Source organism: Castellaniella sp., assembly GCF_041675725.1.
In the GTDB taxonomy this organism is placed as follows: domain Bacteria; phylum Pseudomonadota; class Gammaproteobacteria; order Burkholderiales; family Burkholderiaceae_B; genus Castellaniella.
On sequence record NZ_JBAYTI010000018.1, the window covers coordinates 1 to 51,689 of the forward strand.

A 51,689-nucleotide genomic window follows, 5' to 3' on the forward strand; every position below is an offset into this window, starting at 1 on the left:
CCCCCCGCACTGACCCGGTTATCCGCCGCCCTGGCATCCGCCCTGCTCGCCTGCGGCCCCGCAGTGGCACTGGCCGCAGACGCCACAGACGAGGCACCCGTCACGCAACTGGGCAATATCGTAGTGACTGCCAGCGGCTTCGAGCAAATGGTGGAGGACGCCCCCGCGTCGATCACCGTCATACCCCGGGAAGAACTGGAAAAAAAGGCCTATCGGGACGTCACCGATGCGCTGCGCGACGTGCCGGGCGTGGTGATCACCGGTGGCGGCAGCACCAGCGACATCAGCGTGCGCGGCATGGCGCCCGCCTACACCATGATCCTGATCGACGGCAAGCGCCAGAACACGCGCGAAACCCGTCCAAACTCGGACGGCCCGGGCATCGAGCAGGGCTGGCTGCCGCCCGTCCAGGCGATCGAGCGCATCGAAGTCGTGCGCGGCCCGATGTCGTCGCTGTACGGCTCGGATGCCATGGGCGGCGTGATCAACATCATCACCCGCAAGGTCCCGAAAGAATGGACGGGCAGCCTGCGTACCGAAAGTACGATCCAGAGCCATTCCGAATCGGGCAACATCTACCAGGGCAACGTGTATCTGGCCGGGCCCCTGGTGGACGACCGGCTGGGGCTGCAGTTCTATGGGCAGAAATCGCGGCGTGAAGAAGACAAGTTCCTGTATGGCTTCAACAAACAGGACACGACGTCGGGGACGGTGAAACTGGCCCTGACGCCCAACAGCGACCATGACATCACGCTCGAGGCTTCGCGCACGCTGCAGGAACGCCTTTCGACGCCAGGCAAAAGTGCCGCAGAATACCTGGCCAACGGCAACCCCGCCAGCGTCTCGCAAACGAAGTACACCCGCAACCGCTACGCCTTGTCGCACGTGGGCCGCTGGGGGCAGGTCACGTCCAACACCTACATCCAACGTGACGACACCGCCAATCCGTCGCGCGACATGTACCTGAAGAACACCGAGTTCAACAGCCAGTGGACCCTACCCCTGGGCAACCATACCCTCAGCATCGGCGGCCAGTACCAATACGAGCAACTGGACGATTCGGGCAATCAGTTCAACCCGGCCGTCAGCAACCTGACGCGCTACCAGTGGGCCCTGTTCGCCGAAGACGAATGGTTCATCACGGACAGCTTCTCGCTGACGACCGGCCTGCGCATGACGCGCGACGAAAACTACGGCACCCACTGGACGCCGCGCTTGTACGGCGTCTGGCATGCCACCGACAACCTGAGCATCAAGGGTGGCGTCTCCACCGGCTTCCGGGCGCCGAGCCTGCGCCAGGCAGTGGCCGACTGGGGACAGATCACCGGCGGGGCCGGTGCCGCCATCCCCAGCGTCATCCTGGGCAACCCCGACCTGAAGCCCGAGAAAAGCATCAGCCAGGAGCTGGGGATCGTCTGGGACAACCGGGAAGGCTGGGTCAGCAGCCTGACGTTCTTCAATACCGATTTCAAGGACAAGATCTCTGAAACCCGCCTCTGCCCGACGGCGGACAATCCGGGCCCCTGTGAGATCGGCGGCGAAACCTACAATTTCATTAGCAACCGCATCAACGTCGATCGCGCCAACATCCGCGGCATCGAAGCCACCACCACCTGGAGCGTGCGCGATGACCTGCGCCTGACCGCCAACTACACCTATACCCACTCGAAGCAGCTGAGCGGGCCATTCGAGGGCCAGCCCCTGAACAAGATGCCCAAGCACATGTTCAACGCCGGGGTCGACTGGGACGCCACCGCACGGCTGGGGGTCTGGTCGCGCCTGAACTACCGCGGCCGCACTTCCGATTACCTGAGCCGTACGTCCATGGCCGAGGGCACGCCTTCATTTACCTTCGTCGACCTGGGCGTGAACTACAAGCTGAGCAAAAACCTGGAAACGGGCGTCGCGGTCTACAACCTGTTCGACAAGCGGGTCACCAGCGAAACCTACGAGTCCGTGTATGACGGGCGCCGCTACTGGGCCCACCTGACGGCCAGTTTCTGACCGGGCCGGCGTCGCCGGGTTCGCCAGGCCATCAGCCAAAGAGCTCCATGGCCTTGCGCACGACGGCGAACAGCGTGGCCAGAAACCCCAGCCCCAGCAGGATGATGCCCGGATTGCGGTCGCGCAGGCCAAAGCCGATGAAGGTGGCGATCACCCCGAGAATGAAGATGATCAGCAGCGTGTTGTTGTGAAAGAACATGGCAGGCGGGTGCGGTCATGGATGATGGGCTTGCGTGTATCGTAGCCGAATGCACGCCGGCCGGCACCCGTTTTTGACCGCGCCTGCCACCGGCGGCATCAGGGCATGCGGTACGCCGGGCTCAGCATGTCGTTGGTGACGACGCCAAGCGGATCGAACGGCTTGTCCAGCCCCACCAGCGTGTTCACCAGTTCGTAGTCGCGCTGGACCCGCTCCAGATCGAAGGCGCCCAGGGCGACCGTCGTGGAGGTCTCATCGCGCATCAGCTCCTGGATGCGCGCCCACTGGTTGCGCTGCGTATCGGCACTCAGCCCGCTGACGTCATCCATCAAAGCCTTCAAGCACGGCTCGAATGCTTCCACGCATTTTGCATAGGCCTTCTGGGTGATGCCGACGAAGGTCTTGACGGTCTCGGGATGCTGCTGCAGATAACGGGCATTCACCAGAATGGCGTTGCCATAAACGTTGATGCCGATATCGCGCCACGGAAGAAACGCCAGATCCTCGCCAAACTCCTGCGCCTTCAGATCATGCTCGTTGTAGAAATCGCTGATGATGTCCACGCTGCCCGCTTTCAGCGCGGCCACCTTGGCCTGCGGGCTGAGGTTGACGAACTTGACCGAGTCGGGCGCAATGCCCACAGCACTGGCAAAGGCGGGCCACATCTGGCGCGAGGCATCGCCCGGCGGGTTGCCGATCTTGCGGCTGGGAAAATCCTTTGCATCCCGGATGCCCGACGATTTCAGCCAGTAAAACCCCTGTGGGCTATTGGCATAGATGACCATGACCGCTTTGAGCGCAGCCCCCTTGCCCATGGCCTGCATGGCCGTGGGGAAATCCGAGATCCCCAGCGGGGCCGCGCCGGCCCCCACCCGCTGCGCGGTGGTGGAAGAGCCGCGCCCGGCCTCGATCTTCAACTGGATCCCTGCATCCTCATACCAGCCTTGCTGCTTGGCATAATAAATGGGGGCATGGTCCGCGGTGGGCGTCCAGTTCAGAACGAAATCGACCTGCTCGGCGCTGTGGGCCGCCAGGGGTGTCGAGGCGGCCGCCAGGGCCAGCCACAGGGCAACGAAAGGTGCTTTCACTTTGATGTCTCCATGGGTGTGGATGCATGCCCTCACGATCGCCAAGGTCATGGCGCCGGCATCATCCATTACAATAAAGCGCACTCATATTACCAACCGTTTGGTTGAGAAACAATGGAAAAGTACTCGGAAGCCCCCCCCGCCGCCCAAACCCCGTCCATGGCCAAGCCCGCCAGGCGCCGGCCGGACGCGGGTGGACGGGCCTCCAATGCGCGCCAGGCGCTGATCGAATCGGCCATCAACAATTTTGCCGCCAAGGGCTTCGCCGGCGCGCGCGTCGACGAAATCAGCACCGAAGCCGGCGTGAACAAGCAGCTGGTCTATCACTATTTTTCCAGCAAGCAGGGGCTCTACCAGGCGGCGCTGGAGCACGTCTACTCGGAAATCCGCGCAAAGGAAAAAACGCTGTCGCTCGAAGCCTTGGACCCCCGCACGGCCATGGAGCAGCTGGTCGGGTTCTCGTTCGACTACCTGCAGGATCACCCCGAATTCATTGCCCTGCTCGAAGACGAAAACCGCAACCAGGGCCGCTACATCCTCGAGTCCGCCGAGCTCCGGTCCATGCATTCGCCGTTCATAGAGATGCTGCAGGAAACCCTGGATCGCGGGGTGCGCGGCGGCCTGTTCCCCCCCGGCTACGACGCCATCCACCTGTACATCTCGATCGCGGGCATTTCCTACTTCTTCTTCTCCAACAACCACACTTTGTCGGCCATCTTCGGCACGCCATTGGGCACGCCCCAGGCGTACGCCGCGCGCCGCGCCCACGTGATCGCGTTCGTGATGAACGCCCTGCGGCCCTGATCTGGCCACAGGGGGACCAGGGATAACCCTGGATTTACCGTCGTTATCAACCAACCAGTTGATTTATGCCGGATAGGGTCCTATGATGGGCCAGCATTCATCGACCTCGACGCTCTCGCCATGACCCAAACCATCGTCGCCACCTCCGAGCCCGCGATCGGCACCGACACACCTGCCTGGGGGCGCTGGGGCACCACCGTGGGCATCCACCTGATGCTGTTGGTCATCTGGGAAGCCGCGGTGCGCTGGTTCGACATTCCCAGCTTCCTGCTGCCCGCACCCACGGCGATCCTGGCCACGCTGGGCAACGCCAACTACAGCTGGTTCGACAACACGCTGGTCACGGCCGTCGAAATCTTTGGCGGCTACGCGCTGGGCGTCGTCCTGGGCATCCTGTGCGCGCTGCTGTTCGTCACCAGCCGCTGGCTGATGTTGCTCGCCTTTCCGCTGCTCATCACCCTGAATATGATTCCCAAGGTGGCGCTGGGCCCACTGATCATCGTCTGGTTCAGCTACGGCATCGGGCCCAACATCCTGATCACGTTCAGCCTGTGCTTCTTTCCCATCCTGCTCACCACGATCCGCGGCCTGAACGAAACCGAGCCCGAGCTGCTGGATCTCGTACGCGCCCTGAAAGGCTCGCGCTGGCAGCTCTTCCGGTACATCCAGCTGCCCGGCTCCCTGCCCTATCTGTTTTCCGGCATGAAGGTCGCCACCATCCTGGCCGTGGCCGGTGCCGTGGTCGGCGAATTCATCGCCTCCGACCAGGGTCTGGGCTACCTGATGATCCAGGTCCAGTCCTCGCTGGACATCGCTGCCGTTTTCATGGCCGTACTGCTCATTACCGGCATCGGGGTACTGCTGTACATGCTGGCCCTGTTGCTGGAACACCTCTTCATCACTCAGGATGCACGGATTCAATGACCACGCCTCATGTCCCGCCGTATGACGGCCCCTTTCTGGAAGATCTCGACCTGCCCGACCGGTTTGCCACCGAGGCGGCCCTGGACGCCTACCTGAGCACGCCATCACGCGCGCTGGTGCACGACCTGGACACCACCGATGGCGATCTCATGATCCTCGGGGCAGGCGGCAAGATGGGCCCCACGCTGGCCCGGCTGGCGCGCAACGCCCTGGCGCCCGGCCGCAAGGTCATCGCCGTGGCACGCTTCAGCGACCCGGCACTCCAGGACGACCTGGCGCGCCACGGCATCGACACCATCGTATGCGACCTGCTGGATCGTGAAGCCCTGGCCCGCCTGCCGCAGACCCCGAACATCGTCTTCATGGCGGGCCACAAGTTCGGCGCGCAACAGGAAAGCGCACTGACCTGGGCAATGAACAGCTACGTCCCGGCCCTGGTGGGCGAAACATTCCACCAATCGCGCATCGTGGCATTTTCCACCGCCTGCGTCTACCCGTTCGTGCCAGTCAACGGCCAGGGCGCCACCGAAGACAGCCCGCTGTCGCCGCCGGGCGAATATGCGAATTCATGCGTGGGCCGCGAACGGCTGCTGGCGTATTTTTCACGGCGCCACCAGTCGCCGGGGCGCCTCTTTCGCCTCAGCTACGCCATCGATCTGCGCTACGGCGTCCTGGCCGACGTCGCCATGAAAGTCTGGGCCGGCCAGCCGGTGGATGTCACCATGGGCCACGTCAACGTCATCTGGCAGGGCGATGCCAATGCCCAGGCACTGCGCTGCCTGGCCAAAGTCACGACCCCCACGTCACCCCTGAACGTGAGCGGCCCGGAAACCCTCTCCATCCGCTACCTGGCCGAAGAATTCGCGCGCCGCTTCGACAAGCCGGCCCACCTGACCGGCGCCGAAGCGCCTACAGCCTGGCTGGTGAACACGGGCGAGGCCGAAAAACTGTTCGGTTACCCGCGCATTCCCGTCTCCCGGCTGCTGGACTGGACGACCGACTGGATCCGCCGCGAACAGCGGCTCTACGGCAAGCCCACTAAATTCGAGTCGCGCGATGGGCAATACTGAACCGAGCCCGCTCACCACGCACGGAGTCGCATGGCCCCGGCCTGACTGGCTCGATGAGCTGGCCCCCGCCGATCTCCAGGGCCTGAACCAGCTGGTGGCCGCCAGCCACTGGAACCAGACTGCCGATGACTGGCGCCTGTTCATGGCATTCGGCCGCATTGCGGTCATCCGCGACGTCGCGGGTCAGGTGATCGCCAGCGGGGCGGTCCTGCCCATGGAAACCGGCGTACGCGCCGCCATGCCGGCCTGGATCAGCATGATTCTCGTGCATCCGAACCATCGCGACAGGGGCCTGGGCTCGGCCGTGTTCCGGCACTGCCTGGATCACGCCCTGGACCAGGGCTACATCCCCATGCTGGATGCCACCCCACAGGGTGCTGCGCTGTACCAGCGCCATGGTTTTCGGCCCTTGTGGCCACTGTCGCGCTGGGAGCGCGCCGGGCAGACGCCCGGCATCGCACAACCCGCGTCAGCCCTACAGCCAGAGCAGGACGGCCTGGCGCTCGAGTCGCTCGAGCGCGCGGCGCTGGGGCTGTCCCGCCGGCACGTCCTGCAGCATCTGCTGGATCGGCCCGGCTCACATTGCATCCAACAGGCCCATGGGTTCGCCATCGTACGCAGCGGGCGCCTGGCCATGCATGCCGGCCCCATCGTATCGATGGCGCCCGAGCAGGATTCGGCCTTGCTCGCCCAGGTCATCGACACGCCCTTTCGCCTCTTCATCGACGTACCCGATTGCCAGTCGGTACTGCAGCAACAGCTGCGCCAAGCCGGCTTCTCCCGCCAGCGGGGATTCATCCGCATGGCGGGGCCTTCTCCCACCCCCTGGCCCAAGGCGGCCGCGCCCGCCCTGCTGGCCATCGCAGGCCCCGAATACGGCTGATTCCCCCACGAGACACCATGCCACTGCACCGAAACGATCTTGCGCCCGAATTGCTGTCCATCCTGGCGAACGGCGCCGTCATTCCCGCTCAACCGCTGGCCCTGGATGCCCAGCGGCGCTTCGACCGGCGGCGCCAGCGCGCCCTGACCCGCTACTACATCGATGCCGGGGTCGGCGGCCTGGCGGTCGGGGTCCATACCACCCAATTCGCGATCCGCGAGCACGGGCTGTATGAAACCGTGCTCGAGCGCGCGGTCACGGACAGCCGCGCATGGACCCACCGGCCCCTGGTGATGATCGCCGGCGTGTGCGGGCCGACCCCCCAGGCCCTGCAGGAGGCGCGCACGGCCGTGCAGTTGGGCTACCACGCCGGGTTGCTCAGCCTGGCGGCGCTGGCTGATCGATCGGAAGACGAGCTGCTGGCACATTGCGCGGCCGTGGCCGAGGAAATCCCGCTGGTAGGCTTCTACCTGCAGAGCCTGATCGGCGGCCCGGTGCTGTCCAGCGATTTCTGGCGGCGTTTCGCCCTGCTGCCCAATGCGCTGGCCATCAAAATGGCGCCTTTCAACCGCTATCGCACCCTCGATGTGATGCGCGGCGTCGTGGCCGCCCGTGCAGAAGACCACGTCTACCTGTATACGGGCAACGACGACCACATCGTGCTGGATCTGGCCCTGCCCTTCGCCTTCCCGCGCGATGGCCGGATGGTGACGGTCCGAGTCCGCGGCGGGCTGCTGGGGCATTGGTCCGTCTGGACGTCCAAAGCGGTCGAAACCCTGCAGCGCATCCAGGCCGAAGTATCCGCCGGGGGCGCCCTGTCGGCCGACCTGCTGGCGCTCGACTCGCGCATCACAGACTGCAACGGCGCTTTTTTCGACGTGCGCAACCATTTCGCCGGCTGCATCGCCGGCTGCCACGAAGTCTTGCGGCGCCAGGGGCTTCTGGAAGGCATCTGGTGCCTGGATCCGCACGAAACCCTGGGGCCCGGGCAGGCGCAAGAGATCGACCGGGTATATGCCGAGCACACAGACCTGGCCGACGACGCATTCGTCGCCCAGAACCTCGAACGGTGGCTGTCATGAACGAAATCGCAGAAACCCCGCAGGCCGTGCCCATGCACCGGGATGGCGAACAGCCCTTCATCCACATCCAGGGGCTGCGCAAAAGCTATCGCAAGAAGGGCGAAGAATCCGTGGCGCTGTCCAACGTCACGCTGGACATCTACGCCGGCGACATGGTGTCACTGGTCGGCCCTTCGGGCTGTGGCAAATCCACCCTGCTGAAAATACTCTCGGGCCTGCACGCGCACGACGGCGGCACGCTGGAGATCCGGGCTGGCGCCGGCCGCCACTTCAATCCGGGCCGGGATGTCGGCATGGTCTTCCAGCAGCCGCTGCTGCTGAAATGGCGCAACATCCTGGACAACGTGATGCTGCCGGCCGACATCCTGGGGCTCACGCGCAGCGCTGCCCGCGTGCGCGCCCTTGAACTGCTGGACATGGTCGGCCTGGGTGGCCAGGGCAAGAAAATGCCCTACGAACTCTCGGGCGGCATGCAGCAGCGCGCCGCGATCGCCCGGGCCTTGCTGCACGACCCCAGCCTGGTCCTGATGGACGAACCCTTCGGCGCCCTGGACGCGCTGACGCGCGAAAAAATGAATCTCGAGATGCTGCGCATCTGGGAACAGAGCCACAAGACGTTCGTCGTCGTCACCCACAGCATCCAGGAAGCCGTCTTCCTGGGCACCCATTGCGCAGTACTGACGGCCGGCCCGGCCCGCATGGCGGATTTTTTTCCGATCACACTGCCGGCGCCCCGGACGCTGCATGTGAAGGCCACGCCCGAATTCACCGCCTACGTCAGCCGGATCTACGATCTGCTGGGCGTGGCCTGAGCCGCTGAAACAGGCGATTCACAGGCCCGGCTCAACCAGCCCCCGAGGCCATGGCGGCGCGGGTGTCGAGGCCAGCCGCCCGCCATTCTGGAAACCCCATCTCGAGGCGCCGCGCATCGAACCCCTGTGATCTGAGCAGGGCCACGGCCTGGACCGCCAGCACACAATACCGGCCCCGGCAGTACGCCACGATCTTCTGGTTTTCCGGCAACCGGGACAACTGCTGGCCGAGCGTCTGCAGCGGAATGTTGATGGCACCCGGCAGGTGACCGCAGGCGTACTCATGCCCTGGCCGCACATCGAGCAAGGTGACGCGGCCGGACCGCAGCCAGTCGAGCAGTTCCTGCTGCGTGACGGGTGCGAGCCGGCCCCGGTCATCATAATAGTCATGCATGATCTGCCCGACCTCGACTCGATTGCGCTCGGCCAGATCCCCCAACGCCGTGAGCAGCGCCACGACTTCGCGGGCACCCTGCAAGCTGTACAGGACATGCTTGCCCTGGCGTTCGGTGGCCACCAAGTGCGCACGCCGCAAAATCTGCAGATGGCGCGATGCATTTGCGAACGTGAGCCCGCAGAGCTGGGCCAGGTCTTCGACGCTGCGCCGGCCCTGCGCCAGACGCTCGAGCAATTCGAGCCGATGAGGGTGTGCGACGGCCTGAGCCATGCCAGCCAGATGCGACAACACGGCCTGCTTGGGCCCGCCAGATGGCGTGTCGGGGCCAGCGGACCCATTGACGCCCGCAGGCGCGTCTGGACGGGTGGCTGCAACGGATCCTGGCTGCGAATTTTCATGCATCATGAACACACTATAGCCCAGACAGTGACAACATTCAATCAATTACGTGTACAATATATTGTACTGTCATCCATGATGTGGATGCCGCCACCCGCAGGTGCGTCAACACGCGGTCCGCGCGGTCACGAAAGGGGTTCTTATGAATACGCTCAATACCACGCAAACCGGTCGGCCAGCCGCTGCCCAAACGGCCAGCTGGCTCCAGTATTTCCCCATCGCCCTGTTTGCCTCCGTCCTGGGCCTGGCCGGCCTGGCCATTGCCTGGATGAAAGCCCAGCAGCTGCTGGGCGCACCGGCCGTGGTGTCCGACGCCATCCGCTGGTTCGCCACACTCATCTGGTTTTCCCTGCTGGGCTTCTACCTGGCCAAATGGATGCGCTTTCCGGCGGCGGTCGAAGAAGAACGCAACCATCCGGTCAAGCTGAACTTCTTTGCTGCCATTTCCATCGGCCTGCTGCTCCTGGCCATCGTGTGGTCGCCGTCGGCACCCGCCACGGCTTACTGGATGTGGGCTGCGGGGGCTGGCGCCCATCTGCTGTTCACCCTGATGACCATCAGTATCTGGCTGTTCCGGCCGCCATTCCAGATCCAACACCTCACGGCCGCCTGGTTCATCCCCACCGTAGGCAACATCATCGTGCCCATCGCCGGGGTCCACTTCGCGCCGGTGGACATCAGTTGGTTCTTTTTCAGCGTCGGCATCGTCTTCTGGCTGATCCTTTTCACCGTGCTCGTCTACCGCCTGTTCTTCCACGAACAGCTGCCCGGCAAGCTGCAACCCACCTTGTTCATCCTGATCGCGCCACCGGCCGTGGGTTTCCTGGCTTATATCGCATTGGGCGGCAACGGCCTGGATGCCTTTGGGCGCATCCTGTATTTCACGGCGCTGTTCCTCACCCTGCTGCTGGCCATCCAGGCACGGCGCTTCCTGCGTATCCCGTTTTTCCTGTCGGCCTGGGGTTATTCGTTCCCGTTGGCGGCCATCACGATCGCCACGCTCGAGATGGGCGCACAAAGCGGGCTGGCATTCTATCGCGTGCTGGGGGCCGGCCTGCTGGCCGTTGCCAGCATCGTCATTGCCATTCTGCTCGTCAAGACCGTGCAGGCGCTGGCACAAGGCAAGGTATTCATCCCCGACTGAACCCGCGGGGCACGGGGCGATGCCGCCGTTCGATCACACCCACAACATAGCCAGCAACGGCACCAGCACGCTGGTGGCAATCGCATTGAGCCCCATGGCCAGCGCCGCAAACCCCATGGCCGTTTCGCTGTATTCCAGCGCTGTGGCGGTGCCAATGGCGTGGGCCGTGGCACCCAGGGCAAAACCACGGGCCACGTCACTGCGAATGGCCAGCACCGCAAACACGCCACTACACAGCACGGCCGCAGAAATACCCGTCAAGGCCGTGGCGACCGCGGTCAGCGAAGCCACACCGCCCACGTATTCGGCCACCGGCATTGCGACCGCCATCGTGGCCGATTTGGGCGCCAGCGACATGATCAGCGACCCGTCGGCACCAAATAGCCAGGCGATCCCCACCGCAGACAACACTGCGGTGACCGACCCCGCGGCCAGCGCCCCCAACACCGGCCAGAGCATGCCCCGCAACCGGGCCCGCTGATGGTACAGCGGCACAGCCAGGGCGACCGTGGCCGGGCCAGTCATCCATGACACCAGCCAGCTACCGTCCCGGTAGGCTGCGTACGGAATACCCCACCCCCACAGCACGAGCGAGACGATGGCCGCAGCCACGAATACGGGCAGCAGCAGCGGCCAGCCGCTACGCCGGTACAGCCACACGGCAATGCCATAGGCTACGAGCGTCAGAAGCGTGGCCGCCACAAAGCTTGCCAGTGTCACCCCCACAGGCACGCCGCTCATTGCGGCCCCGGCGTCTGGGCGCGATCACCCCGGCCCTGCCGACGGGCGATCAGCCACTCGAGCGTCAGAGCCGTGACGGCGAGCGTCAGGACAGCGCCAATGACACACGACGCCACAAAGGGCAGCCATCCCGCCCGCAGGATCTGGATCTGGTCCATGATGCCCGTCACCGCCGGCACGAAAAACAGCATCATGTGCCGAAGAAGTGGAAAGCTGGCGGCCTGGACGGCCTGGATCCGATGCCCGGCATAGCCCAGCAAGGGCAGCAGCACGATCATGCCCACAATGGCGGGTGGCACGGGCAGCGCCAACCTACCGACCAGCAAGCCGCCTGCCTGCTGCAATACGATCAGGACGGCCAAGCCGACGGCGACACGCCCTGCCCCCCGAACCACGCCGGCGACCCGCAATTTTTGGCTGCTCATCAGACCCTCCTAGAGGGCCGTATTTTCCCGCGTGCCGCGTATCGGCACAACCATGGTTGTTTCCTCTCATGATATGGCTCGTCCATAAAATTCAGGACACTCGCACTAGCGCGCCAGTAGTTCCAACACAAATTTTGTCGTGCTATTGACAATTCATCCCCTTATCAACGAACATCCCTACTTTGGTCCGGTGCCGCATATACGCGCATCTGTGCGCGTATATGCGGCACCATGCTGATTCCATTGACACAAGGTTGGGTTGGGACATGAAAAAGAACCTATGGGGATTGTTGGGCGCCACGACACTATTTTTTGGCCTTGCAGCGCCAACGATAACCAATGCGGCGGATTACACATTGCGTGCGAGCCACGCCGAAGCGGCCGACAGTCCGCTCGACAAGGGCTACCATGTATTCAAAGCCTACGTCGAAGGCGCCAGTGCCGGGAAAATCGAAGTCATCGTCTCACCCGCCAGCCAGCTGGGGTCGATCACCGATGTGCTCGAGCAAGTAAAAGCCGGCGCCATCCAGCTTGCCCAGGCCGATGAGCAAACGCTGGATTCGTTCTACAAGCCGATGATGATCCTGGCGGCGCCCTACCTTTTTGCCAACGACGAAGAAGCCCGGCAGTTTCTGGCAAGCGATCTGTTCACCCAGCTCAACGAGGACATGGCCAACGAAACGGGGCTGCGCATGCTGTCGGCCGCATCGTACGGGTTTCGCAACTTCACCAACAACAAGAAGCCGATTCGCACCAAAGAAGACATGAACGGCATCCGCATGCGCGTGCCGCCCAGCCCGATGTCGCTGATCATGGTGGAATCCATGGGCGGCTCGCCCACCCCGATACCCTGGGAAGAGCTCTACAGCGCATTGCAGACCGGCGTGGTCGACGGCCAGGAAAACCCGATCGGTATCATCAACGACTACTCGTTTTCGGAAGTCCAGAAATACCTGACCATCGACAACCACCAGCTGGGCCTGACCAGCCTCATCATCAGCGAGCAGTTTCTCCAGAGCCTGCCGGTCGAGTTGCGTGAAATCGTCCGCACGGGCGCCCAGATGGCCAGCGCCACAGAATACGGCGAGCGCAATTACCAGGCTCGCGTCACCGGCGTGAACGATCTCAAGGAAAAGGGCATGGACGTCTACTTCCCCTCGCCCGAAGAAATCGCAACGTTCCGAGAGGCCGTCACCGCACCCATCCAAGAGTTCCTCAACAAGGAACTAGACCCGGCCTTCGTCAAGGCGGTCTACGGTGAAATCGACAACATCCGTGCCCAGAGGCGTGCGCTGGTCGAATAGGCAGGCTCGCAGGGGTCGTATCCGTGATATTGGTCGAGGCATTCCGCAAGCTCATTGACGTGCTCCTTGGGCTGGCGATGGCCATCATCGTCACCACCATGCTGTATCAGGTCGGCGCCCGATACCTGTATCACGCCGCCCTGCCCTGGCCGGAAGAACTCTCTCAGCTCCTGCTGGTGATGTTGTCGTTTTTCGGTATGTATCGCGCGATCGATCAGGATCTGCACATCCGCCTGAACCTGGTGCCGGCCAGCTTGTCCGGCACGGCCGTCAGAATTATCGAAAGCGTTGCCATCGCCGCGTCAGCCTTCTTTCTGGCGTATATCTGCTACGGTGGCTACGAGCTGGCCATGCGCAGCTGGAACCAGCCCTCCATGGCCATGCGCCTGCCCATGGGGTGGTTCTACATCACCATACCCATCGCTTGCGGTCTGTCAGTGCTGTCACTGATGGTACGGCTCGTCGAGCTCTACACCCAGCCAGCCCGCCAGCAATGACCGCCGCCATCCTGATTGTTCTTCTTGCCGTCCTGTTCGTGATCGGCGTGCCTATCGCCTTCGCCATCGGCGTGCTGTCGCTGGTGGGGCTGTGGATGTCGGGCATTGCCAACCCTTCCATTGCCGCCCAGCGCATGTTTTCAGGCATGAACAGCTATGCGCTGCTGGCGCTGCCGCTGTTCATACTGGCGGGCAACATTCTGGTCAAGGGCGGCGTGATCCAGCGGCTGATCGAGTTTGCCGACATCATGGTCGGCCGGATTCGTGGGGGCCTGGCCTACGTCAACGTACTCGCCAATCTCCTCATGGCCGGCCTGTCGGGCTCCGCCACCGCCGACACGGCGGCGCTTGGCTCGGTGATGGTGCCCATGATGAAGGCACGCGGCTATACCGCAGAATTTGCTGCGGCGCTGACTATTTCGGGCGCCATCATGGCCCCCATCCTGCCGCCCAGCCTGATCATGGTGATCTACGCCATTCCCGCCAAGATCTCCATCGGGGCCTTGTTCTTCGCCGGCATTCTGCCAGCCGTGCTGATCGCCTGCCTGCTGATGCTGTATCTGGCCTATGCCTGCCGCCATCATCCGCTCGTGCAGGAACAGGCGCTGGGCCTGAAGGTCATGGCCATGGCCGTCATCACCGCCCTGCCGGTGCTGGCCGCGCCGCTGCTCGTCATCGGCGGGGTCCGGGGCGGGGTATTCACGGCCACCGAAGCCGCCGCCGTACTGTGCGGCTACGCCCTGCTGCTGTGTTGGATCGCTTACCGTACGGTGGGGCTGCGCGCACTGGGCAAGGTGTTTCATGAAAGCGCGATCACCACGGCGACCATCATGATCATCATTGCCACGTCGAACCTGTTCGCCTGGTACCTGGCGATGGAAAACGTGCCCAACGCCACCCGCGCGCTGTTCATGTCTCTGACCACGGACCCCCACGTGTTTCTGCTGATCGTGGCTGCCTTCCTGCTGGTGGTGGGTGCCTTCGTCGACACGGTACCCGCCATCCTGATTTTCGTGCCCATCCTGCAACCAACGGCTATCCAGTTCGGTATCGACCCCATCCATTTCGCGATCGTCGTCATCGTGAACCTGATGATCGGGCTCAATACACCGCCAGTGGGCACCAATCTGTTCGTGATCTCGACGATCTCGGGCAAATCCATGCTACAGGTCGCTCGAGCGCTGCTGCCGTTCTACGCCGTCAAGATCGTGGCGCTGGCGCTGGTCACCTACATACCGACCATTTCCCTGTGGCTGCCACGCGTCGCCGGCCTGATCAAGTGACACGGGCTGCCAGGCCCCGACCCGTTATCTGAACAGGGATGATGTAGTGCAGATCCTCAATTTTCACGACGCACGCCGTCAGGCCAGACGCCGCCTGCCGACCGGTATTTTTGAGTACATCGACCGGGGCAGCGAGGACGAAACCGCCATCCGGGCCAGCCGCCAGGCATTCGACACGTACCGCCTGATACCGCGTGTACTGCGTAACGAGACGCCGCCCGATGCGCGCGTCACACTGCTGGGTGAAAGCTGGAGCCAGCCGTTCATGGTCGCACCGACCGCCTGCGCGGGGCTGGCGCGGTATAACGGTGAAATCGAACTGGCCCGCGCCGCCGAGCGTTTTGGCATCCCATTCTGCGCCGCGACCGAATCCATTACCAGCCTGGACGAGATCGCTGATTCGGTGTCCCGACGACCCTGGTTCCAGCTGTACGTCTGGCATCCCCTGGAACACAGCCTCGATCTGCTCGCCCGCGCACACCGCATGGGCATCACGGTACTGGTCGTGACCGTCGACACCCCGGTGGCCCCCAACCGCGAGTACAACGCCCGCAACGGCTTCGAGATGCCCTTCAGATTTGGCGCGCGCAATATGCTCGACCTGACCCGCCACCCTGGCTGGCTGGCCAGGGTCATGCTGCCCTACCTGATGAAAGGCCGCCTGCCGGATTTTGCCAATTATCCACCAGCCTACCGCGCCACACTGCTGAGCCGTGGAACCAAAGAATCACTGATTCACCACCCACGCCTCGACTGGGACATCATCGGGCGGCTGCGCGACAAATGGCCCGGGCACTTCATCGTCAAAGGCATTCTTCACCCGGATGATGCCCGCCAGGCAGCCCGGGCCGGTGCCGACGGCATTGTGGTGAGCAGCCATGGCGCCCGTAATTTTGATTCGGCGACGACCGTACTGGATGCATTGCCCGCCATCGTGGAGGCGACCGGCGCTCAACTGACGATTCTTGCGGATAGCGGCGTTCAGCGGGGCAGCGATGTTTTCAAGCTTCTGCATGCCGGCGCGCAGGGCGTGCTGGTGGGGCGCGCCATGCTCTATGGTCTGGCATGCAGCGGCGCTGCGGCGGGGCACATGATGCAGGTGCTGGCCAATGAGCTGTCTGCCACCATGAGCTTTTCCGGCTGCCGCTCCATCGAGGAGATCCGGCAATGTCAGAAACAAAGTAACCAGGACTGAACATGGACAAAAACCTGCTGGACGATTTTTTACTGCAACTGAAGGCCGCCGTTGGGGACGCACACGTCATCACCCATGCCAGCGACGTCGAACCTTATCTGGTGGACGAGGAACGCCGGTATCAGGGCCATGCGCTGTGCGTGGTCAGACCGGCCAATACCGCGGAAGTCTCCCGGGTACTGGCGCTATGCTACGAAGCCGGTATCGCCGTCGTGCCCCAGGGGGGCAACACGGGGCTGTGTGGCGGCGCCACGCCGGTAACAGACACGGACGCCATTGTTCTGGCCCTGGGGCGGATGAACAAAATACGCAGCGTCGACCCGCTCAACAACACCATGGCCGTCGATGCCGGCTGTGTGCTGGCTGCCATCCAGGCCGCCGCAGCGGCGGCCGATCGCCTGTTCCCCATGTCCCTGGGCAGTGAAGGAAGCTGCCAGATCGGCGGCAACATCGCCACAAATGCGGGCGGCACGGCCGTCCTGCGCTACGGCCCGATGCGCGACCTCGTCCTGGGCATCGAGGCGGTCTTGCCCGATGGGCGCGTCATCGACGCCATGAGGGCCTTGCGCAAGGACAACACCGGCTATGCGCTGAAGCACCTGTTCATCGGTTCCGAGGGCACATTGGGGGTCATTACCGGAGCCGTGCTCCAGCTGTTTGCCAAGCCCAGATCCGAAGCCGTCGGCCTGGCCGGCCTGAACGACATCGACGCCGCCTTGCAACTGCTGCACGACATCCAGGGCCGCGCCGGCCATCGCCTGACGAACTTCGAGCTGCTTTCAGCCGCCCAGTACGAGCTGGTCATGGCCCTGCCCAGGAAACCGGATGATCCGCTGTCTGCACGCCATCCCTGGACGGCCATCGTCGAACTCACGGATCCCGATCCCGCTGCCTCGCTGGATGACGAACTGGCCACCCTGCTATACGACGCAATGGAACAGGGCGTCATCACAGAAGGCATTCTGGCGACCAGCCAGGCCCAGGCCCGACAGATCTGGGAAATCCGCCATTCAGTGACCGAGGCCAATCACCGTGCTGGCCGCTCGCTCTCGCATGATACCTCCGTACCCGTATCCAGGATCCCGGACTTTGTGCGCGAGGTGGAGCAGCAAATGGCCGAGCGCTTCCCCATTGCCCGGCTGATTTTCGTCGGCCATGCGGGCGATGGCAACATCCACGCCGAGGTGATCCTGCCCCGCGACAGCGCGGAGGTCAAGGACCTTGAACAGGTCGCTGCCCGCATCAACCACACCATCAGCGAAGTCGCCGTCTCGCTGGGTGGCTCCATCAGCGCGGAGCACGGCATTGGCCGCCTGAGGCGTGCAGAATTGCACGCCTGGCTGAATCCGACGGACCTGGAACTGATGCGCGGCATCAAGACCTTGTTCGACCCCAAGGGCCTGATGAACCCCGGCGTCATCGTCTGAGGCAGATCAGAAGGTGCCTGGGTAGGCCCCGCCATCGAGCAGAATATTCTGGCCGGTGAGATAGGCCGCCCGCTGGCTGCACAGGAACGCACACACTTCGCCGAACTCTTTGGCGTTCCCGAAGCGCCGTGCTGGAATGCTGCTCAGGCGGGCGTTCTTGACGGCCTCCACATCGACCTGTTTTGCCTCGGCTTCTGCGGCAAACGTGGCATTCAGGCGATCGGTGGCAAAAAAGCCGGGCAGCAGATTATTGATCGTGACGCCCTTTTCAGCGAGACCGCTGCGAGCCAGCCCGGCGATGAAACCCGTCAGCCCACTGCGCGCACCGTTGCTTAGCCCCAGCTGTGCCAGGGGCGCCTTGACGGCGACCGACGTGATATTGACGATGCGCCCAAACCCGCGCCCGGCCATGCCATCGACCACCGTCTTGATGAGCTCGATCGGCGTGAGCATGTTGGCCTGCAAAGCCGCCTGCCACTCTGCCGTCCCCCAGTCACGAAAATCGCCTGGTGGGGGGCCACCGGCATTGGTGACCAGAATATCGTAATCGGTGCCGGTGCGCTGGAAGACATTGTCCCGCCCTTCCGGGGTGACGATGTCCGCCGCGACGGCGTGGATTTCGACCGCCGGGTTCGAGTCTTCCAATACACGGGCTGCACGCTGCAGGTCCTGGGGGGTACGCGCCACCAGCGTCACATGCACCCCTTCAGCGACCAGCGCCTGGGCACAGCCGAACCCAAGCCCTCTGCTGGACCCACAAACCAACGCCCGTTTGCCTGCAATACCAAAATCCATTTTTCCTCTCACCAGAAGGGGTTATGCCCAAGCCGACAGCGAGTCAGTTTTCCACGTTGATCGTGACCGACCCCACGCCACTGATGTCGAACCGGAATACACAAGGCGCCTCGGCAAAGACCGTTCGCACGAAATTGCCCGTCGTCACCACCGTCCCCGCCGTCAACGGCTCTGAGCGCCTGGACAGGTGTTCGCCCAGCCAGATCAACGGCTGTAACGGATGACCCAGTACGTCTTTTCCGCTGCCTTCGCTCTCGAGTACGCCATTACGATAAATGCGCCCGGTGCAGGCCGCCAGATCCGGCCAGTCTGAAATGAATTCGCTTGTGACGATGCCATGGTTCCAGGAATTTTCTGCCACCAGGGTCAGCAGATCGAGCGGCGTAGAATAATCGGCATTGCGATCATCGATGATTTCGATGGATACGCACACGGCCTCGACCGCATCTACGATCTCGGACATGGACAGCGGCACACTGCGCGGCTGGATGGTCTTGCCAAACCGGGCGGCAATTTCGAGCTCAAGCCCCAGGCGTCCGTAATCGGCCAAATGAAGCGTGGCGGGAGACGAATGCACCATGCTCGCGTGCACGACGCCGGAGATGGGATGTGGGATGCCCGTCATTTCCTGCATCGCGCCCGACGTCAGCCCGATCTTGTAGCCAACCGGCACCTCGCCCTCGGATTGCAGGATCTTGACGAACTCATCCTGTACCGCATAGGCGGCACTCAGGTCATGAATGCCGAACTCTGCACATAAAGAATGAAAACGGACTTTTTGCCGATTTTCAAAAACCAACTGTTCGGCAGCAGCACGCGCTTTTCCCATCTTTTCTCCAATGCGAACAACATATCAACCCGTACAGGCACACCCGATAGGCATGACCCGACATCATAAACGATCTGTGCCCCGCCCCATGAACCAGCCTAGAACGCAGGATGGATACTGAGGGCGAGCATGGCCGACAGCTGACACAGCGGCCTGCCTGAACTCTGCTGCAGATCATTGAACACTGCCTGCACCGCCTGCAGGTCGCGCCGGCTGGAGGGTTCGCGGGCAATGACGCCCGCAGCCACCAGGCGTGCAACCACGTGACTGGTGAGCAGGAACGTATCCTTGCCGGCCAGACGCAGAAACCCGGCCCCCGAGCGCCCGCCCAGGCGCGCACCGCGCTTGGCCAGTACGCCCCACAGGCCGATGATGTCGGAGGGGGGCCAACTGGCGACGAACGAGCCGAAGCCCTCGCCGTGCGCCTGGCAGGTATCCAGGATGAATCGTGCATTCCGGGGAATGGTCCGCAATTTCTCGAGGTGACGAATGATGCGTGTGTCCTGCATGGCGCGCTGGAGGTCTGCCTCGTCGAGCAACGCCATGGCGGCCGGCACGAAGCCGGAGAAGGCCTCTTCGAAGGCCGGCCATTTGGCATCCACCACCGAGTGCTGCATACCCGCCTGGAACACGCGCTGCGTCATGGCAGACAAATACCGGTCATCGCCCTTGCGCACTAGGGCATCATGTGCCAGCGCCTGCGGCAGAAAGGCTTCCATGGCCTCATCAGAGTCAAAGCGCCGGCGTACGGTGCCGTAAAGCCACGGGTAGGTCAAGTCCATCTTTTCACTGCCCATGAAATCAAAAACATCGATCCTTGTCTCGCATGGTACCGCAGGCGGCCACAGGGCACGAGCGCACCAGACGAACGTTTCAATTCATGGATGCCGGTTCATACTGGGTTGGCGAGGGGGTCTTCAATATGAAATCGATGAACTCATGGGTATACACGGGCAGCTCATCGAACTTGCGCGCACAGATGCGCAATTCGCGCTCGGCCCATTCGTCCAGCAAATTTATGATGTGTATCCGGTTCAGGTGCATCATCCGGCTGGCCGCGGATTCCGGCAATATGCCAATGCCGACGTTTTCCTCGATCAGGCGGCACATGGTATCGAAACTTGCCACCTGTATGCGCACCCGCATGGATCGGCCCAGGCGGGTGGTCTCGTTGTACAGTAACGTATGAATCGCGCTATGCGCGCCCAGACCCACGAAATCATATTCAAGGGTATCGGCAAACCGTATGAAACGCTCGGCTGCAAGCGGATGATGCATGGGGACGGCAACCACCAGCCCATCCTTGCGATACGGTACGCTTTCCAACCCATGGATGGGTATCGTGCCGGCCAGTATGCCGACATCCGCCACGCCCTCATGGACGGCGCGTGCCACCTCCGGGCTCAGGCGCTCTTGCAGATGAACAGAAATCGTTTCGTGTTCGCTGATGAATTTTCCCAGAACCCTTGGCAGCCACTCCGACGTGGCCGAAGTGTTTGCAAACAACCGGATATGGCCGCGCATGCCCAATGAGTATTCTTGCAGGTCGCCCTGCAAGCGGGTGATTTGCGAGAGCATATTGCGGGCATGATTCAGGAATACGTCGCCCGCCTCGGTGAGGCTCATCCCCCGGTTGGACCGAACCAATAATTTGGTACCAAAGGTTTCTTCCAGGTTCTTGATACGCTGGCTCGCCGCCGATACCGACATGAAAGCCTTTTCCGCACCCTGGGTCAAACTCAACTCTTCAGAAATACGCACGAACAGGCGCAAGTCTACAAGATCAAAGTATGCGACAAAGGAAGCTGGCTGTTCTTGCATGAATGTCACCGAAATAAACCGTCAAAAAACCCATCAAGCCACTGCCCCGAGGATCAGCCCACCCGCCGGGCGCTCACGCATGATGGGTGCCTGTCTTGCGCGCCAGCGCATCTTCCAGCACATTGCGCGCAATCACCTTGAGCGCCAACGTCTCTTCGGCCCCTTCAAAAATGGACAGGACGCGCGCATCCACAAAATACCGGCTGACGGGTGTTTCCTCGGCATACCCCATCCCGCCATGCAACTGGAGCGCTTCGCGAGTCACGATTTCTGCGCTGCGGCACGCCAGTAATTTCGCCAGGCTGGCTTCCATGCGCCCGCCTCCGCCATTCACTTGACGGGCGACGGCGTACGTCAGTTCACGGCATGCAAGAAACCTGCAAGCCATGTGGGCCAGTTTGACGGCCGTCAGCGGGTACTGGATCAGGGGTGCTCCAAACACGACGCGATCCTTGCTGTATCGAATCGCCTCTTTCAGGGCAGCCCGCATGACCCCCAGCGCCCGTGCCGCAGTCTGCACACGACCGCCTACCATCCCTGCCATGGTGTAATAAAAGCCATTGCCGAGCCCGTCCTCGCCACCGACGACATGACTGTCCGGTACATAAAAATCCTGAAACGACAGATCGAACGAATGCATGCCCCGGTAACCGATGGTAGAGATCGCACGGCCATCCAGCTGGCCGCCGCCGTCCTGCCGGAAGCTGAAATCGTAGCCGTCGAAACTGGGCTTTTCTACAAGAAACACGCTCAGGCCCCGGTAACCCAGAGACCGGTCCGGGTCGGTACGGGCCACCACCATGATGACCCCGGCCTTCCCGGCGAACGTGCACCATGTCTTTGCACCGTTCAACAACCAGCCGCCCGGCACGCGCGTGCCTTTGAGTGCCAGGCTGGCGACGTCCGAGCCATAATCCGGTTCGGTAATGGCGACGGCACACAACGGATTGCCACTGGCAATGCGGGGAAGCCAAAGGTCTTTCTGAGCCTGAGTCCCCCCCGCCATCAGCGCGCGAACCAGAATTTCCGGCCGGGTCATCAGGCTGCCGGCAGCCCCCAACGAGGCTTCCGACAACGCTTCGGTCACTGCGATCATGGCCAGCACGTTGCCACTGCCCGTCGAATCGCTGCCGCCATATTGCTCGGGTATGGCCAAGCCAAATACACCCATCTCGCTCATCTGCTCGAGCAGCGGCTCTGGAACCAGGCGATCCTCTCGATGGATCTCTTCAGCAAGTGGCGCCACCCTGTCCGTGGCGAAACGAGAAAAAGCATCCCGGGCCATGGCTGCCATTTCGTCCAGCTCGACAGCCGCCAGATCCGGCTCATGGTCCGCAACCAGACTGCCCAGCTGGGCCAGGATGGTCGAATGCCCAGCCTGTCTGTACAAGCGGGAAATTTCGTCACTGACCATAAACAGCTGCAACGAAGCCGTATCGATGCCCAGGTCCAGATACAGGTTCTTCAAGCGGGCCAACAATTGACCCACCGTGCTGCTGACGTAGGCGAGCCCCAGCCGCTCGTCGAGCGACGAGGCCGCAGGCAGCGAGTCCACGATCGTCTTCGCTGAAAACAAATCTGCGCAAATGAGCGCGAGTTCATAGCAAACCCACTGATGGGCGTCCAGGCGCCGCCCATCCAGGCGGCCCCCTTGCGAACACTGCAACGCCGTGTGGTCCACCGCTGTTTCAAAATAATCGGACACACGCGCCACCAGCCACCGGGCGAGCGCATGAACATCATCAGACTCTGTACTGGACGTGTTCTTCATATGCAAAATCCCAAGTCGTCATCACCCAGAAAATTCAAGGGATCCGTTCAAATATGGCCGCCAACCCCTGCCCACCGCCAATACACATGGTTTCCAGCCCATAGCGAGCCTGGCGTCTCTCCATTTCGCGCAGCATGGTGGCCAATATCCGCGCGCCGGTTGCGCCCACCGGATGCCCCAGGGAAATGCCCGATCCGTGCACGTTCAGCCGCTCGAAATCATCGTCGTGCAGATTCATGGCCGCCGTGCACGCGAGAACCTGCGCGGCAAACGCTTCGTTGATTTCGATGAGATCGATATCCTTCAGGCTGAGATCCGCGCGGCCCAACGCCTTTTGGGTGGCTGGCACCGGGCCCATGCCCATGCGCTCGGGCGCTACGCCAGCAGCGGCCCAGCTGACCAGCCGGGCCAGCGGACGCAGCCCCAACTGCTCGGCCTTCTGCATGGTCGTTACGATACAGGCCGCGGCGCCATCGTTCTGCCCGCTGGCGTTACCCGCCGTAACGGTGGACAAGGGATCAGACGCGGCACGCACCGGTTTGAGCGCGGCCAGGGATTCCATGGTGGTATCCGGCCTTGGATGCTCATCCTGGTCGATCAGCACCTCGCCCCGGCGCGTCTTCACCAGGACGGGGACGATCTCGTCCTTGAAGAGGCCTTGCGCCTGCGCGGCAACCGCCCTCGAATGAGATACGTAGGCTAATGTGTCCTGTGCCTCGCGCGAGATGCTGAACGCCTGGCGCAGGTTTTCCGCCGTCTCCAGCATGCCCCCGGCGACGGGGTGGAACCGGCCGCCCGAAGTGATTCGGCCCCGCGCAATTCGATCCCAAAAAGGGCTGTAGTCGCCCCGTAAACCAAAGCGGGCCCCCAGTACGTAATGCTCGGCCTGGCTCATGCTTTCTACGCCGCCGGCGACCACGAGATCGCACGCCCCCGTCTGAACACGCATCGCGGCATCTATGACGGCCTGCAAACCAGAACCGCAGCGCCTGTCGAGCTGGAGCCCGGGGACCTCTACGCCAAAGCCCGCGTCCAATGCCGCGATCCGACCCATCGCCGGCGCCTCGCCATTTGGGTAGCATTGGCCAAATACCACGTCATCGACGTGCGCCGGGTCGAGCTCAGTGCGCTTCACCAGCCCCCGCAATATCGTTTCCGCCAATTGCGAGGCAGTCACACTCTTAAAAACCCCACCGTACTTGCCAACGGCGGTACGGATCGGTTCGCATATTACAGCATCTCTCATTCTTTTCTCCTATCTGGAAGGGCGCTATTTTTTCCATATATATGGCGATTCATCTGCTCAGGAAACTCCGGCCAATCAGCTGACGGTGGATCTGATTCGTCCCTTCCCATATCTGGGTAATCTTGGCATCACGCATCAGGCGCTCGACCCGAAAATCCTTGATATACCCATAGCCGCCAAACAGCTGGACCGCATCCGTCGTGATGCGCATGGCCAGATCGGAAGCACGCATCTTGAGCATGGATGACTCTTGGCCGATATTATCCACACCGGCTTCAATTCTTTGGGCGACATGCCATAGCCACCGTTCACAGAATGCCAGGTCTGTCGCCATGTCGGCGATCATGAATTGAATCCCTTGATTTTCTATGATCTTGCGGCCTGACTGCTTGCGTTCATTGACATATTTCACAGCGTCGTCGAATGCGGCGCGGGCGATCCCCAACGCGTGCGCAGCCACACTGGGGCGAGACCGGTTGAGAAAATGGAACAACATCGCCAACCCATCCCCCGGGCTTCGCAGCAAATTGCTGCGCGGCACGCGGCAATTTTCAAAAGACAAAGTCGCCGTACTGGACGCCCGCATGCCCATCTTGTTTTCAGTGCGTACGACCTGGAAGCCTGGCGTACCCTTTTCGACGACGACGATGGATATCGCGTCCTTGCCGGTTCCCAGGGGCCCCCATTTGCCGAACAATACAAGATAATCGCAGACATCCCCATTGGTGATGAAAGTCTTGGAGCCATTTATGACGATGGCGTCACCGTCCGGGGAAAAGGTGGTTTTCATCCCGGTCGCATCCGATCCCGCATCCGGCTCGGTCAGGGCCAACGCCACCAAGGCGCCATCGGCAATGCGGGGCAACCAGCTTCTTTTTTGCGCTTCGTCGGCAAAATCGACAATAGGGCCCGTTCCGTGAAAATTCGTGGCCCAGATGATGCCAGTCGATGCGCACGCCTTGCTGATCTCATGACAGCATGCCAAGTAGGCCGAATAGGAAAGCTCCGTGCCCCCATACGCCTGCGGCACGAACATCGAATTCAACCCCAGTTCGTTGATGTCCTTGATGTTTTCCCAAGGAAAACGGGCACTTTCATCCAGGTCTGCAGCCCGGGGAGCAATTCGGCGAGTGGCCAGCTCGTGCACACTGTCGATGAGCAAGCGCTCGTGTTCCGGAAATTCGATGGAGGCATCAAGCCGTTCCAGTACATTCATATTCACCTCATAAAGACATTGAACGCCCACCATCAACGACAATCGTTTCGCCTGTCAGGAAAGCAATCCTTTCACCATAAAGCGCTGCTATCAAGCGCGCCACTTCATTGACCATGCCCACGCGCCCAACGGGCGTCCTCGAGATCACTTTTGCAGCATTCGACTCATCACTAAGAAACGCACGGTTCATTTCCGTTTCTATATAGCCGGGCGCCACCGTCAGCAAACCGATGCCCTTTGAGCCCCACTCGGCTGCCAGGCAGCGCGTCATTGCCTCGACCGCCGCCTTGGAAGCGCTGTATGCGACGTTGTATTTCGCCCCCATTCGGGCAAAAAATGAACCGATATTGACGATCAGGCTCTGATCGTTTTGTATCAGATAGGGGTAGACTTCGCGGGCCGCCACGAAAACCGCATTCACATTGATGCGCATGATCCGTTCGAATTCCTGGCTCGAAAAGGCCCGGGATGGCCCGCTGCCATGCACGCCGGCATTATTGACGAGCCCTTTGATGCCGCCCGCCCAATCTGCTGAGTCGTGGAAAGCAGACTGCAAATCCTTTTCATTGGACACATCGCAGGACAGGCATAGAACACGATCACGCCAATCCGCGGCATCGGATGCGCTCGGCATACCCCCGCTGCGTGACAGGCATGCGACGTGATGCCCCCGTCGCAGGAGCTCGGCGGCAATGCCCGCTCCGATCCCGCGGCTCGCACCGGTGACGACTATGGCGTTCCTGGACATGCCTATCCCCCTGACCGCAACGTGTTGGCCTTGCATTTTCCGATCGACGCCCGCACTAGATCACCCCCTTGCGCCTTAGCGCATCCACGTCCGGGGTTTCCATGCCGATGACCTCGCGCAAGACAGCCTCGGTATCCGCACCCAGCTCGGGGGGAACGCGATCGAACCCCGGCGCCTCGCCGTCGAAACGGATGCCCAGCCCCACCTGGGGAATGGCGTCCGCCCCCGCATCCATCGCATAGAACAAGCCACGATCGAGCAGCTCGGGATCGCGCGCGATCTGATCGACCCGGTTGATGGGACCCGCCGGCACCCTGTGCTCTCCAAATAACCGGAGCCAATGGCCCCGTGTCTGGGTGGATAACAGGGCCTGTATTTGCTGCACCAGCTCGGCCCGCTGCGCCACGCGCCCGCCATTGCTCTGCAGGGTCGCATCCCGAGCCCAGTCGGGGCGTTGCACGGCTTGACAGAAGCGCTGCCATATTGCGTCATTGGCCAATGCCAGCGTCATGGGCTCATCGGCCGTAGAAAATACCTGATAGACGGCGATCACGCTGTCCTTGGCACCCGAGCGGCGCGGCACGATCCCACTGCCCAGATAGCTGACGATCCTGGGGGTCAGAAAACGCGTCATGCTGTCCACCAGCGATATTTCGACCAACTGCCCGGCGCCGGTGCGCGCCCGCCCCATCAAGGCGGCCATGCAGCCCATGGCGGCATCCGCGCCTGCAAGTAGATCGGCGGCCGGCGTGCCCACCTTTTGCGGCGCATCGTCGGCCTCGCCGGTCAGATCCATCACGCCGCTATACCCTTCGGCGATCAGGTCGTAACACGGATCATCCTGACGCGCGCCGGACAGGCCAAAACCGGTCAACGATACATAGATGAGGTCCGGCCGCACCGCCCGTACCGTCTCATAATCGATGCGCAGCTTGCGCAGCACCGCAGGCAATTGGTTCGTCACGAGCACATCGCACTGCCTGATCAGCTGGCACAAAACCCCATAGCCGGCCTCTTGGGCGATATCCAACGTGACGCTGCGCTTGTTCCGGTTCACGCTCAAGTACCACAATGCATGACCCGCATGGGTCGGCGGTTTCCAATGCCGTGAATCATCGCCTCTGCCGGGCCGTTCGACCTTGATCACCTCGGCCCCGAAATCGGCCAGCAGCATGGTGCCATAGGGCCCCGCGAGCGACGTCGTCAGGTCCAATACGCGGACGCCTTGCAGCAGATCCAGCCTGCCGCCCTGCGCACGCCGAGGCAGAAAGTCGAGTGGCAATGGGTCTTGCACCTGGCTCATTTTCTATCCCACAAATTTCTTTTCATTGATGAAACCTTCACGCAGCTTGAACTTCTGGACCTTGCCGCTCGGCGTCATGGGCATGCTGTCCACGATGGACAGATACTCTGGAAGCTTATATTTGGCGACATTCATGGATTCGAGAAAACCGACCAGCTCGGGCAACGTGGGTTCGCCGTTGCCGCTGGGTATCACAAAAGCACAGCTCTTTTCACCGAGTCGCGCATCGGGCACGGACACCACCGCCACATCCCTGACTTTGGCATGCTGCAACAACAGTTCTTCGAGCTCGCGGGCACTGACCTTCAAGCCGCCCCTGTTGATGATGTCTTTCTTGCGCCCCACGATCCGTATGTATCCATCGACGTCCATGACGGCCAAGTCATTGCTGAACAGCCAGCCATCCTGCAAAAATGTCTGGCGCGTCCGTTCCGGATCATTGAAGTAACCCAAGGCGGTATGCGGCCCCCGGGTGGCCAACTCGCCGACCTCTCCCGGAGGCAGTATCCGCGTACGCGTGTCGTCGAACACCGCCAGCTCACAGCCAGGCATGGCGCACCCATCTGTGCCCCAAAGCTTTTCTTGTGGATCGTCGGGCTTGGATGCACTGCCCACGAAGCATTCCGTCATGCCCCACATGCCAATCAACAGACACCCGAGGGTCTCCTGGGCCTGCAACCCCAGGCTGCGCGGAATCGGCGCCCCGGCACTGGCGAAAATCTTCAGTGACGACGTGTCGCGCTTCCCCGCCGAGGGCGAGTTCAGCATCATCGAAACGAATGGCGTCGCTGAGAGCGTGAACGTACAGCGTTCTGCTTCTATGAGACGCAAGGCCTCTTCAGGATCCCAGATATCCTGCAGCACCAGTTTCGCACCCAGCATGAGCGCCTGGCGCATGCCCCATAAAAACCCGGTGCCGTGCGCGATGGGCGACGGCGCCCAGACCACGTCCCGATCCGTCAAACTGAGCAGTTGGGCCATGGCGCGATTGCCATACAACATCGTATTGTGGCTGTGCACGACCCCTTTCGGACTGGACTCTGTCCCGGACGTAAAAATAATGGTCGACACCGCATCCGCGTCATGCTCGATCGGCGGCAGCGGATGATCATTGTCCCGAAGCAGCTCTCGAAATGAACGCATGCCTTCGGGCGCCGTCTCGCTGACCACGAACACGTCACGCAAGTCGGGCAACTCGGCTCTCAGCTCGCGGTACATGGCCGGATAATCCCAGCCCCTGTAATGGTTCGGAATGATGGCGAGCACCGAATGGGCAAACCCCAATATGTAACTCAACTCATGGCGGCGATAGATCGGCAACAGCGGGTTGATGATCGCTCCCACACGGGTCAGTGCAATATGAGTGATGACGAATTCCTGCCAATTGGGCAATTGCACAGAAACCACATCCCCCGCCCGCAAGCCGAACGCAACCAGGTTCCTGGCCACCGCACGTGATTTCCTATCTAATTCGGAAAATGTCAAGTCTGGCATTCCCGGCGAAACCAAAGCCACGGCATCGGGCTTGGCCGCTGTCGCACGATCGAAATAGTCCAGAATGGTCTGATCGGCCCACCAGCCTTCACTACGATAATGGCGCGCCACGTCGTCATTGACCTTGGTATCTTGACCTTCATCTTTCTGCGTCATGTTGCTATGTCCTATATTAGATTGGATTTTTTCTATGATTGGCCCCTTGCGGACGGCCGGGGAAAGACGCCATCCGCACCTGGCGCATCATAGGGATTCCAAAGTAATTCCTCGTCTGGTATACCTGTGCGCCAGGTGTCTCAGGAGACCCGGCCATATCCAATCCGGCGACGGATCCGGTGCCGGCGATCCACACCCGTCAAGCCGATCTTCATCGCTGGCGCCCTACTCGACGCGGCGGGCACTTGCATAATCCAGCTCGAAGTATTCAGGCCGGCCGCCAAACCAGGGGTCGCCCCAGTTCTGCTGCCCGCCATCGATATTCAGCACTTCGCCGGTGATGTATTTGCTGGCATCCGACGCCAGGTAGGTAATGCCCTCTGTGATATCAGTGGGCGTTCCCGCATGTTTCATTGGATTGGCCTGTTCGAAACTTGCCTGGCCCGCCTCGTTGTAATAACCGAAGGCGTCTGTCTTGATCGTTCCCGGGGCCAGGCAATTCACCCGGATGTTGTAGGGTGCCCACTCGACTGAAACCGTCTTGGACAAGAAGATGACACCCGCTCGGGCCGCACAGGTATGGGCCACCATCGGCAGCCCGCGCCAGATGACCACGACCACGTTGATGATGTTTCCTGGCTGCTGGTGTTCTTTCCAGCGCTGCGCCGCGGCTTGCATCATGTACCACGTGCCATTCAGGTTGGTGTCGATGACGGCGTTCCAGCCCTTTGGTTTGATATCCAGTGCGGGACTCGCAAATTGACCCCCCGCATTGTTGATCAATACATCCAGCCGACCGAATTCGCGCCATGTGACATCCATGAGCTCACTGACCTGATCCGGATCGCGTATCGTCATGGGCTGCGCGATGACCCGGGTACCGTGTTTCCGCAACGCTTCCGCAGCGGCATTCAGCCGATCCGCGTCGCGACCGCAGATTACGAGTGTAGCGCCCAGCCGCGCAAATTGCTCTGCTGCATGCTTGCCCAAACCGGTCGCACCACCCGATATCAGTACGACCTTGTCCTTGAACAATCCATCACAGAAGACCGTTTCCCTACTTTCTACCTGTTTCGTCGGGTTCTGGTTCTTGTCCGTCATCTCTATTTACTCCTACAAAAAAGCTCAGCGATCACGAAACTGCGGGGTCCGTTTCGCCAAAAACGCCTGAATACCCTCTTGTCCGTCTTCACTACGCATGGATACCGTGGACAAATCGGCCTCGATGGAAAGGCCCTCGTGCAGCGGAACAGCCGTGCCGCGCAACGCCGCATCACGCACCAAACGCAAAGTCAGCAAACTATGATGATTGAAGGTTCGCGCAAATGCGACGGCATGCTGCAACGGATCGTCGGCGTCGATCAGCTTGTGCAGCAGCCCGATGCGCAGCGCTTCTTCTGCGGCCACGAAACGCCCCGTCATCAGCATTTCCAGCGCGGCGCCCACGCCGATCAAGCGCGGCAACCGCTGCGTACCCCCGTAACCGGGCACCAAGCCCAACTTGACTTCCGGCAGCCCGAAACGCGCATTGGCCGTCCCCAACCGAAAAGTGCAAGCCAGCGCAAGCTCGCAGCCGCCGCCGAGTGCGTAGCCATCGACCACGGCGATGCTGGGCAGCATAAAGCTTTCGATCCGGCTGAACACGCTCTGGCCGAGTCGCGTACCCGCATATTCTTCGGGCACGGTTCGATCCAGCAGTTCGCTTATGTCGGCACCGGCACAAAACGCTTTCCCACCGGCGCCATAAAATATCAGGCAACGCGCGTCCGATGCCTGCACGTCGTCGAGCATCTGATTGATGGAACGCAGCATGCCATAATTCAAGGCATTCAACGCCTCTTTGCGCTGGATGGTGATGACGGCACACTCTCCCAAACGAGTCAGTTCGATAGCCATGGATGATCCCTTGGTCCTCATTGAATTAATATGAACGGGGTAGCCCCAAATCATGAACAGCGATGAAGTTCAGGATCATTTCCTGGGGTATCGGCGCCACCGCAAACAGCCGCGCGTCGCGCCATAGCCGTTCGACATGGAATTCGCTGGCAAAACCCATGCCCCCCAGCGTCTGCACGGCGCGGTCTGTCGCAAAACAGGCCGCATCGGCCGCAAGCAGTTTGGCCACGTTGGCGGCGCTGGCGAACGGCCGCTGCCGATCCATCAGCCATGCCGCCTGGCGATTCATCCAGCGTGCCGCTTCCAACTGCGCATGCGCCTGGGCCAACGGAAACTGGATCGCCTGATAGCTGGCGATGGGGGTGTTTTTGTACACCTTTCTTTCGGTGGCATAATCGCAGGCCAGCTTGACGGCGATGCGACCCGTCCCGACGAGCCCGGCCGCGGTCACCATGCGTTCGCCATTGAGTATGGCAGTCAGCTCGGGCCAGGCGCCATCGAGCGTGCCGATCAATTCGTCATGCCGCACGACGACGTCGTCAAAGAACACCTCATAGGCCGGCAGCGGCCGCGTCCCCGTTTTGCTGATTTTTTGCCGGCGGATCCCTTCGCGCTGACCATCGAGCAGAAACATGCTCAGCCCGTCCGTTTTCCTTGCAACCTGGTCGACGGGTGTCGTACGCGCGATCACAAGCATCCAACGCGCTTCACTGGCCAGCGTAATCCATACTTTTTGACCCCGAAGCAACCAGCCCGACTCGTGTGCCCGAGCGTACGTCCGGATGTCCAGAGCGTTACTGCCGGCACTGGGTTCCGTCATCGCGAAACTCATGATCTCGGCGCCGTTCAGCAATTTTGGCAGCAATTCGCGCCGCATGTCATCAGAACCGTATTGCGCAATCGCCTGGCCTCCAAGGGCCGCGTTCATCATGAACATCTGCGCAAGCGCGATGCCGGCACCTGTCTCGCATAGCGCTTCGATGATCAATACCAGCTCGAGCATCCCCAGCCCGGCGCCCCCCGACGATTCCGGCAATGCAACGCCGGCAAGCCCGGCATCGCAAATCGCCTGCCAGTATTCGAGGGGCGGCACCTGCTCCTGATCGAGCCCGTGCCAGTAGTCCAGGCCATACGACTGGCCGATGCGGCGGGCCGCATCCACCAGCAGCACCTGCTCAGCGCTCATCTCAAATGACAACGTCATGGAACCCGTTCCCTCCGTACCATCCATACCCTGGACCCATCCTCGCTATACGCTATACGGTTAGATAACGCGTTTTCACGTCTTCATTGACACGGAATTCGTCGACGGTTCCCGTGTATACCGCCTGCCCCTTGCTGATGACGGTGACATCCGTCGCGACACGCAGGCAGAAGTGCATGTTTTGCTCGGACAGCAGAACCGTCAGCCCAGCCTCGCGGAAACTCATGATGACCTCGGCAATGTGATTGACGATCAATGGCGCCAACCCTTCGGAGGGCTCGTCCAGAAGCAGAACCTCTGGGTTTCCCATGAGCGTGCGTGCAATGGACAGCATCTGCTGCTCGCCTCCGGACAGATAGCCCGCCGGACCATGGCGGCGCTCGTACAGGATGGGAAACATCTCGTAAATCCGCTGAAGCGTCCATTCGGGTAGATCGGGACGCCCTGGCTTGATGCCGAGTTCGAGATTTTCAAGAATGGTGTGGGCGGGAAATATCTGACGATCCTCGGGCACATAGCCCAGCCCGATCCGCGAGATCCGATACGGCGCCAATCCCTTGATGGACTGGCCGCGCAGCTTGAGTGTGCCGTCCCGGGCCGGCAGTATGCCCATGATGGTGCGCAACGTGGTGCTTTTCCCCGCGCCGTTGCGGCCTATCAGAGCCATGATCTGGCCGGCCTTTATCGTCACGTCGAGACCGAACAATGCCTGGCTGGTGCCATAGAATGCCGTCAAACCCTGAACGGCCAGAAGGGTCTGTTCGCTCATTCTTCGCCCCCTAAATACGCCTCGATGACCTTGGGATCGTGCTTGATCTCCTCGGGCGTACCGCTCGCCAGCAGCGAACCGTAACGCAATACGTAAACATACTGCGCAATGCCGAAGACGATTTCCATATCATGTTCGATGAAAATCAATGTCAGCTGTTTCTCTTCCCACAAGTGATGAATACGGTCGATCATCAATCGGCTCTCTTCGCGGCCCATCCCCGATGTCGGCTCATCGAGCAGAAGCACTTCGGGTTCCATGGCCAGCGCAAGGGCGATGTCGAGAATCTTCTTGTCGCCATGAGACAAGGCGCTGCATTGCTGCCTTTCGATACCACTGGCGCCGATGTCGCGCAGAATCTCCCTTGCCCGATCCAAAGCCTCCTGGTCCGGAAAATCGCCCCAAAGATTCAGCAAGGTATTTCTGTGCGACATCACGGCGGCCACCATCGCTTCAGCCACCGTAAAAGACGGAAACAGGCTGGCGACTTGAAACGCCCGCGCCACCCCCTGCCTGACGATCCCACTGGGATCCATCCCGGTGATCTCGACGCCATCGAGCTTGATACTGCCGGCGGTGGGCCGGATCTGACCCGTCATCAAATTGAACAAGGTCGTTTTGCCCGCACCATTAGGCCCTATCACCGCAGATAAAGCGCCCCGGGTGAAGTCCAGATTGACATCATGGATGACCTGCAAGTTTCCAAACTTCTTGCTCAATCCCCGAATCGACATAACCCCATTCATTCTTGCTCTCTTCCCGTTCGCGCCAGTGAAACGGATTCAGTTGCCTCATGCCCGACCTCGACCGCGTGCGCCGGCATGGAAGCCTTGCCATCCAACGCGCCACCCTGCCCGCCCCGAATGGCGCCGAGCTTTTCGAGCACGTACTCCAGCAGGCCGCGCTTCAGGCCCATGGCCGTCACAAGGATCACCACGCCCAGGACGAACCCGTGATGACTGGTATAGGTCTTGGTGACCGTTTCCAGAGCCAGCAGAATACCCGCGCCGACCGCAGGCCCCAGGAACACATTCACCCCGCCCAACATGATCATGAACAGCCCATCGCCCGACATCGTCCAATAGGCGAAGTTCGGATAGGCGCCCGATACGTACAGCGCCATCAAAACGCCGCCCAGGCTCGCATAGACACCGGCAATGATGAATGCGGTAAGGCGCACCCGAAAAATATTGATTCCCAGAAAGATGCACCGATTGGGGTTATCGCGCACCATCCGCAAGGCCGCCCCAAATGGAGAACTGAGAATTCTTCGGAGAATCAATATGCTGACCACGAACAGAAGCACATTGACCATCAGATAGTGGAACGGATCACCCAGGTCGATTCCAAAAAAAGGATCTTTTGGAATACCGCCGGTCAAGCCCTGTTCGCCGCCGGTCAAGCTGGCCCATGCGACGATGGTCGAATAAAAGAGCATGCCGATCGCGAGTGTAATGAACGCGAAGAACAACCGCGTCAGCCTGACACACACGAGGCCGACCAGGGTAGAAAGAAGAGCAGCGATCACCACCGTCAGAACGAACGCCGACGGAATCCCCACGACCCCCGTTTGCAGCAGCAGGCAAAAGGCATAGGCGCCCAGGCTGAAGAACATGGCATGGCCAAATGACAGCATCCCGGTATAGCCGACCAGTACGTTCAGCGACATCGCGTACAGCCCGATGGCGCAGAACCGAATGATGCCATCCCGTACGGGCCCGGACTCATTATATAAACCGAATATGGCCATGGCGACGATCACCGCAGCGCCAATCGCCCAATCAAACATTGCTTGTCGCGTCATCATTGTCTCAAGCCTCTCGTATACTGCGACCGAACAAACCCTGAGGACGGAGAATCAATACCGCAATCATCAGAATAAAAATCAACCCCTCTGCAAACAGCGGGAAGCCGACGCTGCCAAATGAGCGTACGAGCCCAATCAGCAATGCGGACACCAGCGCCCCCGCAACCGAGCCCATGCCGCCTATTACCGTGACGATGAACGACTCTATCAATATGGTGAACCCCATCCCCGAAGACAGGCTGCGCACGGGCGCGGCCAATGCGCCCGCCGTTCCGGCCAGCAAGGTCCCCAGCGCGAACACCGATATATAGATCAGGCGGGTATTGATGCCCAGCGCACTGATCATGTCCGCATTGCTCGCCAGTGCCCGAATGATTTTTCCATAACGCGTGTAACGCAACACCAGCGCCATCAGGATTGCAATGGCGGCAGCCGTCGCTATGAGAACAATGTAGAACGGCGGGACCACTCCGCCAAAGATGAACAACGGCGGCATTCTGAACGCGTCCGGCATGCCCATGGCCAGGAACTCCACCCCCCAGATCCAGGAGACGACGTCGTCGAAAATCAATATGAAGGCGTAGCAGACCAAAATCTGCAACAGGTGATCGGCTTCATATAAACGCTTGACGAACCCAATCTCGAACAGAGCGCCTAGAATTCCAACCCCTATGGCGCCCGTCAATACGGCCAGCAGATAGCTTCCGGTCAGGCCATAAGCCGTGTAGGCGAAATAGGCGCCAAACATGTAGAAGGCACCGTGCACGAAATTCACGAAATTAAGGACGCCGAAAATCAGAGTGAGGCCAGCAGCCACCAAGAACAATGTAAAGCCGGAAATCAATCCGGCCGCACCCTGTGTGACCACACACGAAGGGGACGACATGCAATCCCATAGGGCAATCGGGTCCATAAATGATGCTCCTAATGTCATACCTTACAGTCGGTTCAATCGCACTTTGCAAGGTGAACGATCGACGACCTTTTCATACGTACTGGACGGCCAAACCAAAGCACACGCGCCGGATCCCGGGCTCAGCGAACCCGGGCCCCCGGCCCTGGGGCTTGCGGCATTTGGCTGGGAAGACGCGGCGGCGCATGGGATCCGTCTCACGGATCAGACCCGAGCCACCGACCACCAAGGCGCGGCTTGCGCTTTCGGTCTTGTACAGCGCCTGATGGGCGCCACCCTGATGAAACCCACAGGGCCGCGCCCAGCGTCGCCGCTATCGATCAGAGATAGCCCTTCTTCTTTTTCCAGGCGGCCTCATGGGCAAGAATATCTTGCCAATCTGCCTGATAGATATCCGTCATGTAGGGGGGCGTCGGTACGATGCTACCCCAGCCCAAGGCATAATAATTGATGGTCTGATCGGAATCCGTCATCAGAATCTTGCCATCCTTTGCCCCGACTGGACTTGCCACTTCCATACCCCGGATGGCGCTGGCCAGTACCTTTGGATCCGTGCTGTTGGTATCCCGTATCGCCTGCAACAGAAAGCGAGCGGCCGTGTCTGCCTCCCAGGCCCAATTGGTGGGACGGGACTTGAAGCGCTCGAAATAAGCATCGGACCAGGCGCGGTTCTCGGCGGTATCGGGCAGTACGGATACGTAGCGGTTGGCTGAATAGACCCCGGAAGAAGGCAGCTGTTTAATGGACGTCAGTGTCGTGTAGTCTGCCATGTGAATGGAAAACATCTTGACCTTGTCGAACAGCCCGAACAAGTTGGCCTGATCCACGAAAGAAACCAAGTCGCCCCCCCACAAGCCACAGAAGATGGCTTCGGGTTTGGCCTGCAGGATCTTGGTGATGGAATCCGTGTAATCTGGCTGAAACAGCTTGGGCCAGGCCTCGGCGACCAAATTGACGTCTGCGCCGCCATCGCTGACGTAGCTGAGGAATTCAGGCGTGACCTCGCGCCCATAGGCGTAGTCCGCACTGATCGTGGCCCAACGCGTGAAGCCCTGATCTTTTGCCATTTGTGCCGCAAACCGCCCGCCCACAATGGAATCATGCACCGACTGCCTTGCCGTGCGGAAAATATTTGGACTTTTCAGTTTTGGATCTGCGGAAAGAGATGCCGTTTCCGACAGCGCATGGATCATTAATGCATCCAGCTGGCGCCCGACCTCGTGAGTTGCGAAAGAGGTGCCGGATGCCTCACCGCAAATAATGATCTGGCATCCTTCCGATTCAACCAGTTCACGAACGATACGCGCGGCCTCTTCTGGCTTGCCCTGTGAATCGCGATAAATGAATTCTATTTTTCGACCATTGAGGCCACCCGCGTCGTTAAACTGGTCGAATTGCATCTGGAGCGCGTCGCGTGTGGTCACGCCCATCTGGGCCACCCGCCCAGACAATATCGTGCTCATGCCCACTTTAATTGGCGCACCCTGCCCCCAAGCCAATTTGGGAATAATATGCATTGGGCCGACCAAGCCACCAGCAAGCCCTAACTTCATCAAAGTACGTCGACGTGCACCATGCTTGTTCATAATTGTCTCCTTATGTAAAATCCATTCGACTGAGTGGCCTGATAAAAGATTAACCGCTGAACGGAAACTTGTCCTTTATTTGTTGTGAACGCGGTGTCCGGAATTACGAAAATATATGGATTAATGCGCTGAAATCAAAGACATCTGTTCAACACATACTTAGTAACAACCGGTCTGGCCACAAGGTCAACAGCACCAAACCCCATCGGGATCCAGGCTTTGCATCAAGTGCTTTTGGTGTACGCTGCGGACTGCACAAAGCAAGAATGAGACCAGAATCCTTTATGCGCCACCCTACCGTTCGCAGCCACAACTTTTTTACGCAAAATCGCGGGCGACGCCTTCTCGGTATATGCTGGCGGCTACTGGGTGGCGCCGTGCTCACCCTGGGCCTGGCAGCCTGTACCCACGTCGCACCCCCCGACTCGTTCGAGATCACGCTGCTGGGCTTCAACGATCTGCACGGCCACCTCTCGCCCCCTGGCCTCTCTGTGTCGGCGCGCGATGTACAAGGCCGGCGGGTGGCGGTACCGGCCGGCGGTGCAGCCCATCTGGCAACGCTGATTGCCGACCTGCGCGCCCGCAATCCGCATGTTGCGGTGGTCGCCGCCGGCGACCTGATCGGCGCCTCTCCCATGGTGTCGTCCCTATTTCTCGATGAACCGACCATCGAAGCGCTGAATCTGATGCAGCTGGATTTCGCCGCCACCGGCAACCACGAATACGACCAGGGCTGGCAAGAGCTGCGACGCATACAACACGGTGGTTGCGCCACCTATACCCACAAGGTCCCGTGCCAGCTCGACCCGGATTTTCCGGGTGCACGGTTTCGCTATCTGGCGGCAAACACGATCGGACCGGATGGCCAAACGCTGTTTCCCGCCACTGGCCTGAAATTCTTCGAGCAGGCCAATGCACGCATTGGCGTGGGCTTCATCGGCATGACCTTGCGCAACACGCCGAACATGGTGCGCCCCAGCGGCGTGCAAGGGTTGACGTTCACGGATGAGGCCGAGACGGCCAACGCCCTCGTCGCCCCCTTGCGCGCCGCCGGCGCCGACGTCATCGTGGTGCTGATCCACGAAGGCGGCAGCACGACCACCGCGTTGCAGGACGACAGCTGCGCCGGGCTTTCCGGCGACATCGTGCCTATTCTGGAGCGGTTGTCCGACCAGGTGGACATCGTCGTCTCCGGCCACACGCATCAAGCGTATCTGTGCGACTACGGGCGGGTGAATGCGGCCAAGCCCTTTTTGCTCACCAGCGCCGGGCGGTACGGCACGCTGCTCACTGAAGTGTCGTTGACCCTAGACCCCGACACACACCGGGTGCGATCCAGGCATGCGCGCCAGCACATCGTGCAGAGCGTGCCCTACCAGGGGCCCAACGGCTGGGTCCCCGTGCAGGACAGCTTTCCCCGGTACGCCGCGGACCCGGCCGTGGCCGGGCTGGTGGCCCGCTATCAGGCAGCAGCGGCCAAGCAGGCCGATCAGGCCGCTGGACGCTTGGCCGCACCGGCCACCCGCGCACGGCAAGCCAACGGTGAAAGCATCCTGGGACGCATCGTCGCCGACGCCATCCTGGCCGCGACACAAGCGCCGGAACACGGTGGCGCGCAGCTGGCTTTCATGAATTCGGGTGGGGTGCGCGCCGACCTGATCCCGGATGCAACCGGGCAGGTCAGCAATGGCCAACTCTATGCCGTACAGCCCTTCGGCAACACGCTCATGGTGATCACGCTCAGCGGCGACGAACTGCGCCAAGTGCTCGAACAACAGTTCGACAGCGGCACCAACACCATAGATACGCCACGCATCCTGCAGGTGTCGCACGGCTTCGGCTATGCCTATGATCGCAGCGCGCCGGCCGGCCAGAGGATCAGCCAAATGCATCTGCATGGCGAGCCAATCGAGCCGCAACGCGACTATCGCGTCGGCCTGCAAAACTACCTGGGCGAAGGTGGCGACAATTTCAGCGTGTTCCTGCAGGGCCGCGACGTGACGGGCGGAGGACCGGACCTGGAAGCCCTGGCGAACTATCTGCGCGTACAAAGCGCGGACGGCCCAATGGCGCTGCCACTGGCGCCACGCATCGATGAACGGGGGCCATCCCGCCACTGACCCGCCATATTCTGAACCCGCTTGACGAAACCCGAGTCGGTAACGCATATGGGGAGGAAATAACCATACGTCATATGGTTTCGGAGTCGGGGCGAAGGACTGGGGTTTCAGGTGGCACGAACGCTTATACAGACTTCGTACTCACTGCACGGAAGCGTGGCTCCATTATTGAAGCGTCCACGGCAGAATTGAGAATACAAAAACCGTTTGCACTTTATAACGGCAGCGACGAGCCGCGCCACCCTCATCCCGACCACGGCTATCATCTTTCGCCCTGAAGTATCTCTCATCATGAAGGCGGTACGTCCAGACGCGTCGGTTGCTCTCATCGTATACTGACTGTCCGTCCGCCCAGCAGTTCATCAGCCTATCAGCATGAAAACGCCAAAAAAGAAATCCGTCAAAAGTACGATTCGCCTTTGGGGTGACGCGGGCGAGGGCCAAGTCACCGTACGTGATCTAAAGCTTGACGCCATATTTCGGGAAGCCGCCCGATCCTTTCGCTGGAAGGGCTATCATGGCACGTCGCTGGACGATGTCGCCAAAAGCCTGGGGGTGGCAAAAGCAACGCTGTACTATTACTTCTCGAACAAGCAGGAGCTTTTCTTCCACTGCCATATTGCGGCGGCCGATCAAGCGATTTCCTCGGTCAGCTCAGAAAGCGGCGCCAATGGCCTCGAGCGCTTTCGCCTCAGCATGCAACGCTATACGGCCTCCATCATTGGGCCCGACAGCTATAGTGTCGTGATTCTCGAAGAACGGTCCCTCAGCGAAAAACAATTGCAGAAGGTGATCGACAAGCGCGATGAGTTCGAGCGCCTGTTGCAGGAAATCATCGTTCTTGGCCAGCGCGACGGATCCATTATTCCATGCAGCCCAAAATTTGCCGTCTTTACGGCATTGGGTGCCAGCAACTGGGTCACAAAATGGTATCGGCCCGAGGGCGCCTGGAGCGTCCAAGAGGTGGCCGAGGCCATGGCACTGTTCATCGCTCGCGGGCTGGCTTCCCGGCCGGAAAGCATCAAGACCGATGCCCTGGCCCTTGCGGACAGGATCGAATCGTCCCTTTAACAGGAAATTCTCCCGCCTGCCGGCGGAAGACGACGTCGAAGACAAGAGACCCTACGGCATAAACTGACTTTGAAGTCGAATTTTCAACCAACATGTTTACTTTTCGACTATCGGTGGGTACACTGCCCCTACCCGCTATAGGAAAGGTTTCATGTCAAGCAAGAATTCATCAAATCCCATAGAGGAAAACCGGTGGAAAAGCCGTTGGTCGGCGGCTGGGTATCAGTACCCGGCGCGGCGTATCAGCCATGGCGCTGATTGGCAAAAGGCACGGCTTCTCGCGTCGGATGTCGACAGCCGCGCCTATGGCCACTTCGCGGAACCGGGGCTGTTCGGCTTGGATTGCTTTGATGCCATGGTATCCGCTGGCCATGACATCGATGGCTATATTTTTTTGAGCCAGTCTCTCAGCCTGCACCGCCTCCCTCGACTGGACGAGGCCTTGTCTCTCTGCGGAACCGTAGAAGAATTAACGCCGGTCCCACGGGGCATGATGGCTCGGGAGTGCTATCAGTTCCTAGATGCCTCCGGGAAACTGTGTCTGGAAACCCACCTGATCGGCATTGTTGAGCCGTTGGGCGATGCCCTGTCCGATGACGCCATCGGCCATATGCCCGTTCGCGAACAGGCACCGGCCGACGGCTGGACAATGATCGGCGAAAAGCAGATTACGCCCGAAAAGGTCATCGCGTTCTCAAAGGACGTAGGCAATGACCTGCACTTCGACCCAGAGATGGCTCAGCATTACGGCTTTCGCGCGCCTCTAGCCCAGGGGGTCATGACGGTGGTGTACCTGCTCAGTGCCCTGTCAGAAAACACGATTCCTTCAGGGTTCAAAGCGCAGGTCGATTTCCTGCGGCCGGTATTCTGGGATTCCACGGCCACCTTGTGGATCCACGGGAAAGACCATGGCCCAAGTGATACTGTGTGGGTGCAGAGCCGCAATGAAGAGAACAAGGCCACTGCAAACCTGATCGTCAAACAGCTATCGTACGATTAATTTTCGGGCTATACATACATGGGAACCATTGTCGTACAGCTGATCATTTCCGGCATCCTGATGGGCATGGTGTATGCGCTTGTCAGCGTCGGATTGACGCTGATCTTCGGCGTATCGCGCATCATCAACTTCGCACACGGCGATTTCGTCATGGTCGCCATGTATGCCGGTTATCTGCTCAATCAGTATTGGGGCATCGACCCGTATCTCGGGATTTTCATTGTTGCACCTGGCATGTTCCTGTTCGGGCTTGCGATTGCATACGTCATCGTCCGCCCAATCATTGGGGCACCACAGGTCGCACAGATATTTGCAACGCTGGGGTTGGGCCTGGTACTGCAGAATTGCGCGCTGTTCTACTTTGGGGCGGATTTCCGCAGCGTCACGTCCATCGTGTCCGGAAAAACGTTCCGAACCATGGGGCTGAGCTTTCCGGTGGCGAGCCTGGTTGCTTTTGCGGTGGCGGTCCTGGTGGTCATCGCCTTGTATCTGTACCTGCGGTACTCCTACACGGGCAAGGCCATGCGCGCAGTCGCCCAGGATCGGCGCGCGGCATCGCTGATGAGCATCAATGTCTCAAAAATCGATTTTCTGACGTTCGGCTTGGGTTCCGCCTGTGCCGGCATCGCTGGCGCATTGCTGCTTCCCTTGATGCCCGTCTATCCATCCGTTGGCCTCAACCTGGTGATCATTGCGTTCGTCATCGTCGTGCTGGGGGGCATGGGCAGCTTGTGGGGGGCGCTGATCGGAGGCATTGTGATTGGCTTGATAGAAAATCTCAGTGCCTTTTACATAGGCTCCGATATGCGGCAGATCGCCTATTTCATCGTCTTTTTGCTGGTGCTTCTGGTGCGTCCGGTTGGCCTGTTCGGTGTCAAGGGTTCCGAGAGGGTGGGTGAATGAATACGACAAAGATGCGTTTCATCGACCGGGCGCTAGGCTTGCCCGGGGCCGTGGCGCTCCTTTGCCTGGCGGCGGTGTTTCCGATTTTTGTCAGCGATTCCTATGCCTTGCATTTTTTATGGAAGATCTTATTTTGGGCGGTCGTCGCCAGCGCATGGAACATCGCTGGTGGCTATGCCGGCCAGTTTTCTCTGGGGCACGCGGCGTTTTTCGGCATAGGCGCCTACGCATCGACCATTCTTTTTGTCAGGTTCGGCGTGTCCCCCTGGTGGGGCATGCTGGTGGGCGGGGTGCTCGCCGCCTTGGCGTCCGTCGTTCTTGCGCGCCTGACACTGAGGCTCAAGGGGCCGTTTTTCGCGCTCGCAACCATTGCCTTTGCCGAGGTTCTGCGCATCGTGGTCGTCAATGCGCGTGATCTGACCGGCGGCTCGCAAGGTATTTCCATCCCCTTCAAGCCCGCGTTGGAAACGCTGATCTTTTCTGGTCGCACACCCTACGTGTATACGATGCTGATCCTGTTGGCCGCCGTCATATTGTTGACGTTCCTGATCCAGCGCTCCTGGTTTGGTTTTTCCTTGTTGGCGTTACGTGAAGACGAAGACGCGGCCGAGACCCTGGGGGTCGACACGGTCGCCATGAAAATCGTTGCCACCGGCATCAGCGCGTTTCTCACGGCGATCGCCGGCGTGCTCTACGCCCAGTACATCCTCTTGATCGAGCCAGTCACCGTCATGGGCTTGGATTTTTCGATCCAGGTGGCCGTGATCTCGATCATAGGCGGCATGGCCAGCCCAGTGGGGCCGCTGCTGGGCGCGTTACTGATGGTGCCGCTGAGCGAATATTTGCGAGCCGAGTTCGGCGGTTCATTCCAGGGCTTGTATCTCATCATATATGGGGCGCTGCTCATGGTCATGGTGATCTTCATGCCGCAGGGGCTGGTCAGCGCCATACGCCAGCCACGCAGCACCTGGGCCAGGATTTGCAGCATATCGGGTTACCAAAGAAAGCGGATCCGGAGGGCCGACCATGCTTGAGATCGACCGACTCTCCCGCGCCTTCGGTGGTTTGAAAGCCGTCAACGAGGTCTCGTTCACGCTGCAACGCGGGGAAATTCTTGGCTTGATCGGGCCGAATGGGGCCGGCAAGACCACCTTGTTCAATTGTGTGGCGGGGGCGATCAAGCCCTCGTCGGGTTCGATCCGTCTTGAAGGGGCCGAAATCGGGGGGCTCAAGAGCCACCGCGTCTGCCGCATGGGGCTGGGCCGTACCTATCAGATCGTTCGGCCCTTCAATAATCTCACGGTCTTCGACAACGTCATTGTCGGTGCCCTCAATCGCAGCCGCAGGATGCAAGAAGCCCGCCTCCTCGCAATGGACGCGCTGCAGGTCACCGGCTTAATACCCATGAAGGACATGCTGGCGGTCAATCTGACCCTGCCCGGCAGAAAGCGCCTTGAAATTGCCCGGGCGCTTGCCACCGGGCCCAAGCTCTTGTTGCTGGACGAGGTCATGGCCGGCCTGAATCCCACCGAGATCGAAGCCGCAATCGAATTGATTCGGGACATTCGCAAAAGCGGCATTACGGTGCTCATTGTGGAACATTTGATGCGAGTCATCACTTCGGTGAGTGACCGGATCGTCGTATTGCATCATGGCCAAAAGCTGGCTGAAGGGGATCCGGCCACCGTGATGAACGACCCGGCCGTAATCGAGGCGTATCTGGGGGAGGACTTCCTTGCTTGACGTTCGCGGACTCAACGCCTATTACGGTGAAATTCAAGTGCTCCACGACGTGACCCTGTCGGTCAGGTCAGGAGAAGTCGTTGTCGTCGTTGGCGCCAACGGGGCCGGCAAGACCTCGTTGATCAATGCATTGTCAGGCACCATCGATCGCGAAGGCGAGGTCTTGTTCGAAAACAAGCCCATCGGTGAAATGGCCCCGCATGACATCGCCGGCATGGGCCTGATCCAGGTACCGGAAGATCGCCACTTGTTTCCCTTCCTGACCGTAGAAGAGAATCTGGCGCTCGGTGCGTATCCCATGCGGGCACGCCCCGTGGCGGATCAGACATTGAAGGACGTCCTGGTTCTGATGCCACGCCTCGAAGAGCGCCTGCAACAAATCGCCGGATCCCTGAGCGGAGGCGAGCAGCAGCTTTGCGCAATCGGCAGGGCCTTGATGTCCAGGCCCCGGCTTTTGATGCTCGACGAACCGACGTTGGGCCTGGCGCCCATTATGGTGTCGCTGGTGTTCGATCTGATCAGTCAGATTCGCGATGCGGGAACCACGGTTCTGCTCGTCGAACAAAACGTCAATCGCTCGCTGGCTTTGGCGGATCGGGCCTACGTCCTGGAGGGCGGGTCTATCGTGTTACAGGGTGGCGGCAAGGAACTTCTTGCCGATGAACGTTTGAAGGCTGCCTATCTGGGCGGTTAGGGGTTGGCTGCCCTCTTCCGGGGTCAGCGTGATACACACATAAAGGAGACGTGATGATGAAATTTCGAACGTTATTGAGCACAGCCGCCATTCTGGCGGCCATGCAGATTCCCACAGCATCATTGGCTGCGGACACGGTCAAGATCGGGACGCTGTTTCCAATGAGCGGCCCGATGGCGCTGCTGGGAAATGAGGCCTTTCAGGCCGCCGACATTGCGCGGGAAATGGTCAACGAACAGGGGGGTGTACTGGGCAAACAGATTGAATTCGCGACCGCGGATGCGCCTGATCCCACCTCGGCCAACGCCGAGGCAACCCGCCTGATCATACGGGAAAAGGTCCCGGTCATTGCAGGCAGTTATTCAAGCGCACTTTCCTTGGCGGCCAGCGAAGTCGCCGAGCGCGAGAATGTACTGTATTGGGAAACCGTGGCGGTCGCAGACAAAATCACGGAACGCGATTACAAGAACATCGTCCGGCTGACCTTCAATTCGTCCATGATGGGGGTGACGGCCGCTCAGTTTGCCAAGGATATTGCCGGCTCTCTGGGCAAGGAACCCAAGGACCTGCGAATCGGCATCATCTCGGAAGACTCGGAATTCGGGCAATCCGTGGGTGACGCCGCGGCAGACGAAACAAAGAAACTGGGGATGCAGCTGGTCGCCAACGAACACTACAGCCGCACCGTGACGGATCTCTCTTCCTTGGTTCTGACCCTCAAGGCCAAACAGCCGGACGTCGTCATCGCCACATCCTATCTAAATGACGGCATTCTGTTCTGGCGCCAGGCCCGGGAGCTCGATCTCAATGTGGACGCGATGATCGGTATTGGCACAGGGTACGCCCTGCCAGACTTCCTGAAGGCAACAGGCCAGTATGCCAACGGTATTTTCGACATCGACGCCCCGAGCAGCCTCAACGTGGCCGCATTGCCCGAGGCGACGCAGAAGCTTTACAAAGACTTTACCCAGCGCTTCCAGGAAAAAACCAAACGGGATCCCGGTCCGCTGGCCTACATCACTTTCGGGGGGTTCTGGACCTTGTTCAATCAGGTCATACCCACGGCAGGCTCCATGGATCCAGCGGTTCTTCGCAAGGTGGCCGGAGAGCTTGACATGCCCGCCGGCAGCCTGTTGACCGGCGCCGGCGTTCAAATCAACGAAGCGGGTCAAAACGAACGGGCGTTGATTTCCGTCATGCAGTGGCAGGACGAGAAGCTCGAAGTGGTCTGGCCTCGTGATATCGCAGTCAAGGAGCCAATCATGCTGCCCTTGCCCAACTGGGACAAGCGTTGAGTCATCGATGTCATGAACGGCTGGCAAACATTGGATACACTGAATGGCCTACTCGAAGCGTCGGCCCGGCGCAAGCCGGATGCCTGGATCAGCTGGGCCGGGGAAACCAGGCGGACCTATTCAGATTTTCTGCATGCCAGCCGTTGTTGCGCCACAGCGCTGGGCAGCCTGGGCGTCAAGAAGGGTGACCGGATCGCCTTCTGGGCACCCAACTCGGATGCTTATCTCGATTTGTTTCTCGGCGCCATTCAGATTGGCGCCATCGCAGTTCCTGTCAACACCCGGTATGGCGCCGCCGAAGTCGGTGCGGCGCTGGGCCACACGCGGCCCGGCGTATTGGTCATGGATCCGGGCTTTCATGGCATCGCATTCGAGGACATCCTGTCTGCCATCGATGCCGGGCAGCTCACCAGCATCCACACGATACTCGTCTGTGGCGAACACGGTCTTTCAGGATCCGTGTTGCCATCTGTGCAACGGGTGAATCATCCGTGGGCGCTGTCGCACTCGCCGTCTTTCGTGCAACCGCTTGCCGACGACGAATGCGCTATTTTCACAACCTCTGGGACCACCAGCGGGCCCAAATACGCGGTGCACACCCATGGATCCATCGCGAGACATGCCCGCGACGTATCGCGGGCCTTTCACTACGACGACCCTGACGCGGTGTTATTGCACACATTGCCCTTTTGCGGCATTTTTGGCTTTAGCCAGCTAAGCGCCACCATCGCGGCCGGTGCAAGCAGTGTGTTCTTTCCTCTGTTCGACGCCGAATCCTGCGGGCGGACCATACAAGCGTACCAAGTGACACATACCAGCGGCACGGATGACTTGCTGAAACGTATCCTGATATCCGCCAAAGAAGATCGTCCTTTCCCGTCTCTGCGTGAATGCGTCTATGCGGGCTTCAACCCCGCGCTGGCACGGTTCCCAGAAGAAGCAGAGCGGCGCGGCATGGCTCTGATCGGCTGCTTTGGCATGAGCGAAATACATTCCTTCTTTTCCAGGCAAGAGGGTTCACTGCCTGTGGAAAAACGAAAGATCCCCGGCGGCCGTCCCGTCTCTGATCACGTGCGTGTCCGTGCGCGAAACACGGATACGGGCCAGATTGCGCCGCACGGAGAAATAGGAGAACTGGAGATTTTCTCCAAGGATCTGTTTTCATATTACTTTGAACAGCCCGCCGCCACGCAAAAGGCATTCACCGAAGACGGATTTTTCAGGAGCGGGGATTTTGGCAGGACTTTCGCAGACGGGACTTTCGAGTTCCTGGGCCGGCGGGGCGATTTCATGCGGCTTGGTGGGTTCATGGTGAACCCAAGGGAAATCGAAGAAACGCTTCAGGCGCTGGATGCGGTGGAGACCGCGATTGTGGTCGACGCGCCGCATGTCAACGGGACGCGTGCGGTTGCCTTTGTAAAACTTGCACCGCACAAGTCATGGGACGTGCCCGGTATGCTGTCACATTGCCGAAAGAATCTCGCTAATTTCAAAGTGCCTTCAATTTTCGTACAGGTGGATGATTTCCCAATCACCATGGGCGCCAATGGCGAAAAGATCCAAAGGAACAAGCTGAAAACCCAGGCCTCTGCACTTTTGTCCGAATGAAGCATAATAAGAAAGGAAAACCTCATATCTTGTCGTTCAAGGATCCTCATGTTTAAAGCGTTATTAATCAATAAATCAGAGTCGAACTATCATACCGAACTGTGCGATCTCGATGAGTCGCGCCTGCCGGAAGGCGATGTCACGGTGCGGGTAGAATATTCGACGATCAATTACAAAGACGGGCTGGCCATCACGGGCCGCAGCCCCGTTGTTCGTTCCTTTCCAATGGTGCCCGGGATCGACTTCGCGGGCACCGTCGAATCCAGCCAGCACAGTCGGTGGCAGGTGGGCGACAAGGTCATTCTCAACGGCTGGGGCGTCGGCGAAAAGCACTGGGGCGGCCTGTCCGGCAAGGCGCGGGTCAATGGCGATTGGCTGGTACCGCTGCCTGCAGCCTTCAGCACGCGCCAGGCCATGGCAATCGGTACGGCAGGCTATACCGCCATGCTGTGCGTGATGGCGCTGGAGCGCCACGGGTTGAACCGGGAATCGGGCGACATCCTGGTGACGGGTGCGACTGGGGGTGTCGGTACGGTCGCCATTTCACTGCTGTCTTCTCTGGGTTTCAACGTCACCGCCAGCACCGGGCGCCCACAAGAAGCTGATTTTCTGAAGTCGTTGGGCGCCTCGTCGATCATTCATCGCGACGAACTCAGCAGCAAGGGCAAGCCGCTCCAGAAAGAGCGCTGGGCGGGCGCAATCGACACGGTGGGAAGCCATACATTGGCCAATGTGTGTGCATCCATCCGCTACGGCGGTGCAGTCAGCGCCTGCGGCCTGGCGCAAGGCATGGATTTTCCGGCTACGGTCGCCCCGTTCATCCTGCGCGGTGTCACTTTGTATGGCATCGACAGCGTCATGGCACCGCCGGCCATCCGTAATCAGGCATGGGAGCGGCTGGCTGCCAACCTGCCCATTCAAAGGCTTGATGCGATTGTTTCAGAGATCGCCCTGGATGAGGCCATACAAGCAGGCGCAGACATCCTGGATGGCAAAATACGGGGTCGCCTGGTTGTAGATGTCAACCGATCTGGAAAGTGACCGGCGGATTTCCCCCCAAGAGGATCGCGAGCAATCGCGAGCAGGGAGCGGCGCGAGGCAAGCTGGCTCGGGCCGCGACCAGCATATACGATCCATCTTTTTTTTAAAAAATGTAGCGACAGAATTCTGAGGGATATCCGTCAAAAGCTGTTACTACAAAATATTTAAAAGTAGCATCTACCCCCCCGCTCTCGTCCCTCTACTATCGAGCATGGGCGCCTCGCGGGCGGCTGCGCGCCAATGGACGACTACCTGCCAGCCTCGTCCAACCGGCCCACCTCGGCATCCGTCAGTTTCAGGCGAGCCGCACTGATCAAGACATCGAGTTGATCCAGGGATGTCGCAGAAGCGATTGCAGCCGCGACGCCCGGCTGCGCATTGATCCACGCTATTGCGATCGCGGCCTGCTGGACCCCACGAGCGGCCGCAAGCGCGTCCAGTACCGCGAGAATCCGCAAGCCGCGATCATCAAAATATTTTTTCAGCCAGCCACCACGCGGCCGGTCCGCTAAATCCGCTGCCGAGCGATATTTGCCAGTCAAGAATCCCGACGCCAGCGAAAAATAAGACAGCGCGCTCAGGCCGTTTTCCACCACGAAATCCTGCACGGGCCCCTCATAGGCCGAGCGACTATAGAGGTTCAGCTCATTCTGAACAGTCTCATAGCGGGCAAGACCCAGTTTCGAGGCCACGGACTGCGACTGCGCCAATTGGGCGGCATCGAAATTGGAGCAACCAATATAGCGAACCTTGCCAGCCTGGATCAGGCGGTCGTAAGCCCGCAAGGTTTCCTCGGGTGCCACGGATGGGTCCGGCCAATGGCTCTGGTACAGGTCAATGTAATCTGTCTGAAGGCGCCTTAACGATCCTTCGACCGCTTGCTCGATCCACGAGGCAGACAGATCTTTCTTGCCCTGCCCCATATCCGAACCCACCTTCGTAAACACATGAATACGATCCCGATTGCCTCGGGCGCTCAGCCAACGGCCAATGATCTTCTCGCTCTCGCTGTCGTTGCCCGGCACCCAACGCGAATAGGAATCTGCCGTATCGATTGCTGTGAACCCCGCGTCGACAAAGGCATCGAGGACACGGAAGGACGTTGCCTCATCCATCGTCCAGCCCAGCACATTGCCGCCAAAGACCAGCGGCTGTATCTCAAGATCCGTTCGCCCCAGCTTCCGGGTTGTCGACATTACGTTTTCCTCCATCAGGTTCAGTCACGATGCTCATTCGAACCGAAATTTTACAGGACTGAACCTCCACGACCGCACTAAGCCACCGCGTCAGACGTGTTGCCACGGCCACAAACGTGCCAGCGTCTCAAACGTGAGTCGGCACCAGGTGGCCGACCGGTTCCGGTGTTTTCCGCGCGCGGATTTCTATGTCATAACCCAGCCGGTTCAGGCAGTCTATTAGCTTACGCTCGGAGAAGTTCGAGAATTCGCCACGCAGCAGGTTCGACACCTTGGGTTGGGTCAGGCGTTGGTGCGAGGCCGGAATCACACGATGGGCGTAAAGCCAATGTTTATAAGGGTTTCAGAGTTTTCTAGAACTTTGGGGTACACCCTAGGGGACTTTAAATGTAAATGTTGTGTAAAGGCTACGCTCCGGGAGATGTAGTGACAGGGGGATTATTACCCCCCTGTTATATGTCGTGACAGCAAACATTTAACTGCCAGAGCTGCAAGAAAAACCCAACATTCTCCCACCCAAGTAACGCAAGCAATTGCACCGAAATCGCCCTAATGGATTTTAATGCGCAAATCGAGGGGGGCTATTTTTTCCAGTTTCGCGCAGAGGCCGAGGCCTCGCGCGGTGTATCGATGACCGCGAGCATCGCTTGTCGGCCCCCCTTCTTGTTTGCTCGGAGCACGTCTTCCAATAGCGTGCGGCAATGATGCCCTCCACCAATCCAACCGGTTTGTGCCAATTGGATGAACTCTGTGTTGTTGAGATACCTTGGGCAGTTTTGATACCCCACAAAGACGCCACCTTGCTTGCCTTTGGCCTCAGGCAAAGTTAAAAACGTGTCGAGGTGAACTGCTGACATGGTGATGCCAGGAACGAGACTGCTATCCCCTGCGTTCGGTCTGACTTGTTCGCAGAATTTAAAGTAACAAGGATCTTCATTGAGCCGGTAGCTCCAAAGAGAGGGCGGCGCAGGCGGCGTGTTCGTAGCCGACTGCTGAATGACAGCCTGAAATTCCATCATCCTCCCAAGCTGTTCATGCAGGTTGCTAGAAGGGGGCACAGCGTAGGACCAGCCATCGCTATTCTTTTCCATTCTCTTGTATTGAAGCAGCAAAAAATTTTCATAGCATATGCTGTAGACGATGAGATCTGTACCCAGAACCGTCTCCAGGTCAGTCTGGTCCGTCACCCAGATGCGCACTGAGCGCGCGCGCCCATCAGAAAAGATAACAGACCGGTCTGGTGCCTGCCCAAGCAATGACTCGAACATGGCTCGATCATGCTCTACTAAGCTGCGCTCGTGAATGGGGACCGCATCGTCCATCAGGTCAACGATTGAGTTGGCCGTATCCGCATCTTCAACGTTGATGGACTTCAATATGGAAGCCCGATCGAGTCCGCTAATGTCCAGCGTCAGGCCCAGGCCGTCGCGCTGTTCATTCAGGCGTGCAATACGGGTCGAGTGGCCCAGTAATCGATGCTGGGCCTCTCGGGCAGAGACGATGGCATCCAAGCGAGCTGCGTCGCCGGGCCTCGCGCTCTTTATTTGCTCTAATAGGCGAACCCAGGCGTTCTGATCCAGACGCTTCATCGATCCTGGGGTGGACACGCGTCCATTCCCATCCTGGATGTTCAGTTGCGACAGTGGAATAGGCTTATCAAACGTTAGGGAACATCTGATCAAGGTGCTTTGAAAACTGACCGAAACAACACAAACGGTACGAATTTCATAATGCAGAAGAAATGTCCGAAAGTTGGTCAAAATCGGGGCGATTTTCACCCTGGTCA

At 60.2% G+C, this 51,689-nt stretch carries 48 protein-coding genes and 1 pseudogene; 23 read left to right on the forward strand and 26 right to left on the reverse strand.

Translation table 11 applies throughout. The annotated features are described in order from the left end of the window. Positions 1–9 precede the first annotated feature (9 nt). Entirely contained in the window at positions 10–2,004 is a 1,995-nt protein-coding gene (locus tag WCZ84_RS05305) for a ligand-gated channel protein (RefSeq protein WP_372685264.1), read from the forward strand. Positions 2,005–2,035: 31 nt separating this feature from the next. Here WCZ84_RS05305 and WCZ84_RS05310 read toward each other — a convergent pair whose 3' ends face one another. Continuing rightward, a complete protein-coding gene (locus tag WCZ84_RS05310) occupies positions 2,036–2,203 on the reverse strand; it encodes a hypothetical protein (protein ID WP_372685219.1) in 168 nt (55 codons plus the stop codon). A gap of 98 nt (positions 2,204–2,301) precedes the next feature. After that, the gene (locus tag WCZ84_RS05315) at positions 2,302–3,291 is read right to left on the reverse strand and encodes an ABC transporter substrate-binding protein (protein ID WP_372685220.1); all 990 of its coding nucleotides are present in this window, start codon (positions 3,289–3,291) and stop codon (positions 2,302–2,304) included. Positions 3,292–3,405: 114 nt separating this feature from the next. Between WCZ84_RS05315 and WCZ84_RS05320 the strand changes: the two genes are divergently transcribed. From WCZ84_RS05320 to WCZ84_RS05345, 6 genes are all read left to right on the forward strand, one after another. Further along, positions 3,406–4,095 (forward strand): TetR family transcriptional regulator, encoded by a 690-nt coding sequence (locus tag WCZ84_RS05320; RefSeq protein WP_372685221.1) that lies wholly within the window; start codon positions 3,406–3,408, stop codon positions 4,093–4,095. Between the two features lie 120 nt (positions 4,096–4,215). After that, a complete protein-coding gene (locus WCZ84_RS05325) occupies positions 4,216–5,019 on the forward strand; it encodes an ABC transporter permease (protein WP_372685222.1) in 804 nt (267 codons plus the stop codon). Then, positions 5,016–6,089 (forward strand): NAD-dependent epimerase/dehydratase family protein, encoded by a 1,074-nt coding sequence (locus WCZ84_RS05330; protein WP_372685223.1) that lies wholly within the window; start codon positions 5,016–5,018, stop codon positions 6,087–6,089. Before WCZ84_RS05325 ends, WCZ84_RS05330 begins: the two co-directional genes overlap by 4 nt. Next, the gene (locus WCZ84_RS05335) at positions 6,076–6,972 is read left to right on the forward strand and encodes a GNAT family N-acetyltransferase (RefSeq protein ID WP_372685224.1); all 897 of its coding nucleotides are present in this window, start codon (positions 6,076–6,078) and stop codon (positions 6,970–6,972) included. Before WCZ84_RS05330 ends, WCZ84_RS05335 begins: the two co-directional genes overlap by 14 nt. A 17-nt stretch (positions 6,973–6,989) precedes the next feature. Next, a complete protein-coding gene (locus WCZ84_RS05340; protein ID WP_372685225.1) occupies positions 6,990–8,054 on the forward strand; it encodes a dihydrodipicolinate synthase family protein in 1,065 nt (354 codons plus the stop codon). Next, the gene (locus WCZ84_RS05345) at positions 8,051–8,866 is read left to right on the forward strand and encodes an ABC transporter ATP-binding protein (RefSeq protein WP_372685226.1); all 816 of its coding nucleotides are present in this window, start codon (positions 8,051–8,053) and stop codon (positions 8,864–8,866) included. The genes WCZ84_RS05340 and WCZ84_RS05345 overlap by 4 nt, the downstream gene beginning before the upstream one ends. Before the next feature lie 31 nt (positions 8,867–8,897). On the opposite strand, the gene WCZ84_RS05350 is transcribed toward WCZ84_RS05345, so the two are convergent. Beyond that, positions 8,898–9,533, reverse strand: coding sequence for an ArsR/SmtB family transcription factor (locus tag WCZ84_RS05350; RefSeq protein ID WP_372685265.1), 636 nt, complete (start codon positions 9,531–9,533; stop codon positions 8,898–8,900). Between the two features lie 271 nt (positions 9,534–9,804). On the opposite strand from WCZ84_RS05350, the gene WCZ84_RS05355 reads away from it, so the two are divergent. Continuing rightward, a complete protein-coding gene (locus WCZ84_RS05355) occupies positions 9,805–10,806 on the forward strand; it encodes an SLAC1 anion channel family protein (RefSeq protein WP_372685227.1) in 1,002 nt (333 codons plus the stop codon). A gap of 33 nt (positions 10,807–10,839) precedes the next feature. Here the strand turns inward: WCZ84_RS05355 and WCZ84_RS05360 are convergent, their stop codons facing one another. Beyond that, positions 10,840–11,547, reverse strand: a complete 708-nt coding sequence (locus tag WCZ84_RS05360; RefSeq protein WP_372685228.1) for an LrgB family protein — start codon at positions 11,545–11,547, stop codon at positions 10,840–10,842. Continuing rightward, the gene (locus WCZ84_RS05365; RefSeq protein ID WP_372685229.1) at positions 11,544–11,972 is read right to left on the reverse strand and encodes a CidA/LrgA family protein; all 429 of its coding nucleotides are present in this window, start codon (positions 11,970–11,972) and stop codon (positions 11,544–11,546) included. Before WCZ84_RS05365 ends, WCZ84_RS05360 begins: the two co-directional genes overlap by 4 nt. 266 nt (positions 11,973–12,238) lie before the next feature. Between WCZ84_RS05365 and WCZ84_RS05370 the strand changes: the two genes are divergently transcribed. Genes WCZ84_RS05370 through WCZ84_RS05390 form a run of 5 tightly spaced genes read left to right on the forward strand, consistent with a single transcriptional unit; the run spans position 12,239 to position 17,678 of the window. Further along, the gene (locus tag WCZ84_RS05370) at positions 12,239–13,276 is read left to right on the forward strand and encodes a TRAP transporter substrate-binding protein (protein ID WP_372685230.1); all 1,038 of its coding nucleotides are present in this window, start codon (positions 12,239–12,241) and stop codon (positions 13,274–13,276) included. Positions 13,277–13,299: 23 nt separating this feature from the next. Then, the gene (locus WCZ84_RS05375) at positions 13,300–13,773 is read left to right on the forward strand and encodes a TRAP transporter small permease (RefSeq protein WP_372685231.1); all 474 of its coding nucleotides are present in this window, start codon (positions 13,300–13,302) and stop codon (positions 13,771–13,773) included. Next, entirely contained in the window at positions 13,770–15,056 is a 1,287-nt protein-coding gene (locus tag WCZ84_RS05380; protein ID WP_372685232.1) for a TRAP transporter large permease, read from the forward strand. The genes WCZ84_RS05375 and WCZ84_RS05380 overlap by 4 nt, the downstream gene beginning before the upstream one ends. Before the next feature lie 46 nt (positions 15,057–15,102). Next, the gene (locus WCZ84_RS05385; protein ID WP_372685233.1) at positions 15,103–16,251 is read left to right on the forward strand and encodes an alpha-hydroxy acid oxidase; all 1,149 of its coding nucleotides are present in this window, start codon (positions 15,103–15,105) and stop codon (positions 16,249–16,251) included. 2 nt (positions 16,252–16,253) lie between these two features. Then, positions 16,254–17,678 carry an FAD-binding oxidoreductase gene (locus tag WCZ84_RS05390; protein WP_372685234.1) on the forward strand — a complete coding sequence of 475 codons (1,425 nt, stop codon included), beginning with the start codon at positions 16,254–16,256 and terminating at the stop codon, positions 17,676–17,678. A gap of 6 nt (positions 17,679–17,684) precedes the next feature. Here the strand turns inward: WCZ84_RS05390 and WCZ84_RS05395 are convergent, their stop codons facing one another. The 18 genes from WCZ84_RS05395 to WCZ84_RS05480 all read right to left on the reverse strand — a co-directional run bounded on the left by WCZ84_RS05395 (position 17,685) and on the right by WCZ84_RS05480 (position 37,232). Continuing rightward, entirely contained in the window at positions 17,685–18,473 is a 789-nt protein-coding gene (locus WCZ84_RS05395; RefSeq protein WP_372685235.1) for an SDR family oxidoreductase, read from the reverse strand. A gap of 43 nt (positions 18,474–18,516) precedes the next feature. Continuing rightward, entirely contained in the window at positions 18,517–19,302 is a 786-nt protein-coding gene (locus WCZ84_RS05400; RefSeq protein ID WP_372685236.1) for a 2-keto-4-pentenoate hydratase, read from the reverse strand. 98 nt (positions 19,303–19,400) lie between these two features. Next, the gene (locus WCZ84_RS05405) at positions 19,401–20,084 is read right to left on the reverse strand and encodes a DNA-3-methyladenine glycosylase I (RefSeq protein WP_372685237.1); all 684 of its coding nucleotides are present in this window, start codon (positions 20,082–20,084) and stop codon (positions 19,401–19,403) included. A 91-nt stretch (positions 20,085–20,175) separates the two neighbouring features. After that, a complete protein-coding gene (locus tag WCZ84_RS05410) occupies positions 20,176–21,123 on the reverse strand; it encodes a LysR family transcriptional regulator (protein ID WP_372685238.1) in 948 nt (315 codons plus the stop codon). 73 nt (positions 21,124–21,196) lie between these two features. Beyond that, a complete protein-coding gene (locus WCZ84_RS05415; RefSeq protein ID WP_372685239.1) occupies positions 21,197–22,894 on the reverse strand; it encodes an acyl-CoA dehydrogenase family protein in 1,698 nt (565 codons plus the stop codon). A gap of 34 nt (positions 22,895–22,928) precedes the next feature. Then, a complete protein-coding gene (locus tag WCZ84_RS05420) occupies positions 22,929–24,140 on the reverse strand; it encodes an acetyl-CoA C-acetyltransferase (protein ID WP_372685240.1) in 1,212 nt (403 codons plus the stop codon). 49 nt (positions 24,141–24,189) lie between these two features. Beyond that, positions 24,190–25,389, reverse strand: coding sequence for an acyl-CoA dehydrogenase family protein (locus WCZ84_RS05425; protein WP_372685266.1), 1,200 nt, complete (start codon positions 25,387–25,389; stop codon positions 24,190–24,192). Further along, the gene (locus WCZ84_RS05430; RefSeq protein WP_372685241.1) at positions 25,364–26,104 is read right to left on the reverse strand and encodes an SDR family NAD(P)-dependent oxidoreductase; all 741 of its coding nucleotides are present in this window, start codon (positions 26,102–26,104) and stop codon (positions 25,364–25,366) included. Before WCZ84_RS05430 ends, WCZ84_RS05425 begins: the two co-directional genes overlap by 26 nt. Positions 26,105–26,159: 55 nt before the next feature. After that, positions 26,160–27,407 (reverse strand): CaiB/BaiF CoA transferase family protein, encoded by a 1,248-nt coding sequence (locus WCZ84_RS05435; RefSeq protein ID WP_372685242.1) that lies wholly within the window; start codon positions 27,405–27,407, stop codon positions 26,160–26,162. A 3-nt stretch (positions 27,408–27,410) separates the two neighbouring features. Beyond that, on the reverse strand, positions 27,411–29,057 hold the full coding sequence (locus WCZ84_RS05440) for an AMP-binding protein (protein WP_372685243.1): 1,647 nt from the start codon (positions 29,055–29,057) through the stop codon (positions 27,411–27,413). A gap of 225 nt (positions 29,058–29,282) precedes the next feature. Continuing rightward, positions 29,283–30,158 (reverse strand): SDR family oxidoreductase, encoded by an 876-nt coding sequence (locus WCZ84_RS05445; RefSeq protein ID WP_372685244.1) that lies wholly within the window; start codon positions 30,156–30,158, stop codon positions 29,283–29,285. A gap of 24 nt (positions 30,159–30,182) precedes the next feature. Next, the gene (locus tag WCZ84_RS05450; RefSeq protein ID WP_372685245.1) at positions 30,183–31,007 is read right to left on the reverse strand and encodes an enoyl-CoA hydratase/isomerase family protein; all 825 of its coding nucleotides are present in this window, start codon (positions 31,005–31,007) and stop codon (positions 30,183–30,185) included. Beyond that, on the reverse strand, positions 30,979–32,157 hold the full coding sequence (locus WCZ84_RS05455) for an acyl-CoA dehydrogenase family protein (protein ID WP_372685246.1): 1,179 nt from the start codon (positions 32,155–32,157) through the stop codon (positions 30,979–30,981). Before WCZ84_RS05455 ends, WCZ84_RS05450 begins: the two co-directional genes overlap by 29 nt. 52 nt (positions 32,158–32,209) lie before the next feature. Then, a complete protein-coding gene (locus tag WCZ84_RS05460) occupies positions 32,210–32,926 on the reverse strand; it encodes an ABC transporter ATP-binding protein (protein ID WP_372685247.1) in 717 nt (238 codons plus the stop codon). Then, positions 32,923–33,672 carry an ABC transporter ATP-binding protein gene (locus WCZ84_RS05465; RefSeq protein ID WP_372685248.1) on the reverse strand — a complete coding sequence of 250 codons (750 nt, stop codon included), beginning with the start codon at positions 33,670–33,672 and terminating at the stop codon, positions 32,923–32,925. The genes WCZ84_RS05460 and WCZ84_RS05465 overlap by 4 nt, the downstream gene beginning before the upstream one ends. Then, positions 33,669–34,733, reverse strand: coding sequence for a branched-chain amino acid ABC transporter permease (locus WCZ84_RS05470; protein ID WP_372685249.1), 1,065 nt, complete (start codon positions 34,731–34,733; stop codon positions 33,669–33,671). Before WCZ84_RS05470 ends, WCZ84_RS05465 begins: the two co-directional genes overlap by 4 nt. Before the next feature lie 4 nt (positions 34,734–34,737). Continuing rightward, entirely contained in the window at positions 34,738–35,646 is a 909-nt protein-coding gene (locus WCZ84_RS05475) for a branched-chain amino acid ABC transporter permease (protein ID WP_372685250.1), read from the reverse strand. Between the two features lie 320 nt (positions 35,647–35,966). Continuing rightward, a complete protein-coding gene (locus WCZ84_RS05480; RefSeq protein WP_372685251.1) occupies positions 35,967–37,232 on the reverse strand; it encodes an ABC transporter substrate-binding protein in 1,266 nt (421 codons plus the stop codon). A gap of 284 nt (positions 37,233–37,516) precedes the next feature. On the opposite strand from WCZ84_RS05480, the gene WCZ84_RS05485 reads away from it, so the two are divergent. The 10 genes from WCZ84_RS05485 to WCZ84_RS05530 all read left to right on the forward strand — a co-directional run bounded on the left by WCZ84_RS05485 (position 37,517) and on the right by WCZ84_RS05530 (position 48,707). Next, positions 37,517–39,352, forward strand: a complete 1,836-nt coding sequence (locus tag WCZ84_RS05485; protein WP_372685252.1) for a bifunctional UDP-sugar hydrolase/5'-nucleotidase — start codon at positions 37,517–37,519, stop codon at positions 39,350–39,352. A 375-nt stretch (positions 39,353–39,727) separates the two neighbouring features. Continuing rightward, positions 39,728–40,423: a TetR/AcrR family transcriptional regulator gene (locus WCZ84_RS05490; RefSeq protein ID WP_372685253.1), complete on the forward strand. Its 696-nt coding sequence runs from the start codon at positions 39,728–39,730 to the stop codon at positions 40,421–40,423. A gap of 151 nt (positions 40,424–40,574) precedes the next feature. Further along, on the forward strand, positions 40,575–41,423 hold the full coding sequence (locus WCZ84_RS05495; RefSeq protein WP_372685254.1) for a MaoC family dehydratase: 849 nt from the start codon (positions 40,575–40,577) through the stop codon (positions 41,421–41,423). A gap of 18 nt (positions 41,424–41,441) precedes the next feature. Continuing rightward, positions 41,442–42,326: a branched-chain amino acid ABC transporter permease gene (locus WCZ84_RS05500; RefSeq protein WP_372685255.1), complete on the forward strand. Its 885-nt coding sequence runs from the start codon at positions 41,442–41,444 to the stop codon at positions 42,324–42,326. Further along, positions 42,323–43,360, forward strand: a complete 1,038-nt coding sequence (locus WCZ84_RS05505; RefSeq protein WP_372685256.1) for a branched-chain amino acid ABC transporter permease — start codon at positions 42,323–42,325, stop codon at positions 43,358–43,360. Before WCZ84_RS05500 ends, WCZ84_RS05505 begins: the two co-directional genes overlap by 4 nt. Continuing rightward, on the forward strand, positions 43,353–44,069 hold the full coding sequence (locus WCZ84_RS05510) for an ABC transporter ATP-binding protein (RefSeq protein WP_372685257.1): 717 nt from the start codon (positions 43,353–43,355) through the stop codon (positions 44,067–44,069). Before WCZ84_RS05505 ends, WCZ84_RS05510 begins: the two co-directional genes overlap by 8 nt. Further along, complete coding sequence (locus WCZ84_RS05515; protein ID WP_372685258.1) at positions 44,062–44,763, forward strand: ABC transporter ATP-binding protein; 702 nt, start codon at positions 44,062–44,064, stop codon at positions 44,761–44,763. Before WCZ84_RS05510 ends, WCZ84_RS05515 begins: the two co-directional genes overlap by 8 nt. A 53-nt stretch (positions 44,764–44,816) precedes the next feature. After that, complete coding sequence (locus WCZ84_RS05520) at positions 44,817–46,058, forward strand: ABC transporter substrate-binding protein (protein ID WP_372685259.1); 1,242 nt, start codon at positions 44,817–44,819, stop codon at positions 46,056–46,058. Positions 46,059–46,070: 12 nt separating this feature from the next. Then, positions 46,071–47,666, forward strand: a complete 1,596-nt coding sequence (locus WCZ84_RS05525; RefSeq protein WP_372685260.1) for an AMP-binding protein — start codon at positions 46,071–46,073, stop codon at positions 47,664–47,666. Positions 47,667–47,714: 48 nt separating this feature from the next. Further along, positions 47,715–48,707 (forward strand): MDR family oxidoreductase, encoded by a 993-nt coding sequence (locus WCZ84_RS05530; protein WP_372685261.1) that lies wholly within the window; start codon positions 47,715–47,717, stop codon positions 48,705–48,707. Between the two features lie 248 nt (positions 48,708–48,955). Here WCZ84_RS05530 and WCZ84_RS05535 read toward each other — a convergent pair whose 3' ends face one another. The 3 genes and pseudogenes from WCZ84_RS05535 to WCZ84_RS05545 form a co-directional block, all read right to left on the reverse strand. Further along, on the reverse strand, positions 48,956–49,903 hold the full coding sequence (locus tag WCZ84_RS05535) for an aldo/keto reductase (RefSeq protein ID WP_372685262.1): 948 nt from the start codon (positions 49,901–49,903) through the stop codon (positions 48,956–48,958). 127 nt (positions 49,904–50,030) lie between these two features. After that, a pseudogene (locus WCZ84_RS05540) lies at positions 50,031–50,189 on the reverse strand (helix-turn-helix domain-containing protein); the annotation flags it as partial. A 295-nt stretch (positions 50,190–50,484) separates the two neighbouring features. Continuing rightward, on the reverse strand, positions 50,485–51,689 hold a 1,205-nt coding region (locus WCZ84_RS05545; protein WP_372685263.1), incomplete at its 5' end, for a hypothetical protein.

Bases quoted from the DNA above. Each gene is read 5' to 3' on its own strand.
- WCZ84_RS05310 (WP_372685219.1), bottom strand. From the start codon at position 2,203: ATGTTCTTTCACAACAACACGCTGCTGATCATCTTCATTCTCGGGGTG.
- WCZ84_RS05320 (WP_372685221.1), top strand. From the start codon at position 3,406: ATGGAAAAGTACTCGGAAGCCCCCCCCGCCGCCCAAACCCCGTCCATG.
- WCZ84_RS05325 (WP_372685222.1), top strand. From the start codon at position 4,216: ATGACCCAAACCATCGTCGCCACCTCCGAGCCCGCGATCGGCACCGAC.
- WCZ84_RS05330 (WP_372685223.1), top strand. From the start codon at position 5,016: ATGACCACGCCTCATGTCCCGCCGTATGACGGCCCCTTTCTGGAAGAT.
- WCZ84_RS05335 (WP_372685224.1), top strand. From the start codon at position 6,076: ATGGGCAATACTGAACCGAGCCCGCTCACCACGCACGGAGTCGCATGG.
- WCZ84_RS05340 (WP_372685225.1), top strand. From the start codon at position 6,990: ATGCCACTGCACCGAAACGATCTTGCGCCCGAATTGCTGTCCATCCTG.
- WCZ84_RS05345 (WP_372685226.1), top strand. From the start codon at position 8,051: ATGAACGAAATCGCAGAAACCCCGCAGGCCGTGCCCATGCACCGGGAT.
- WCZ84_RS05350 (WP_372685265.1), bottom strand. From the start codon at position 9,533: ATGGCTCAGGCCGTCGCACACCCTCATCGGCTCGAATTGCTCGAGCGT.
- WCZ84_RS05355 (WP_372685227.1), top strand. From the start codon at position 9,805: ATGAATACGCTCAATACCACGCAAACCGGTCGGCCAGCCGCTGCCCAA.
- WCZ84_RS05360 (WP_372685228.1), bottom strand. From the start codon at position 11,547: ATGAGCGGCGTGCCTGTGGGGGTGACACTGGCAAGCTTTGTGGCGGCC.
- WCZ84_RS05365 (WP_372685229.1), bottom strand. From the start codon at position 11,972: ATGAGCAGCCAAAAATTGCGGGTCGCCGGCGTGGTTCGGGGGGCAGGG.
- WCZ84_RS05370 (WP_372685230.1), top strand. From the start codon at position 12,239: ATGAAAAAGAACCTATGGGGATTGTTGGGCGCCACGACACTATTTTTT.
- WCZ84_RS05380 (WP_372685232.1), top strand. From the start codon at position 13,770: ATGACCGCCGCCATCCTGATTGTTCTTCTTGCCGTCCTGTTCGTGATC.
- WCZ84_RS05390 (WP_372685234.1), top strand. From the start codon at position 16,254: ATGGACAAAAACCTGCTGGACGATTTTTTACTGCAACTGAAGGCCGCC.
- WCZ84_RS05395 (WP_372685235.1), bottom strand. From the start codon at position 18,473: ATGGATTTTGGTATTGCAGGCAAACGGGCGTTGGTTTGTGGGTCCAGC.
- WCZ84_RS05400 (WP_372685236.1), bottom strand. From the start codon at position 19,302: ATGGGAAAAGCGCGTGCTGCTGCCGAACAGTTGGTTTTTGAAAATCGG.
- WCZ84_RS05405 (WP_372685237.1), bottom strand. From the start codon at position 20,084: ATGGACTTGACCTACCCGTGGCTTTACGGCACCGTACGCCGGCGCTTT.
- WCZ84_RS05410 (WP_372685238.1), bottom strand. From the start codon at position 21,123: ATGCAAGAACAGCCAGCTTCCTTTGTCGCATACTTTGATCTTGTAGAC.
- WCZ84_RS05415 (WP_372685239.1), bottom strand. From the start codon at position 22,894: ATGAAGAACACGTCCAGTACAGAGTCTGATGATGTTCATGCGCTCGCC.
- WCZ84_RS05420 (WP_372685240.1), bottom strand. From the start codon at position 24,140: ATGAGAGATGCTGTAATATGCGAACCGATCCGTACCGCCGTTGGCAAG.
- WCZ84_RS05425 (WP_372685266.1), bottom strand. From the start codon at position 25,389: ATGGTGGGCGTTCAATGTCTTTATGAGGTGAATATGAATGTACTGGAA.
- WCZ84_RS05430 (WP_372685241.1), bottom strand. From the start codon at position 26,104: ATGTCCAGGAACGCCATAGTCGTCACCGGTGCGAGCCGCGGGATCGGA.
- WCZ84_RS05435 (WP_372685242.1), bottom strand. From the start codon at position 27,407: ATGAGCCAGGTGCAAGACCCATTGCCACTCGACTTTCTGCCTCGGCGT.
- WCZ84_RS05440 (WP_372685243.1), bottom strand. From the start codon at position 29,057: ATGACGCAGAAAGATGAAGGTCAAGATACCAAGGTCAATGACGACGTG.
- WCZ84_RS05445 (WP_372685244.1), bottom strand. From the start codon at position 30,158: ATGACGGACAAGAACCAGAACCCGACGAAACAGGTAGAAAGTAGGGAA.
- WCZ84_RS05450 (WP_372685245.1), bottom strand. From the start codon at position 31,007: ATGATTTGGGGCTACCCCGTTCATATTAATTCAATGAGGACCAAGGGA.
- WCZ84_RS05455 (WP_372685246.1), bottom strand. From the start codon at position 32,157: ATGACGTTGTCATTTGAGATGAGCGCTGAGCAGGTGCTGCTGGTGGAT.
- WCZ84_RS05460 (WP_372685247.1), bottom strand. From the start codon at position 32,926: ATGAGCGAACAGACCCTTCTGGCCGTTCAGGGTTTGACGGCATTCTAT.
- WCZ84_RS05465 (WP_372685248.1), bottom strand. From the start codon at position 33,672: ATGAATGGGGTTATGTCGATTCGGGGATTGAGCAAGAAGTTTGGAAAC.
- WCZ84_RS05470 (WP_372685249.1), bottom strand. From the start codon at position 34,733: ATGATGACGCGACAAGCAATGTTTGATTGGGCGATTGGCGCTGCGGTG.
- WCZ84_RS05475 (WP_372685250.1), bottom strand. From the start codon at position 35,646: ATGGACCCGATTGCCCTATGGGATTGCATGTCGTCCCCTTCGTGTGTG.
- WCZ84_RS05480 (WP_372685251.1), bottom strand. From the start codon at position 37,232: ATGAACAAGCATGGTGCACGTCGACGTACTTTGATGAAGTTAGGGCTT.
- WCZ84_RS05485 (WP_372685252.1), top strand. From the start codon at position 37,517: ATGCGCCACCCTACCGTTCGCAGCCACAACTTTTTTACGCAAAATCGC.
- WCZ84_RS05490 (WP_372685253.1), top strand. From the start codon at position 39,728: ATGAAAACGCCAAAAAAGAAATCCGTCAAAAGTACGATTCGCCTTTGG.
- WCZ84_RS05495 (WP_372685254.1), top strand. From the start codon at position 40,575: ATGTCAAGCAAGAATTCATCAAATCCCATAGAGGAAAACCGGTGGAAA.
- WCZ84_RS05500 (WP_372685255.1), top strand. From the start codon at position 41,442: ATGGGAACCATTGTCGTACAGCTGATCATTTCCGGCATCCTGATGGGC.
- WCZ84_RS05505 (WP_372685256.1), top strand. From the start codon at position 42,323: ATGAATACGACAAAGATGCGTTTCATCGACCGGGCGCTAGGCTTGCCC.
- WCZ84_RS05510 (WP_372685257.1), top strand. From the start codon at position 43,353: ATGCTTGAGATCGACCGACTCTCCCGCGCCTTCGGTGGTTTGAAAGCC.
- WCZ84_RS05520 (WP_372685259.1), top strand. From the start codon at position 44,817: ATGATGAAATTTCGAACGTTATTGAGCACAGCCGCCATTCTGGCGGCC.
- WCZ84_RS05525 (WP_372685260.1), top strand. From the start codon at position 46,071: ATGAACGGCTGGCAAACATTGGATACACTGAATGGCCTACTCGAAGCG.
- WCZ84_RS05530 (WP_372685261.1), top strand. From the start codon at position 47,715: ATGTTTAAAGCGTTATTAATCAATAAATCAGAGTCGAACTATCATACC.
- WCZ84_RS05535 (WP_372685262.1), bottom strand. From the start codon at position 49,903: ATGTCGACAACCCGGAAGCTGGGGCGAACGGATCTTGAGATACAGCCG.